This is a genomic window from Janthinobacterium sp. P210005 (assembly GCF_036231865.1).
Taxonomy (GTDB): Bacteria; Pseudomonadota; Gammaproteobacteria; order Burkholderiales; family Burkholderiaceae_D; genus Janthinobacterium; species Janthinobacterium kumbetense.
In genome coordinates this window covers 55,535-112,676 of sequence record NZ_JAZARC010000001.1, presented here as the reverse complement: position 1 = coordinate 112,676, position 57,142 = coordinate 55,535, and the positions used below count along the sequence as shown (strand labels likewise).

The following is a 57,142-nucleotide window of genomic DNA, read 5'->3' as shown; positions in this document are numbered from 1 at the left end:
CGCCGGCCGAGCCGATGCGCAGATACGCATCGTATTCGTCATACACGCCCAGCGCCGGCGCCTCGCTACTGCCGCGCGCGCTCGTCTGCCACGCCAGGTAGGACAGGCTCGGCATGCGGAACGCGCCGTTGTGGAACCAGTCGTCGCCGCGCCAGCCATCGACCATGGCGCTCATGGGAATGGCCACCTTCAGCGCCGGATGCGGGTCGACCAGGGCCATCAGCACCGTATGCCCCTCGTACGAGGAACCCAGCATGCCCACCTTGCCATTCGTTTCCGGCACGTTTTTCACGAGCCAGTCGATGGTGTCCCACGCATCGGTCACGTTATCGACCTTGGTATGGTTCAGCGGCCCGCGCACGGGGCGCGTCATGACGTAATCGCCTTCCGAGCCATGCTTGCCGCGCACGTCCTGGAACACGCGGATGTAGCCGTTTTCCACCAGGGTATCGTCACCCTGCGGCAGGGCGGCCAGCATGCTGGGGCTGGCGGCGCGCTGGGCGCGGCGGGCCGCATTGTACGGCGTGCGCGTGAGCATGATCGGCGCTTTCTGGGCGCCTTTCGGCACGACGATCACCGTGTACAGCTTGACGCCGTCGCGCATGGGGATCATCACCACGCGCTTGACGTAGTCATTCACATCGGGCATGACCAGCTTGGCGCCGATATCGGGCGTCATGGGCGGCGTTTGCGCCATCGCGGGTGCTGCAAACAAGGAACTGATAACAAAAGCCAGGCCGGTGAGCCGGACGGGGGACGACATGGGCATACTGTTCTCCAATGATTCATGCCACGCAAAAGTGGCCGAACGGCAATAGTACTCGGAAAGCAAGTTTTACATAAGGCAAGCCTCTGACGCGGCGCAGCAGATAAATCCGGGCGCAAACTTGACAGAACGCGCCCGAACTGCAACCATAACGCCATGAAATTTATCCCTTCACAACACGCCTGCTTGAATTGGTGGTCCCGCTCACTTTCGCGCGGCCACTGCATAGTGATGTGAATTTGATCCACGCCGCCTCGATCGGTGGCGTAACAGGCTCAGCCTGGATCATCCCCGATGCAGGCGGCTCAAAAGGAAACTTGATGAGCTTGCCTAATACGCCCGACACCCCCGACACCCAGGACCAGAACGACGCCGCGCCGCTGTCCGCTGCCGCCATCGCTTCGCAATCCGTGATCCTGACGGGCGACCGCCCCACCGGCCCCTTGCACCTGGGCCACTACGTGGGCAGCCTGCGCGACCGCGTGCGCTACCAGAACAGCTACAAGCAATTCATCATGCTGGCCGACGCGCAGGCGCTGACGGACAATATGGACGACATCGACAAGGTGCACCGCAATGTCGTCGAAGTGGCGCTCGATTACCTGGCCGTCGGCATCGACCCGACGAAAACCACCGTGTTCATCCAGTCGCAGATTCCGGAACTGGCCGAACTGACCTTTTACTACCTGAACATCGTCACCGTGGCGCGCCTCGAGCGCAACCCCACCGTCAAGGAAGAAATCCGCCTGCGCGGCTTCGAGCGCGACATTCCGGCCGGCTTCTTGACCTACCCGGCCAGCCAGGCGGCCGACATCACGGCCTTCAAGGCGGGCGTGGTGCCCGTGGGCGAAGACCAGATTCCGATGATCGAGCAAACGAATGAAATCGTGCGCCGCTTCAACCGCATGTATAACCGCGAAGTATTGATGGAATGCAAGGCGCTGGTGCCGGACATCGGCCGCCTGCCCGGCATCGACGGCAAGGCGAAGATGAGCAAATCGCTGGGCAACACCATCAACCTGGGCGCCACCCCGGCCGAAATCACGGCCGCCGTGAAAAAAGTCTACACCGACCCGCTGCACCTGCGCGTGGAAGATCCGGGCCACCTGGAAGGCAATATCGCCTTTACGTACCTGGACGCGTTTGACCCGGAAAAAGCGGCGCTGGCCGACATGAAAGCCCATTACGTGCGCGGCGGCCTGGGCGACAGCATCGTCAAGAAGCGCCTGGACCTGGTCTTGCAGGAAATGCTGGCGCCGATCCGCGCCCGCCGCGAAGAGTTCGCCAAAGACAAGGGACAAGTCATCCAGATGCTGAAAGAAGGCACCTTCAAGGCACGCGAAGTGGCGGCCCGCACGGCTGATGAAGTCAAGTCGGCGCTGGGCTTGAACTACTTCTGATCAGCAGCAATAGCAAACTGACATAGCAAACTGATGCGCTCAGGCGGAGTCGGGTAAAATCCCGCTTCCGCCTGGGCGCAATTCGTTTGTCACCGTGGCACCAGCAATCCGTAGAGAAAACAACGCGCCATGACCGATACACCCGTCGAACAGCTGCTGCAGCAGCATTTTTCCATCGATGCATTGCAGCAGGCGCCCGCGCCCCTGCGCCAGGCGCTGGGCATGCTGGGCGGCTGGCTGGCCGCCGAGCGCGACACGGCCTATCCGCACACGCCGTATGCGGAGCTGCTGACGCAGCTGTCCGACACCAGCCTGCCCGCGCACGGCATGCCCGTGGCGGATTTCCTGCAAGAACTCGACACCACCGTGCTAGCCAATACGGCCCAGCTGAACCACCCGCAATACATCGGCCACATGACCCAGGCCCTGCCCTGGATCAGCGTGCTGGCCGAAGCGTTTACGGCCACCCTGAACCAGAACCAGGTCAAGATCGAGACGGCGTATGTGTCGACCCTGATCGAAAAGCAGATCCTGGGCTGGCTGCACCGCCAGGTGTACCAGCAGCCCGAATATGTCTACACGCAAGCCATGGCCGCCACCAGCGGCGCGCTGGGCAATGTCGTCAATGGCGGCACCATGGGCAATTTGACGGCCCTGGCCGTCGCACTGGAACAGCAGCTGCCCGGCACGCGCAAGCGGGGCCTGTTTGCCGCCATGCAAGAATCCGGCTACGCGGGACTGGCCGTGATCGGCTCGGCCCGCAGCCACTATTCCGTCAAGAAGGCGCTGGCGACCCTGGGCCTCGGTGAAAACGCCCTGCACCTGGTGGCCGTCGACCGCGACAACCGCATCGACGTCCAGGCGCTGGAAGCGACGATTGCCGACTTGAAATTGCGCAATATCAAGGTCGTCGCCATGATCGGCATCGCCGGCACGACGGAAACGGGCGCCATCGACCCGCTGGCCGCCATGGCAGCCATTGCCGCGCGGGAAAGCATCTGGTTCCATGTGGATGCGGCCTGGGGCGGCGCGCTGCTGATCGCGGAACAGTACCGCGCGCTTTACGACGGCATCGCCCTGGCCGACTCCGTCGTCATCGACGGGCATAAATTGCTGTGGGTGCCGATGGCGCAAAGCATGGTGCTGTTCAAGGACAGCGCCAGCCTGAACCTGCTCAAGCACAATGCCAACTACATCTTGCGCGACAACTCCGGCGACCTGGGCCAGACTTCGCTGGAAGGCTCGCGCCGCTTCGATGCCTTGAAACTGTGGACCTCGTTCAAGGTGCTGGGCGTGTCCGGCTACACGACCTTGCTGCAGCAGGCAGCCACCTTGTCCGGCCAGTTGCAGGATTTATTGGCCGACCAGCAGGATTTCGAACTCGTCACGCGCTCCGACACCTTCATCCTGACCTACCGCTACGTGCCCGCGCACTTGCGCCAGCGCATGGACAGCTTGCTGGCCGGCGGCCAGGTGGACGCGGCGACCGAACTGAACAAGCAGCTGAACACCTTGAACGCCAAGCTGCAAAACCGGCAAAAGGCGCAAGGCCACAGCTTTGTGTCGCGCACGGTACTCGAATCGACGCGCTACCCCGGTCCGACCAATGTGCTGCGCGTGGTCATGACGAATGTCAAGACGCGCCCCCACCACTTGCGCGCCATCCTGGCCGAACAGCGGGCCATCGGCCAGGCGCTGACGGCGGAACTGGGATTGTAAGAACGTTCCACCCATCAACCTTAACTGGATGCCCGATGCACCGCCTCAGCGCCCTCACCGATCTGTTAAAGCATCTGTTGAAATGGCTGCTGCTGGCGAGCGTCGTGGCCGTGCTGGCGGGCTCGGCCTCGGCCGCTTTCCTGTTCGCCCTGGACTGGGCCACGCGTACGCGCCTGGCGCACGCCTGGCTGATCTGGCTGCTGCCCGTGGCGGGCTTTGCCGTCGGCTGGCTGTATTTGCGCTACGGCAGCAGTGTCGAAGGCGGCGCGAATCTGCTCATCGATGAAATCCACGACCCGAAAAAAATCATCCCCTTGCGCATGGCGCCGCTGGTGCTGGGCGGCACCGTCGTCTCGCATTTGTTCGGCGCCTCCGTCGGACGCGAAGGCACGGCCGTGCAGATGGGCGGCGCGCTGGCCGACCAGCTGACCCGCATGTTTCGTTTGAACAATGAAGACCGCCGCATCATTCTGATGGCCGGCATCAGTGCCGGCTTTGCCTCCGTCTTCGGCACGCCGCTGGCGGGCGCCCTCTTCGGTCTGGAAGTGCTGGCCATCGGCCGCCTGCGCTACGAAGCCATGCTGCCCTGCCTGGCTGCCGCCGTCATCGCCGACCAGGTGGTCCTGCTGTGGGGTCCGCTTTTGCACATTGCTCACACGCATTACGCCGTGCCTTTGATCCCCGCCATTTCCGCCTGGACCTTGTCCGCGATGGTCATCGCGGGCGTGCTGTTCGGCGTGACAGGCAAAGTGTTTGCGCAAGCCACGCACGGCTTGAGTGCCTTGATGAAACGCAAGATTACCTACGCTCCGCTGCGCCCGCTGATAGGCGGCCTCGTCGTCGCGCTCGCCGTGTGGCTGCTGGGTACGGATCGCTACATCGGCCTGGGCATTCCCACCATCGTCGATGCGCTCAAGGAACCGCTGCCCGCCTGGGATTTCCTCGGCAAGATGGCGTTTACCATCGTCTCGCTGGGCACGGGTTTCAAGGGCGGCGAAGTGACGCCATTGTTCTTCATCGGCGCGACCCTGGGCAATGCGCTGGGGCCGCTGCTGCACCAGCCCGTCACCCTGCTGGCCGCCATCGGCTTCGTCGCCGTGTTTGCGGGCGCCGCCAACACGCCCATCGCCTCGACCCTGATGGCGATGGAACTGTTCGGCGCGGAGATCGGCGTGTATGCGGCCATCGCCTGCGTCGTGGCCTACCTGTTTTCCGGCCACGCGGGCATTTACCGGGCGCAGCGGGGCGGCCACGCCAAGCGCACGCGCCGCGAGGATCTCGACCCATGACGCAGAACATCTACGACAACGACGCCTTCTTCACGGCCTACAGCCAGTTGCCGCGCTCCGTCGGCGGACTCGACAGCGCCCCCGAATGGCCGGCCTTGCGCGCCATGCTGCCCGCGCTGCAAGGAAAAAACGTGCTGGACCTGGGTTGCGGCTATGGCTGGTTCTGCCGCTGGGCGGCCGAGGCCGGCGCGGCGCGGGTGCTGGGCGTGGACGTGTCGGAAAAGATGCTGGCGCAGGCAGCCGGCATGGGAGACCATGCGGCCGTCAGCTATGCCAGGCTTGATCTGGAACAACTGGCCTTGCCGCCGGCCAGCTACGACCTGGTCTATAGTTCGCTGGCCTTCCACTACGTCGAAGGCTACGCCACCCTGCTGGCCGCCATCCGCCAGGGTTTACAAACGGGCGGCAAGCTGGTGTTTTCCATCGAGCATCCGATCTTCATGGCGCCGCGCCAGCCCGGCTGGCTGACGGATGCGCAAGGCCGCAAGCGCTGGCCCGTCGACAGTTACCAGCAGCAAGGCCCGCGCGTCTCCGACTGGCTGGCGCCGGGCGTGATCAAACAGCACCGCACGCTGGGCACGACCATCAATGCGCTGCTGCAAGCGGGTTTCCAACTGGAACACGTGGAAGAATGGGGTCCCAGCGATGAGCAGGTCGCCCTGCAGCCGGCCCTGGCGGAAGAGCGCGAGCGGCCCATGCTGCTCCTCATCGGCTGCGGCCTGGCGTAGTCTCCCCTCAGCTGGCCACGTTGCGCGTAAACCGCAAGGTGGATGTGCCAGCGTTGACATAGCTATACGCTTGCGCGCTGCTGAACACGAAGAAATCGCCCGTGACCAGCGTTCTCGTCCCGGCCGCCAGCTCCAGCTGCAGCTCGCCTTCCAGCACATACAGCATTTCGCTGAAGCCGGCCGGATCAGGCTCGGCATCGTAGCGCTCGCCCGGCGCCAGTATCCACGACCATAGCTCCACCTGGCGGCTGGCGGGCGCCGCCCCCAGCAGCACGGCCTGGCTGGCTTGCGATGCGCTTTGCCACATCAGCACGCGCAAGCTGTCATGCGGCTGCCGCGGCGGCTGGACCAGGTCGACGAAGGCAACGTTCAAGGCGGCGGCCACGTGGTCGAGGTTGGCCAGGCTGATGTTGGTGCCGCCCGCCTCGACGCCGTTGACCATGCGCCGGCTCAGGCCCGACTGGCGGGCCAGCTCGTCCTGGCTAAGGCCAGCGGCCACGCGCAAGCGCCGCAGATTTTTGGCCAGGTGTTCCAGCACGCCACCGGCCTCGACTTGACTGCGCAATATATTGCTCCTATCATGATGGGAAATATTTTGCTCATAGCATAGCTCCCCATGAAAACACACGCAAGTCCCCCGCCCGCCCTCGGCATGCCCGAACTGGCCCTGATCGCCATCACCTTCATCTGGGGCGGCACTTTTCTCGTGGTGCAACATGCCATGACGGTCAGCGGGCCGCTGGCCTTTGTCGCCGCCCGCTTTGCCGTGGCCGCCAGCATCGGCGCCCTCATTTGCCGGGGCCAGCTGCGCCAGCTGACGAAAGCGGAGTTGCTGACGGGCATGGCCATTGGCGTGAGCATCTTTGGCGGCTATGCGCTGCAAACCTATGGCTTGATGTATATCACGAGCAGCAAGTCCGCTTTCATCACGGCCTTCTATGTGCCCATCGTGCCGCTGGTGCAATGGCTGGTCTTCAAGCAGCGGCCCCACCCTGCCGTATGGGCGGCCGTCGTGCTGGCGTTCATCGGCTTGCTGCTGCTGACCGGCACGGATGGCTTGAGCATGGGTTTTGGCAAGGGCGAGCTGATCACGGCCGTGGGCGCCATCGCGATCGCCCTGGAAATCATCCTCATCAGCCGCGTCTCGCCGCAGCTGAACATCCTGCGCGTGACCATCGTGCAACTGGCCACCGCATCCCTGATCGCCCTGCTGCTGATGCCCGTCATGGGCGAAGCCCCGCCAACCCTCGGCAAGACGTTCATTCTCAGCGTGCTGGCACTGGGCTGCGCCAGCGCATTGATCCAGTATGTGATGAACTGGGCGCAGAAACGCATTTCCGCCACCAAGGCCACCTTGATCTATGCGGGCGAACCCGTGTGGGCCGGCGTGATCGGGCGCATCGCCGGCGAGCGCCTGCCGGCCCTGGCCATCGTGGGCGCGGTATTGATTATCGCGGCCGGCATCCTCAGCGAATGGCGGCCGAAGCGGGGCCGCGGCGCGGCCAAGGTCGTGCAGCCATAAGCTTCAGTCTCCGCCCCGCCGCAGCGCCGCATCGCCATGCAAGGCCAGCGGCACGGCCCTGGCCCAGCGGTTCGAGGACAGGGAAAACGTCAGCGCCCGCACCTGGTGGTACCAGCCGGCAGGCACGTACAGCATGTCGCCCGGCTCGACGAGGCATTCGATCATGGCAGCCTGGCGCGCGAGGGGAAAACGCTCGAAATCGGGCGCTTCCGGGTCGAAGGGCGAGCCGAACAGGATGGCGTTCGCCTCGCTCGGATACAGGAAAGCGTCGTGGTGCGGCGGCGATAACATGATGCGCTTGCGGCCCCACACTTGCGCGAAGATATTGTCGTCGTAATCGCAATGCAGGGGCGTGACCGTGCCGGCCGGCCCCACCCAGAAGCGCGGCGGACCCATCTTGTCGAAATACGTGGGCCAGTGGCACAAACGGTTCAGTTCGCGCAATTCCAGGTTGCCCAGGTAAGGCGGCAACGCGTGCCTGCCCTCTGCCACCAGGTCCAGGTATTGCCCCATCGACATATCCTGCATGGCGCGGTCGGCCGCAAAGGCCGTGTTGATGTAATCGCCCACCCGCGCCCGCACGGGCACGTGGCTGAACTGTTCGCGCAAGACGTCGGGACCCAGGGCCGACAGGGGCCAGCGCTGCACCAGCCCGCGCATCAGGAAAGGCAGGCCCAGCGCGGCCCGCGCGCGGAAGGCGGCGGCGTCCAGCATCGCCAGGCGCGGCACCTCGGTGATGCTGGGCAAGTCGCGCGCCGCCTGCTTGATGGCCTCGCGCATGGCGTCGATCGAGGTGACGCCGCGCACCTGTGCATCCTTGGCTTCGCGCGCTTGCTTATGCGCAAGGGCTGTTGCGGCAGAACGGAATTCTGCTGGCGGCCTGGGCGGCAGTGCGCGCGTCGAGATGGGGGCTGCCGCAAGCGGGAGCGGCTCTTTTTTTTCTGCAGACATAAATCTTCTTTGCGATCAGGGGCCGCGCGGCATGGCGCGGCAGTGCGCTATTTTAAGCCAGCAAGGTCCGTTTCAGTACATCGGCCTGCTCGCCCGCCTGGCGCGCCTTGGCGGCATATTCGCTGGCCGTGCCCGGATGCAGCCAGGCCTGGGCCTTGGCGGCCAGGTTCAGGTACAGCCGTTCTTTTTCCTGCAGTGCCCTGACGGCGGCCCAGATGGCGTCTTCCGCCTTGTCATGCTGCAACTCGCCGAGCATTTGCGCCGTGAAACTGTGGCCCGTATGGCAGCGAAAACGCTGCGGCTGCTGGCCGTGCAGCTCCCACAGCGTGCCCTGGCATTCGGGACAGGTGAAAGTCGATGGCGTGGCAATTTTTTCCAGTTGGTCCATATTTCCCACTCCCCGGGCAAAACGGTTTTCCACGGCAATCCATGGGGGCGCGGGCGGCAAGGGCTGCGCGGCGCGGGCCGGTGTGCCGCTGGCCAGCGCCAGCAGGGCCGGGCCGATCTCGGCGGCCGGCAAGCGCCAGTCCACCCCCGCATGCTCGATCGCGCTTTGCGGCATCGACGGCGCCACCGCGTCCTGCGGCTCCTGCACCAGCGCCTTGCCGCCGCAAGCCTTGATGGCTTGCAAGCCTGCCGTGCCATCGTCGAGATAGCCGCTGAGGATCACGCCCACCACCTTCGGCCCGAAAGCGGCGGCGGCACTGCGGAACAGCGGGTCGATGGCGGGACGCGTATGGTTTTCCTTGGGGCCCCGGCTCAGCCCGACCGTCGCCTGGCCAGCCAGGTTGGCAACGAGCATATGCCGGTCCGGCGGCGCCAGCAGGATGCGCCCCGCGCGCACGGGTTCGCGCTCTTCGGCAAAGCGCACGGGCAAGGCGGAGGTTTTAGCGAGAATCTCGGGCAAGACGCTGCTGCGCCGCCCCACATGCGCGACCACCAGCACGGGCGCCGGCATATTGGCAGGCAAGGCGGAAAAGATGGCGGACAGGGCTTCCACGCCGCCCACCGAGGCGCCCATGACGATCAGCGTTTCCATGCCGGCCCCTTTCGCGCTCAGGTCCAGCAGTTATTCTGCGGCGCCTTGCATCGCGATTCCGTGCGCCGCCTAACACAGGGCCGCATGACGCCATGTCACCCTGGGACGCATCGGGGCCAGGCGTCGTCAGACGGGCGTCTTGAAAATCGGATCGACGATGAATTGCTGGGCCTTGATGCGCAAGGTGCGCTCTTCATCGAGCTCGGCGCGCGTTTCGCCCAGCTCTTCGCGTTCCGCTTCCAGTTCCAGGCGCGCGGCCGCCAGTTCCGTTTCCACGCGCGTCAGGCTTTCCAGCTTCAGCTGGGCCTGGATCAGTTCGGCGCGTGCCGCTTCGGCAGCCTCTTCCAGGCGCGGGATGCCTTCGAGCTTGAATTGCGCCTTGGCCAGGTCCATGCGCGCCTGCTCGGCCGCCTCTTCCAGGCGCGGCAAGCCTTCCAGGCGCAGCTGCGCCTTGGCCAGGTCCGTGCGGGCCTGGTTCGCCACTTGCCGCTCCCGTTCCAGCTCCTCGCGCAAGGTTTCCAGCTCGCCGGCCTGCAAGTCGAGCAACTCTTGCTGGCGCTCGTTCTCGCTGGCCAGGTCCATCAATTCCTGTTGATTGTCGTTCATCTCGGCTTCATGCGCGCTGTGGCTGGCGCTTAATTCCTGTCCTACATAATCGAGGATGGCTTGCTGCAGCACGGGCGACAGTTCGGCGGCGGCAGCGATCTGGCGCTGCGCACCCGCCTTGCGGCGCTGCAAGAGCTTGCTGATGGTGCCCAGGCAGGCGCCGTTGCCCAGCCGTTCGCGCAAGGCGCGCACCGTGATGGCCTGGCCTTCGCCCGCCATCGCTTCCATTGCCGCATTGATCTGTTCCGCGCTTACTTTTGCCATGTCGTTTACTCTTGAATATTGCTCAGGGCAATCTTGCCCAGGGGCATTATCTTATGCCAGCGGCGGCAAAGCGTAAAGTATTTCTCAATAGAAATTGCAATTGCACAACGGAAGCGTGTGCAAACATGCGGCTTCGGCTGATTTATTCTTCCAGCAAGCCATTTTCCGTCAGCATATCCTGCACCAGTTCCAGGCGCAGCACGGGATTGTCCTGGCTCAGTAAAAGCTGCTTCTGCATGGCGTTCAGCGACAGCAGCTCGCACCAGCGGTTCGCCACCCAGCCGCATTCGTCGAGCCGGTATGGCGGCTGCAGGGGCATTTGCTCAGGCGGGATCTTTTGCTCCTGCAAGGTGCGGATCAGGGCGCCGAGCGCGTCGGCCACGTTCTGCTGCTCTTGCGGGATGGGGATGGTCTTGTCGGGCGCCAGAGTTTCGATCCGCGCCACCCACAAGCCGTACTTCAGCTGCTCGCTGGACACGATGTGAAAGCGCTGCATGCCCATGCATTTGATTTGCAGCAAACCCGACAGGGGCGCAGCCCAGTCGACGATGCGCGCCAGGGTGCCCACGGGCGCCAGGGTTTCCTGCTGGCCCGGCTTGCGCACTTCCGCGCCGTCCAGCAGCTGCACCACGCCGAACGGCTGCTCGCCCATGATGCACTGACGTATCATGTCCAGGTAGCGTACCTCGAAGATCTGCAGGGGCAGATAGCCATCGGGATACAGCACCGTATTGAGCGGGAACAAAGGTATCGAGGTCATAGGCGCATGATGGCACGAATGGCATATCCGTGCTGCGCGCCTTGCCCTGCCCGGCCAACTTCCCCGCTTACTTGTAGAAGCGGCGTTTTTTCGCCCGCTCCGCCGCCTTCGGCGCCAGCACCTTCACGGCCTTTTTCTGTATCGTGCCGCCGGCGGACGTGCCCGGCACGCGGTGCTCGGCCTCGAAACCGGCTTCCTCGTTGCGCTTGAGGGTTTGCCGGGTCAGCGCTTCCACGGCCGACAGCAATTCCACCTCGTCGGCGCAAACGAGCGAGACCGCTTCACCCGAGGCGCCCGCGCGGCCCGTGCGGCCGATGCGGTGAATATAATCTTCCGCCACGGTGGGCAAGTCGAAATTGACGACGACGGGCAATTGATCGATATCGAGGCCACGGGCAGCCACGTCGGTGGCTACCAGCACCTGCACCTCGGCAGATTTGAAGCGGGCCAGCGCGCGCAGGCGGTTCGGCTGCGTCTTGTCGCCGTGAATCGAATCGGCGCGCACGCCCTGCTCCAGCAAGGTGTTCACCAGCAGCTCGACACCCTTGCGCGTCTTGACGAAGACCAATACCTGGCCCCAGCGCTTTTTCTTCAGCAAGTGCAAAAACAGTTCCGGCTTGCGTTTCTTGTCGCACACGATCACCGACTGTTTCACGGCCTTGACCGTGCTGTTGCGCGCGCTGACCTCCACCGAGACGGGATCCTTCAGCATGGTTTTCGCCATGGCGCGGATGGCGTCCGAGAAGGTGGCCGAGAACAGCAGGGTCTGGCGCTGCTTGGGCATGGTCATCAGCAATATATCGAGTTCGCGCTCGAAGCCCAGGTCCAGCATGCGGTCCGCTTCGTCCAGCACCAGGGTTTGCACCTGCTCGAACTTGACGGCGCCCTGCGTCTGCAAGTCGAGCAAACGGCCCGGCGTGGCCACCAGCACGTCGAGGCCCTTGCGCAGCTTGCTGATCTGCGGCTCGATGGGCACGCCGCCATACGCGACAAAGCTGCGCAGCGGCAAGTTGCCGCCATAGCTGCGGAAGCTCGCATACACTTGCTCGGCCAGTTCGCGCGTGGGCACCAGCACCAGCACGCGCACGCACTGGGGCGCCACCACGCCTTCCAGGGTCAGGCGCTGCAGCAGCGGCACGGCAAAGCCGGCCGTCTTGCCCGTGCCCGTCTGGGCGGCGGCCATCAGGTCGCGCCCGGCCAGCACGGCAGGAATCGCTTGCGCCTGCACGGGCGTGGGCTTGGCATAGCCGAGCTCGTCAAGTTTGCGGACCAGGGGATCGATCAGGCCGAGGGAGGAAAACGTCATGGGAAAAGCAATCTTGGCAAAGGAAAAGGTGGCGCGCACGGACGGGCCGTGCGCGCAATTGCCGAGATTATAGGCCAGCGGGGATGCTGGCCGGGGTTTCACGACTAAAACATCGCCATCAGAACTTCATTTCCATGGTCGCGCGCGCCTGCGGCGAACTCGGCGAAATGTTGTTGCGCACGATCGTGCCGCTGGCATCCGCATACGTGGTGGTACTTTCAAAATCCTGCGCCAGCAGGTTCGACACGGCCAGGCGCAACTGGTTCTTCGCATCGAATTTCCACAGCGCATAAATGTCGAGATCGCGCCGCGGCGACGTGTAGGCGCTCTGGCGCTCCGTGATGCGCACGGGGCCACCATTGCGAAAATTGAAACTGCCGCCCGTGGTAAGCATGCCATCGGGCGTCTTGTAGTCGAGGCCAAAGTTGCCGCTGACGGGGGTTTGCTGGTCGAGCCGGTTGTCCGGTCCCGGCACGTGCTCCACCTGCGACCAGTTGCGGCTGACGCTGGCGCGCAGGTCGATGGCCGGCACGGGCGCGGCCAGCACGGCGCGCAGCGGGAACTTCGCTTCCAGTTCCAGTGTCTGCGTATTCGCGCGACCGTCGTTGACGGGCGTCGATACCCAGCGCTCATTGATATATAACAAACCCTGGCGCGTGTAGCCATCGATGCGGCGGGCCGAGGCGCGCGCGCTGAGCAAGGCACCTTCGGCCCAGTAATGTTCGTAGGAAGCGTCGATGCCCAGCGCCAGCTCCGGCTTCAGGTTCGGATTGCCTTCGCGGTCAGGCTCGGTCTGGCTATTGTTCGTCGACATCATACGGCGTGGAATCAGGCTGGAAGTGGCCGGCGCCTTGTAGGTGCGCGTCAAGGCCAGGCGCACCTGGTCGCCCTTGGTATCAGGCAATTTCCACAAGGTTTGCAGCAGCGGGCTCCAGACGCTGCTGCGCTGCTGCACCTCGTCATAGGTATTGCCGATACTGCGCGTATCGATGCCTTCCCAGCGCACGCCCGCATACATTGACCAGCGCGGCGTGATCTCCCACTCGTCCTGCGCATACAGCGCCAGGCGCTTGATGTCGGCATTGAAGTCTTCATCGACGTTGAATGGAGGGCGCCCGCCCGGCAAGGCCAGCTCGCGCTGCCAGCGCTCTTCATCCCGCTTGCCGTAGCTGCCATCCCAGCCCATCGACAAGGCATGGCCCGGGATGAGCGGCGAAGAATACTTGCCGGTGGACGACACGCTCTTTTCCGACGCATCCACGCGCGCGCTACGGTCCAGCGCCAGTCCCACGCCATCGATATGGCCGAGCGGATGGTTATCGGACGAATTATTGCTCAGGCCTACGCGCAGTCCCAGCTCCAGCCTGGCGCCGCCATCGAGCTTGCGCACCCAGGTCAGATCCGTACGGCCAAAGACATAATGGTTGCCGCCGTCGCTGTCATTCGTATCGTAGTCCGGCCGCAAGCCCATGAGCGTGTCGGTACGGCTGTGCGTACGGCTTTCGTTGCGTCCCACATTCAGGAAAAATTGCGCCGTCAGATTGTCGCCGCCGGCAAAAGCCCAGTTCAGGCGCGGCGACATATTGATGCCTTCCGAACGGCCGTCGCCCGTGCCTTTGCTGCTGCGCAGCAGATTTTGCTGGCCTTCCGGCGCATAGCCCAGGTCCCGTGCCGGGTTTGCATAGTGATAGTCGTAGCGATAAAAGGAGGCCGCCAGCGAATAGGAAAAAATGCCATCCTTGTCCGACAATTGCAGGTTTCCATTGCTGGAAAACGCATCGCGCCCGCCCCCCACGCCCAGCTTGACGTCGCGCTGCGCCGTCTTGACGGCCTTTTTCAGCACCACGTTGATGGTGCCGGCGATCGACTGCGTGCTGTATTCGGCGCTGGCCGCATGCAAGATCTCGATGCGCTCGATCACGTCGGGCGACAGGGTGTCGAGCGAAAAACCGGCCGGCGCCCGCTCGCCGTTGAGCAATATCTGCGTGTAGCCGCTGCCCAGGCCCCGCATGCGGATTTCGCCGCCCGAGCGCCCCGCCGCGCCGGACACGGTAATGCCGGGCAAACGCTTGAGCACGTCGGTGACATTCGTGTCGCCATATTTGAGGATTTCCTCGCTGCCCACGATCATCTTGCTGGCCGTATCGTCGCGGCGCGGATCGTAGCCGCTGCCCTTCACTTCGACGGTCTGCATGGCGGGAGCGGCGGATTTTTCGGCCTTCTCGGCCTTCAGCGGCGCGGCGGCGGCATCCGCGGCTGGCGTTTCGGATTGCTGGGCCTGGGCATTCCAGGCAAGTAACACGGAGGAACAAAGGATGGTAAGGCGAAGGCAACGGCGTGGCATCATGACCTGGCTAAAAAAGTTGGCTGAATAAAAATGGCTAAAAGCTAAAAAACAGGCCGCTGTATTGTGCTGTAATTTTTTCCGCGTGGCACAGTTTCCTGAAAATATTTCCTATGGCAAATTAAATTCGGTAGCCGGCTGCGCTACGCCCCCTTGCATACGGTACATATCATTGCGCGCCACATCGCCGCTATAATGCGTTTTCATCATTGTTCCCATCACCCCGTCAAAGGCTTCCCATCGTGTCTGACCGTCTTGCCGTTTTGCCTCAATATCTGCTGCCCAAGGGAGCGTTGACCAATTTTGCCGGCCGGATCGCCGGCGCCAAGGGCGGCGCCATGACGACGCGCCTGATCCGCTGGTTCGTCGGCCGCTACAACGTCAACATGGATGAGGCGCTGGACCCGGACATCACGCACTACGCGAGCTTCAACGACTTTTTCACGCGCGCGCTGCGCCCGGACGCGCGTCCGCTGGCGCAAGCGGACTACGTCTGCCCCGTCGACGGCCGCATCAGCCAGTTCGGCACGATCGACAAGGACCAGATCTTCCAGGCCAAGGGCCACCATTTCAGCACGACGGCCCTGGTCGGCGGCGATGCGGCCCTGGCGGCCCAGTTCGAACACGGCAGCTTTGCCAATCTGTACCTGAGCCCGCGCGACTACCACCGCATCCACATGCCCTGCGATGGCCGCTTGACGCGCATGATTTATGTTCCCGGTGAACTGTTTTCCGTCAACCCGACGACGGCGCGCGGCATTCCCGGCCTGTTCGCCCGCAACGAGCGCGTCGTCTGCGTGTTCGACACGGCCAACGGCCCCTTCGTCATGACCCTGGTCGGCGCCACCATCGTCGGCAGCATGGCCACCGTCTGGCACGGCGTCGTCAACCCGCCCCGCACGGGTGAAATTCGCGACTGGAGCTATGCGAACGACAATGTCGTGCTGAAACAAGGCGACGAGCTGGGCCGCTTCCTGCTCGGTTCCACCGTCGTCATGCTGTTCCCGAAAAACACGGTCGATTTCAATGCCAGCTGGCAACCGGCCGGCCCCGTGCAGCTGGGCGAAGTCATGGGCAAGCTGCCAAAGTAAGGCAACAAGACGCGCGCCTAGACGGGCGCGTCGGTTCGGTACATTTCCTCCATCAAGTCCAGAAACGCGCGCGTCTTGGCCGGCATCAAGCGCCGGCCGGGAAACACGGCCCAGCCCGTGACGAGCGGAAAGCTCCATTCCGGCAAGACCCGCACCAGTTCCCCCGTCGCCACATACGCCTTGGCAAAGCGGTCCGTGCTGGCCGCGATGCCCACGCCCGTACACGCCATGCGCACCAGCAATTCCGGCGAGTTCGCCAGCAGGCGCACGGGCAAGTCCCGCTCCCACGTCGTCTTGCCGCGGATCAAAGTCCAGTGCACGAGGCCATGCACGGCGCGTGGCAAGCTCAATAAATCGTGGCCATACAGATCGTCGGGATGCTCGGGCAAGCCGTGCACGCTCGTGTATTGCGGCGAGGCATACAGCGCCAGGGTGCTGAAGGCCACGCGGCGTGCGGCCAGGCTGGCATCGTCGGGCAAGTTGCCCATGCGGATGGCCAGGTCGAAGTTCTCTTCCAGCAAATCCACGCGGCGCGCCGACAAGTCCAGTTCCAGCGAAATGGCCGGATAGCGGCGCACGAACTCGGCCAGCACCTGGCGCATCAGCGTGTCGCCAAAATCGGCCGGCATGGAAATGCGCAGCAAGCCGCTAGGGCCTGCCTGGCGGTGCTGGGCCAGCGCGCCGGCCGCCTCCGTTTCTTCCACCACCTTGCGCGCATGCTCGAGCAGGCTGGCGCCAAACTCCGTCAGCGCCAGCTTGCGCGTGGTGCGCAGCAGAAGCCGTTCGCCCAATTTCGCTTCCAGCAGCGAGATGCGGCGCGACAGGGTCGACTTGGGCAAGTCCACGCGCACGGCGGCGCGCGAGAAACTGCCGCATTCGACGACGCGGGCGAACAGCAGCAAATCTCCGGGATCGATATCCATCACTGACCTTTACGTTCGATTGTTCCATGAATGGATTAATGTTATCCATTTTAACGGCTTCCGCATCAATTTTGGAATTGCTATAGTTCATCCATCGCAAGACACCTCACAACGGAGAAACAAGATGAACATCCTGCAAATCAATTCCAGCGCCCGCAGCACCGGTTCCGCCTCGACCCGCCTGGCTGACGCCATCGTTACCCGCGTACAAGCGGCCAACCCCGGCGCCGCCCTGGTGCGCCGCGACCTGGCTGCCGCACCGCACCCCGTGCTCGACGAGCCGACCCTGCAAGCGCTGTTCACGCCAGCGGACAAGCGTACGCCGGAGCAAGCGGCCCGCATCGCCTTGGACGACGCGCTGATTGCGCAAGTGCAAGCGGCTGACGTGATCGTCATCGGCGCGCCCATGTACAACTTCGGCATCACCGTGCAACTGAAAAGCTGGTTCGACGCGATTGCCCGCGCCAACGTCACCTTCAAGTACACGGAAAACGGCCCCGTGGGCTTGCTGACCGGCAAGAAAGTCTACGTGGGCCTGTCCCGCGGCGGCTTGCACCGCGACAGCGCCAACGATAGCCAGGTGCCTTACCTGAACACCATGTTCGGCTTCCTGGGCCTGACCGACGTGCAATACGTGTATTCGGAAGGCATGGGCATGGGCCCGGAAGCCGTGGCCAAGGCGCAAGCCCAGGCGGACGCCGAGATCAACGCCATCCTGGTGTAATCCCCAGCAGTGAAAGGGGCGGCGCACTGGCGCCGTCCTGGCCTAGAGGAGAGAACAATGAGCGATACCACCACCGTCAACAAGCCACGCGCCGTCGAGCGCGTGATCGCCGGCCAGGCCGTCATGGATGGCGCCGGCGTGAAGATCAACCGCGTGCTGACGCAGCAGCTGCAGCGCCGCCTCGACCCGTTCTTGATGCTCGACAACTTTGCCAGCGACAAGCCGAACGACTATATCGCCGGCTTCCCCGAGCATCCGCACCGCGGCTTCGAGACCGTCTCGTACATGATCACGGGACGCATGCGCCACAAGGACAGCGCGGGCCACGAAGGCTTGCTGACCTCGGGCGGCGTGCAATGGATGACGGCCGGCAGCGGCGTGATCCACTCGGAAATGCCGGAACAGGAAGAAGGCGTGATGGAAGGTTTTCAGCTGTGGCTGAACCTGCCCGCGCGCGACAAGATGCGCACGCCGTGGTACCGCGACTTCGACAACAGCGAAATCCCCCGCTACACGACGGCCGCGGGCGTGACCGTGCAAGTGATCGCAGGCGAGAGCCATGGCGTGACGGGCGCCGTGCAGCGCGAGCTGACGGAACCGCTGTACCTCGACATCGACTTGCCGGCCGGCGCCAGCTTCGAGCAGCCCTTGCCGCCAGGCCATAATGCCTTCCTGTACACCTTCCGTGGCGAAGTGCAGGTCGATGGCAAGGCCGTGCCCGCCCTGCGCATGGCGATTTTCGCCAACACGCCAGGGTCCGACGGCGTGCGCATCGAGGCGCCCGAAGGCGGCCGCGTGATCCTCGTCGCCGGCCAGCCCTTGAACGAACCGATCGCGCAATATGGCCCGTTTGTCATGAATACCCAGGCAGAAGTGTTCCAGGCCGTACAGGATTTCCGTGAAGGCAAGTTTGGCGAGACGGCGGCGCAATAAAGTTGCCTGTTCCATCAAAAACCTGCAGTCCTCCGGGCTTGCAGGTTTTTTTTCGTGCCGACTATATTGTTGCTTTTCAATTACACTGGCGGCAACATCATTCCACAAAGCATTCCATGCAGCCGACGCACACCGAACACGACGCCACCCATTTGCACGCCCACCTGAAGGGCGATGCCAAGCACACCCACTCGTTCGAGGGCCGCAGCCAGAGTATCCTCGCGTGGGCGCTGGGGCTGACCCTGTCATTTGCCGGCATCGAGGTGGCGGCCGGCTTCCTGTCCAATTCGCTGGCCCTGATTTCCGACGCGGGCCACATGGTCACGGACGCGGCCGCGCTGGGCCTGGCCCTGCTGGCGCAACTGATCGCGCGCCGCCCTCCTTCGCCGCGCCACTCGTTCGGCTTTGGCCGCGCCGAGGCGCTGGCCGCCTTCGTCAATGGCCTGGCCATGCTGTGCGTGGTGGGCTGGATCTGCTACGAAGCGGCGCTGCGTTTTTCCTCCCCGCAACCCGTGAAGGGCGGCATGGTCTTCATCGTCGCCTTCATCGGCCTGGCGATCAATATCGTCGTGGCGTGGGTATTGTCGAAAGACAAGCAAAGCGTGAACACGCGCGCCGCCCTCGTGCACGTGATGGGCGATTTGCTGGGCTCGGTCGCCGCCATCGTCGCCGGCGCCGTGATTTACTTCACGGGCTGGATGCAGATCGACCCGCTGCTGTCCGTGCTGGTGTCGCTGCTGATCTTAAAGTCGACATTCGGCGTGCTGCGCGAGTCCTACCATTTCCTGATGGAAGGCGTGCCCATGCATATCGACTACATCCAGGTGGGTGCGGACGTGGAACAAGTGGACGGCGTGATTGCCGTGCACGACTTGCACGTGTGGGACATGTCGCCGGGCCAGCCGGCCCTGATCGGCCACGTGGAAATCGAGCACCTCGACCATTGGCCGAAGGTATTGCGCGCGATCAAGAAAATGTTACTCAGCAAGCACGGTATCGACCACATTACCCTGCAGCCGGAGACGGCCACGATGGCGGGGCTGCATGCGAGCGACAAGACGCATTAACACCAGGTTCAACAAGCGTCACAACGCCTGACAAAACCGTAGCGAGCGGAAGGTAGAGGTGGTCGAGAAGCGCAACCGTACTCTAGTACGGTGAGCATCGCAGGCCGCCTATACCGACGCGCAGTAGGTTTGGTCAGGCGTTAGCTACGACGTGCCTCAAGCACGCCACTGACGTCCTTGATCACATTCAGCGCTTTTAATAACTGCGCCGTCGAACTGATCTCGGCCGTAAACGTCATGCGGGCCTGGCCCTTGGCGCTTTGGGTGTTGACGCCGATCACGTTGATCTTTTCGCGCGAAAAGATTTCGGAGATGTCGCGCAGCAAGCCCTGGCGGTCGCCGGCCAGGATGAAAATGTCGACCGGATACACGGTGTCGTGCCCGCCCGTGCTGCCCCATTCCGTGAAGATCACGCGCTCGGGCGATTTGGCGCGCATTTCCTCGAAGTTCTTGCACGTGGCGCGGTGAATCGAGACGCCCTTGCCGCGCGTCACGAAACCGACGATGCTGTCCGGCGGCGCCGGCTTGCAGCACTTGGCCAGCACCGTCATCAAGCCCTCGGTCCCCACCACCAGCACGCCGGACTTGGCGCCCTGCTCCACGCTGGACGCGCGGCTCTTGCCGACCAGCACGGCGTCTTCCGGCACCACCACTTCGCCATTGTCGTGCAGCGCCTGCTCCACGTGACGCAGGCTGAATTCATCCTTGCCCACCGACAGGAACAGTTCGTCGACTTTCGCAAAGCCCAGCTTTTGCGCCAACGCTTCGAGGTTGACGGCCGTCTTGCCTTCGCGCTGCAAGGATTTTTCCACCAGCGCACGGCCGTGGGCCAGGGTTTCCTGCATGTCGATGGCATGGAACCAGGCGCGGATCTTCGAGCGCGTGCGCGTGCTGACGGCGTATCCGGCGCTGAGCCAGTCGCGCGACGGCCCCGCCGTGCCCGGCGCGCCCTTGGCCGTGATGATTTCGCAGGTCTGGCCATTCTTCAATTGCGTATTTAACGGCACCATGATGCCGTCGACCTTGGCGCCACGGCAGCGGTGGCCCACGTCCGTATGCAAGTGATACGCGAAATCGACGGGCGTGGCGCCCACGGGCAATTCCAGCACCCGCGCCTGCGGCGTCATGACGAAGATGCGGTCGTCCAGGGTGGCGGATTTCAGCTTTTCCACCCATTCGCGCTGGATTTCTTCCTGGCCCACGACGGCGTCGGCCACTTCCGTTTTCCACGCCAGCAACTGGCGCAGCCAGGCAATCTTTTCGTCGTATTTCTGGCCGGCAAAGTTCGAACCGCCCTCCTCCTTGTAGCGCCAGTGCGCGGCCACGCCGTACTCGGCAAAGCTATGCATTTCATTCGTGCGGATTTGCACTTCCAGCGGCCGGCCATCCTCGGCCGTCACCACCGTGTGCAGCGATTGATAACCGTTGGGTTTCGGCCGTGAAATGTAATCGTCGAATTCTTTCGGGATGGGGGTCCAGATATTGTGGACCACGCCCAGCACCGTGTAGCAGGTTTTCACGTCGGCAACGATGACGCGGAAGGCGCGCACGTCGTACAGGGCCGTAAAGTCCAGCTCCTTGCCGCGCATCTTATTCCAGATGCTGTAAATGTGTTTCGGGCGGCCAAACACTTCCGCCTGGATACCGGCCGAGGCCAGCTCCGTCTGCAGGCGCAAGATCGCCGAGGAAACAAAACCCTCGCGCATCATGCGCTTTTCTTCCAGCATCTTGGCGATGCGCTTATACGCTTCCGGCTCGATGAAGCGGAACGACAAATCTTCCAGTTCCCACTTCAGCTGCCAGATACCGAGGCGGTTGGCCAGCGGCGCGTACAGGTCCAGCGTTTCCTTGCCATACTCGCGCGTCATTTCATTGAACAGTTTTAGTTCAGCAAAGTAACGCAAGGTGGTCACGCACGAAGCCAGGCGCACCAGCACGACGCGCATGTCGGACGCCATCGCCAGCAACATCTTGCGCAGGGTTTCCACCTGGGCCACGGCTTGCTGCGCCGCATTCTTGCCACGCCCACCAGCGCTGCCATGCTGCGCCTGGGTCAGCGCGCGCAAGCGGATCAGCTGGCGCACGCCTGTTGCCAGGTCGCACACCTGCTTGCCGAAGCGCGGCTCGATATCGGCTGCCGTGTCGGGTTCCAGCAGGGTCAGCTCGAACATCAGGCCGGCGATGCGCGTTTCCGCATCGCTGCGCAGGAAAGCGAGCGTGGTGGCCACACCGAGGGCGAACTCCAGCGCGGAGCGGCCGGCAAAGGTCAGCTTGTCGCCATACGCTTCGGTGGCATACGCGAGCGCGTCCAGCACGCGCGCGCTGTCCGGCGCACTCAAGCCCTCTACCAGTTGTTCCGAGGTGACGCTATTCGGGGCCGAGATGGAAACCATGTAATACCTTTAAACTTAATAACTCAACAACTGAATAACTTAACGCTCTGCAGCGATGATGACGATTTCCACCAGGCAAGCCGGATTGGCCAGCTTCGCTTCCACCGTGGCGCGCGGCGGCGTGTGGCCGGAAGCCACCCAGTCATCCCACACTTCATTCATGCCGGGAAAATCTTTCATGTCGGCGATGTAGATCTGGCACGACAGGATGCAAGTCTTGTCGCTGCCCGCTTCCATCAGCAGACGGTCGACGTGGCCGAGCACTTCGCGCGTCTGGCCGACGATGCCTTGCGTGGTGTCTTCCGCGATCTGGCCAGCCAGGTAGATGGTGTTGTTGTGTATGGCTACTTCGGAGAGGCGTTTGCCTACGTGCAGTCGTGTAATTTCCATGCTTCTTCTTTCGGTTGTTTCAAAATCTGTACAGCGGTATTACTTGCCCAGCAAAAATTTGCGGGCGATGGCGATCTGGTCGTCGTGCACGAACGTGGGCGCATGGCCGACGCCGGCGATTTCCACCAGTTCCGCCTTCGGGCCGCGGCCCAGCATGCGCGTGGCCGTCTCGTGCGACAGCAGATCGGATTCCGAGCCGCGCACCAGCAAGGTGGGGCAGCGCACGGCATCATACGCGGCCCACAGCATGGCTTCGTCGCTGGCCGCCGATTCCGGCGTGGCCGAGCGGAACGGCATGGCCAGTCCCATATCATAGTGGCGGCGCCAGTGGCCATCCTTATCCTGGCGCAACACATCCACCGCCAGTTTATGCCATTCCGCGTCCGTGTGCGGACCGAAGCTGGCGGAAACGTCGCGCACGAACCTGGCGCCTTGCTCGAATGTCTCGAAACGCAGGTCCTGGCCGATGTAGTCGCCGATGCGCTGCAAGGCTTCCGGCGCCAGTGTCGGGCCGATATCGTTCAAGACCAGCTTGCTGATCGGGCTGTCCGGCAACGATGCCAGGCCCAAGCCGATCAAGCCGCCCATCGAGGTGCCGAACCAGTCCACCGTCTGGCGCTCGCCATTGGCCAGCACGCGCGCCAGCAGGGTCACCATGTCGCTCACATATTGCGGCACGCGGTAAAACTGCGGGTTGGCCAGCCAGCCCGAGCGCCCGCGTCCCACCACGTCGGGGCAGATCACGCGGTAATCGCTGGCCATGGCGCGCGCCAGGTTGTCGAAGTCGTCCGCCACGCGCGTCACGCCATGGGCGCAGACGAGCACGTTCGGATTGTCCGCCGCGCCCCACTCTTTATACGACATGGTGTGCAAGCCTGCGGGGGAAATGCACTGGACGGTTTTGATGCTGGCTTCGATCATGCGATTCCTTATAACACCGGAGAAAACCTACTGCGCGTCGGTGGTTGCGGCCTGCGATGCTCACCGTACCAAAGTACGGTTGCGCTTCTCGGCCACAACTCCCTTCCGCTCGCTACGGTTTTGTCCGGCGTCGTTATTTGGTAGTAAAAAACAAAGAAACCGGCGATTTGCCGGTTGCCTCGCGCGCGACGCTACGGCAGTGTAGCGCAGCGCGGGCAATGCTCCAAGCGCGCGCCTGAAATGCTGCGGCGCAGCACAGCACTGGCACCTTCGCCATGGCGCAATACCCGATATAGCGAAAATGCATATCTGCGGTTATCCACAATTGAGCCTGCCTGGCAATGGGCGGATGATCGCAGCATCAACCCGCAAGAGGAGACCACTCGTGAAAAAACCATTCTATAAAATCCTGTACGTACAGGTGCTGTTCGCCATCGTGGCTGGCGTGCTGCTGGGGGTGTTCTACCCAACGAACGCCGTCGACATGAAACCGCTGGGCGACGGCTTTATCAAACTGATCAAGATGATCATCGCCCCGGTGATCTTCTGTACCGTGGTCTCCGGCATCGCCGGCATGCAGGATGTGAAGAAAATCGGCCGCGTGGGCGGCAAGGCGCTGCTGTACTTCGAAGTGGTTTCCACCTTCGCGCTGGCCATCGGCTTGCTGGTTGCTAACATCCTCAAACCGGGCGCCGGCTTCAACGCCGATCCGGCCCACCTGGACGCCAAGTCGATCGCGCAATACACGCACGCCGAAGGCATGAGCACCGTCGACTTCCTGATGAATATCATCCCGAAGACCTTCGTCGACGCCTTCGCCAAGGGCGACATCCTGCAAGTGCTGCTGATCGCCATCCTGTTCGGCTTTTCGCTGTCCCTGCTGGGCGAGCGCGGCCGTCCGGTCACCAAGCTGATCGACGAGCTGTCGCATGCCATCTTCGGCATGGTCAACATCATCATGAAAGTCGCTCCCATCGGCGCGTTCGGCGCGATGGCCTTTACCATCGGTAAATACGGCCTGGCTTCGCTGATCCCGCTGGCGAAACTGATGGGTTCGTTCTACCTGACCTGCTTCCTGTTCGTCTTCGTCGTGCTGGGCCTGATCGCCAAATACACGGGCTTCTCCATCGGCCGCTTCTTGTTGTACATCAAGGAAGAACTGCTGATCGTGCTCGGTACCAGCTCGTCGGAATCGGCCCTGCCGGCCCTGATGAAGAAACTCGAGCGCCTCGGTTGCTCCAAGCCAGTCGTCGGCCTGGTCGTGCCTACCGGCTACTCGTTCAACCTGGACGGCACCAATATCTACATGACCATGGCTGCCCTGTTCGTGGCGCAAGCTACCAACACGGAACTGACCATCTGGCAGGAACTGACCATCCTGGGCGTGGCGATGCTGACCTCGAAAGGCGCGTCCGGCATCACGGGCGCCGGCTTCATCACCCTGGCCGCCACCCTGGCCGTGGTGCCGACCATCCCCGTGGCCGGCATGGCGCTGATCCTGGGCATCGACCGCTTCATGAGCGAATGCCGCGCGCTGACGAACTTTGTCGGCAACGGCGTGGCCACCATCGTCGTGTCGAAATGGGAAAAAGAACTGGACATGGACAAGCTGCACAGCGAGCTGGCCCATCCAACCCACCCGACCGACGACGCGTATGTCGCGCCAAGCGTGAATATCGTCAAGTAAGCTGTACGCTTCATTGAAAAGCCCCGCAGAGCGATCTGCGGGGCTTTTTTCATGCGTGCAGGCTTTTGCCGGCATCATCAACAAACAGTAAATCATCCATCAATATTTCATTGGATGATCAATGAATGAAAAACCATTACAGTACGGTCACCTGTTCGCCACCTGGTTCCCGCATAATGACATTGCGTTAATGCAAGCCTGACACCGAACCATCCTCACCTTTGAATGGAGTACGTCATGTCCCTCTCGCCCGCCTTCTACGCCACCTGGAACCCACGCCTGCTGGGCCTGCTGCGCATCATCCTCGGCTTCCTCTTCCTGCAACACGGCACGGCCAAACTGTTCGGCGCGCCGCACGTGGCCATGTTCGACGGCTTGCAATTGTTGTCCGTGATGGGCGCGGCCGGCGTCATCGAGCTCGTCGGCGGCAGCTTGCTGCTGGTGGGCCTGTTCACGCGCCCCGTCGCCTTCATCCTGTCGGGCCAGATGGCGGCCGCCTACTTCATGGCGCATGCGCCTGCCGGCTTCCTGCCGATCCTGAACGGCGGCGAAATGGCCGTCATGTATTGCTTCACCTTCCTGTATTTCGCAGTTGCCGGCGCCGGCGCCTACAGCCTCGACGGCTTGCGCGGCAAGGCAGGCGCATAAAAAAAGGGCGGACATCGCTGTCCGCCCTTTCATTGCCTGCAACGATCCGTTTATACGGCGGAAACGTCCAGTTCAGCGCCCGTGGCCGCCTGCACCTGCTCCTTGGTCACGCCCGGCGCCAGCTCCACCAGCTTCAGGCCGTTTTCCGTCACGTCGATCACGCCCAGGTCGCTGATGATGACGTCGACCACGCCCACGCCCGTCAGCGGCAAGTCGCACTGTTTCAGCAGCTTGTGCGACGTCGTGCCATCCTTGGCCGTGGCCACGTGTTCCATCAGCACGACGACTCTCTTGACGCCGGCGACGAGGTCCATCGCGCCGCCCATGCCCTTGACCATCTTGCCTGGGATCATCCAGTTCGCCAGGTCGCCCTTTTCCGACACTTGCATGGCGCCCAGGATGGCCAGGTTGATCTTGCCGCCGCGGATCATGCCAAACGAGTCAGCCGAGCTGAAGTAGGCGGCGCCCGGCAAGGCCGTCACCGTCTGCTTGCCGGCATTGATCAGGTCGGCATCGACTTCATCGTCCGTGGGAAACGGGCCGATGCCCAGCAAGCCGTTTTCCGACTGCAGGAACACTTCGATATTTTCCGGCACATAGTTCGCCACCAGGGTCGGCAAGCCGATGCCCAGGTTCACATAAAAGCCATCCTGCAATTCCTTTGCCGCGCGCGCGGCCATTTCGTCTCTAGTCCAAGCCATAATAATCTCCGTATTCTATTTTTATGCTTCGGCGCGCACGGTGCGCTGCTCGATGCGTTTTTCCGGGTTCGCATTGACCACGATGCGGTGCACGAAGATGCTCGGCGTGTGGACCTGGTCCGGGTCGATCTCGCCCACTTCGACCAGTTTTTCCACTTCGACGATGGTGATCTTGCCCGCCATGGCCACGTTCGGGTTGAAATTGCGCGCCGTCTTGCGGTAGACCAAATTGCCCGCGCGGTCGGCCATGTAGGCTTTCACCAGCGACACATCGGCCACGAGGCTGCGTTCCATCACATATTGTTCGCCATCGAATTCGCGCAGTTCCTTGCCGTCGGCGACGATGGTGCCCACGCCCGTCTTGGTGAAGAAGGCGGGAATGCCGGCGCCGCCGGCGCGCAGCTTCTCGGCCAGGGTGCCTTGCGGCGTGAATTCCAGTTCCAGTTCGCCAGCCAGGTACTGGCGCGCGAATTCCTTGTTTTCGCCCACATAGGAGGCGATCATTTTCTTGATCTGGCGCGTGGTCAGCAACTGGCCCAGGCCGAAACCGTCGACGCCGGCGTTATTCGAAATGGCCGTCAGGCCCGTCACGCCCGAATCGCGCAAGGCGCCGATCAGGGCTTCGGGTATGCCGCACAGGCCGAAGCCGCCAACGGCGATGGTCTGGCCATCTTGGACGATACCGGCCAGCGCCGAGGCGGCGTCAGGATAAACTTTATTCATGGGTGTCCCTCTATCTTTTGTTAAGCTTTGGTCTTGAGTCCATGACTCAGGCAGCGACTCAGCATAAAATACGCGAGTGGAAAGTACAATACCGTAGAACTACCGGCGCCGTGCCGGCAATCCCCCTGTGAGAGTGATACGTATCAGATGAACGCCGCGTCAGCCATCGATTATGAAAGTATCTTCCTGCACGCGCCCGTGGGCATGTGCATGTCGGAAAACCGCATCATGCGCAGCTGCAACGAAGCGCTGGCGGCCATGTTCGGCTATGCGCGCGCCCAGCTGGACGACCAGTCGTTCGAAGTACTCTACCCCACGCACGACGAATTCCTGCGCACGGGTGACCGCATCATCCCCATCATGAACGCCAAGGGCCGCTATTCGGACGAACGCATCATGCGCCGCAGTAATGGAGAATTGTTCTGGTGCCACGTCACGGGCCACGCCATGCTGCCGCGGGAACCGCTGGGGCCGGGCATCTGGACGTTCGAGGATGTCAGCGAGAAACGTCCCGTGACGGCGGAACTGACGCCGCGCGAGCGCGAAATCGCCGCCCTGCTGGTGGAAGGCAAGACCAGCAAGGTCATCGCCCGCCAGATCGACCTCAGCCCCCGTACGGTGGAAATGCACCGCGCCAAGCTGATGCGCAAGTTCGCCGCCTCGACGTCGTCCGAGCTGGTGCATAAGCTGGTGGGACTGCAGCTGCAGCGCTAGGGCTGCAGCCATGGTGACTATCGTTTAACGCCAAGTAAAACCGTCGCGAGCGGCAGCGATTGGTGGCCGAGAAGCGCAACGCGCAGCAGGTTTTATGGCGTTAAAACGTGCTCATGCCGCCATCGGCGGAAATGATGGCGCCGTTGATGAAATGCGAATCCTCGCCCGCCAGCAACAGCAGCAGGCCGTCGAGGTCTTCCGGCTTGCCCGGACGTTTATTCGGCAGCATTTCGATCAATTTCTTGCCCTGTTCGGTGGCAAAGTAATCTTCGTTGATTTCCGTGGAAATGTAACCGGGACAGATGGCGTTCGTGTTGATGCCGTACTTGCCCCACTCCACGGCCATGGCGCGCGTCATGTGCACCATGCCCGCCTTGCTCATGCAATACACGCCGATCTGCGGCAGCACCTGCAAGCCCGCCATCGAGGCGATATTGATGATGCGGTGCTGCTTCTTCGGGTCGCCCTTGGCGCGCGCGATCATGCGCTTGGCCGTTTGCTGGGCCACGAAGAACGATCCGCGCAGGTTGGTATCCATCACGAACGAGTAATCCTCGGGCGTGACGTCCACCAGGCGTTGCGTGGTGGACACACCGGAATTATTGACGAGGATATCGATGGGGCCCGCTTCCGTTTCCGCGTGCGCGATGGCCGACTTGATGCTGGCGAAGTCGGTCACGTCGAGCGACACCACGTGCGCGGCGCCGCCATCGGCTTCGATTTCGGCGCGCAATTCCTTCAGGCGTTCGGTGCGGCGCGACGCCAGCACGACCTGCGCGCCAGCCTGGGCCAGCACTTTCGCAAAGCGCGCGCCGAGGCCGCTCGATGCGCCGGTAATCAGGGCAATCTTGCCCTCGAAATTGACTTCTATGCCCACGAGCTACTCCTGTTTTATTTTAGATAACATTTTACGCCGTGCCGATGGCGCAGGGGCAAAATACCCTGCGTCGCACTTGAGCAAAGGTAAACGCCATCATTACACAAAATGGCCGGATTTAGATTGCGGCGAGGGGCAATGTCACGCAAAATGGCGCCAAAGTTGCAATCCTCGTCAAAAACAAGCACACTCGTGCTTAAATTTCCCCGATGATGCTTTATTCCCTATCCTTGCTACCTAATTGAGTGACTATAAATCGAGACCATGACACAGCCTAATAACTTAGTTGAACAGTACGGACCGCGCGAAACCATGGAATATGACGTGGTGATCGTCGGCGGTGGCCCCGCAGGCTTGGCCGCGGCGATCCGCCTGAAGCAGCTGGCCGCTGAAAAGAGCCAGGAAGTGTCCGTCTGCGTGCTGGAAAAAGGCGGCGAACTGGGCGCGCATATCCTGTCGGGCGCCATCATGGACCCGAAAGCGCTGACGGAACTGATTCCGAACTGGAAAGAACTGGGCGCGCCCCTGAACACGGAAGTGACGGAAGACCGCATCCTGTTCCTGACGGAAACGAAAGCGTATAAGACGCCAGGCTTCGCCGTGCCGGCCTGCTTTGAAAACCACGGCAATTACATCGTCTCGCTGGGCAATGTGGTGCGCTGGATGGGCCAGCAGGCGGAAAACCTGGGCGTGGAAATCTTCCCCGGCTTCCCTGCCGCGGAAATCCTCTACAACGACGACGGTTCCGTCAAAGGCGTGGCGACCGGCAACATGGGCGTCAAGCGCGATGGCGAACCGGGCCCCGACTTCCAGCTGGGCATGGAATTGCACGCCAAGTACACCCTGTTCGCCGAAGGCGCGCGCGGCCACCTGGGCAAGCAATTGATGGCCAAGTATGACTTGAACGCCGGCAAGGACCCGCAGTCCTACGGCATCGGCATCAAGGAATTGTGGGAAATCGACCCCGCCCAGCACAAGCCGGGCCTGGTGATCCACTCGAGCGGCTGGCCGCTGGACACGAAAACCTACGGCGGCTCCTTCCTGTACCACCTGGAAAACAACCAGGTCATGGTGGGGTATGTGGTCGGCTTGAACTACGAAAACCCGTACCTGTCGCCGTACGAGGAATTCCAGCGCTACAAGACGCATCCGGAAATCCGCAAGTTCTTCGAAGGCGGCAAGCGCATTTCGTACGGCGCGCGGGCGATTGCGGCCGGCGGCCTGCAATCGTTGCCGAAACTGGTGTTTGCCGGCGGCGCGCTGATCGGCTGCGATGCGGGCTTCCTGAACATGAGCCGCATCAAGGGCAGTCACGCGGCCATCAAGAGCGGCATGCTGGCGGCGGACGCGGCCTTCGGCGCGCTGGGCGAACAGCGCCAGCACGACGAACTGACGAGCTACCCTGTCGCCTTCGAACAATCGTGGCTACATGAAGAGCTGCACGTGGCGCGCAACGTCAAGCCATGGCTGTCGAAAGGCCTGTACCTGGGCAGCCTGATGACGGGCATCGACCAGCTGATCTTCCGCGGCAAGGCGCCGTGGACCCTGCACCACTCGCATGGCGACCACGAATGCCTGAAACCGGCCGCCCAGTCGAAGAAGATCGTGTATCCGAAACCCGATGGCAAGTTGACCTTCGACAAGATGTCGTCCGTGTTCATTTCGAACACGAACCACGCGGAAGACCAGCCGATCCACCTGACGCTGAAGAACGCCAGCGTGCCCGTCGACGTCAACCTGGCCACGTATGCGGGTCCGGAAGCCCGTTACTGTCCCGCCGGCGTGTACGAGTTCGTGAAGAGCGACGACGGCGCCGAACGCCTGCAGATCAATGCACAGAACTGCGTGCACTGTAAAACCTGCGACATCAAGGATCCGACGCAAAACATCGTGTGGGTGACACCGGAAGGCGGCGGCGGGCCGAACTATCCGAATATGTAATCGCAAGGCCCCGCAGCACCGGCTGACAATCGGCCAGAACAGCGCACTCCCATCCGGCAGTGCGCTGTTTTTTTGTCGGAAGGATCAGAATTGCCCGCACTTTGGACCAACTGCAACAGCAAGTGCGCATTCGCGCGGCGTGCGTCAACAAATTCCCCTCGGAAAGTTTCTCACGGGCACTGTCACCAGTTACAATTCCCGTTGCTAAACATTTCTGCCAGCCTCAGCCCATGCACCCGACCCTCCCTCCCGCAGTCTCCCCCGACACCGAATTACAGCAAGCCATCGCTGAACACCAGGCAGGGCGTTTTGCCGAGGCGGAAGAGATTTACCTGTCGATCCTGCAGGCCCATCCCTACCATGCCATCGCCAACCACAACCTGGGCTTGCTGGCCGGACAAGTGGGCCAGCACGTGGCCGGCCTGCCGTATTTGCGCAAGGCGCTGTCCGTCGCCCCGGACGAAGGCCAGTTCTGGCTGTCCTATGCGCAGGGATTGCTGCAGGCGGGACAGCCCGACGAAGCGCTCGACATCGTCGACACCGCCATCGCCCGCGGACTGGACAACGATGCTTCGCAAGCGCTGCGCCGGCAGGCGCAGGAAGCCGTCGCGCTGGCGGCCCTGTCGCCGTCGCAGCCGGAAATGGACCACATCGTACAGCTGTACCAGGCAGGCCAGCATGCGCAGATGGAAGCGGCCTGCCGGCAATTGCTGGCAAGCTATCCCGACTCGCCATTCGGCTGGAGCGTGCTGGGCACGGCCCTGCAACTGCAAGGCAAGGATGCCCTCGCCACGCTGCAGCGGACGGTGGAACTGACGCCGCACGATGCGCAGGCGCATGGCCACCTGGGCAATGCCTGGCAAACGGCCGGCAAACTCGATGCAGCCCGCGACTGCTACCTGCGGGCGCTGGAAATCGAGCCGGCGTTCGCCGAGGCGCACTGCAACCTGGGCAACCTGCTCCAGGCGGAAAACCGGCTGGACGAGGCCGTGGCGAGCTATCGCCGCGCCCTTGCCTTGAAGCCGGACTACGCGCTGGCGGCATTTAACCTGGGCAATGCGCTGCTGCGCCAGAAACAGTTTGGCGCCGCTGCCGACAGCTTCCGCGCCGCCACCCTTGCATTGCCCGACGACGCCGAAGCGCACAACCGGCTCGGCCAGGCGCTGCACGAAAACAAAAATGTGCAGGACGCCGTGCGCAGCTTCCAGCGCGCGCTGCAGATCAAACCCGATTACCGGGCGGCACGGAACAATCTGGTCGCCGCCTACCTGGCGCTGAAACAGTATCAGGATGTATTGACGTGCCTCAACACGGCCATGGAATCCGAACCAGATGATGAAGAATTGCACTTTCATTTAGGTAATGTCATGCGCACCATGGGCAAAAGCAAGGAGGCGCTGGCCGCGTTCCAGCGCGCCCTGGAAATCAAGCCCGACTACGCAGCGGCGGAAATCAACCTGTGCTCGCTACTCCATGCCGAAGGCCACCTGGAAGAAGCCATCGCCAGCGGCTATCGCGCGCGGACGGTGGCGCCGCATATTCCGGAAAGCCACAGCGGTCTGCTGTTTTGCCTCAGCCATAGCATCGATATCGACGCCCAACGCCTGTTTGAGGAACATTGCCGCTTCGGCGACGCCTTCGACCACCCGTCCACGGCCGGGACAGCGGAAGGCCAAGGTTTCCACAACGACAACGATCCCGCGCGGCGCATCAGGGTCGGCTTTGTCTCGGGCGACTTCAATTCGCACGTGGTGTCCAATTTCGTCGTGCCCGTGATCGCGCACCTGAGCGCCAGCCCCGGCCTGAGCCTGTATGCCTATTACAACAATACGCTGGAAGACGCCGTCACGCAGCGCCTGCGCGGCTATTTCCCGCATTGGCAAAATATCATCGAGGTGAGCGACAGCAACTTGCAGGAAAAGATCCGCGAAGACGGCATCGACATCCTGGTCGACCTGTCCAGCCATACGGCCTTCAACCGCCTGACGGCCTTTGGCCGCAAACTGGCGCCGATTCAGGTCAGCTGGATCGCCTATCCCGGCACAACGGGCCTGAAAACCATGGATTACTACCTGACGGACCCGCAATTCGACGTCGATGAAAAGTACTTCACGGAAAAAGTCGTGCTGCTGCCCGCCAGCGTGCCCTTCCTGCCATCGTCGGACTCCCCGGAACTGGTCCGCGCGCCCGCGCTGGGCAACGGCTACCTGACCTTCGGCAGCTTCAATCGGCTCAGCAAGCTCAATCCCGGCGTCATCGCCCGCTGGGCAAAGCTGCTGCGGGCCCTGCCCGAAGCGAAAATGCATCTGGCTGCCATGCAAAAGGACAGCGACATCGCCACCTTGCAAGCCTGGTTCGCGCAGGAAGGCATCGCCGCCGACCGCCTGACCTTCCACGGCCGCACCCACCTGGGCGGCTATCTGGCCCTGCACCAGCAAATCGACCTGTGCCTCGACACCTTCCCGTACACGGGCGGTACCACCACGCTGCACGCGCTGTGGATGGGCGTGCCCACGCTGACGCTCAAGGGTACAAGCGTACCGAGCCATGCCGGCGCCTGCATCTTGCAGCATGTGGGTCTCGACGCCTTCATCGCGACCGACGACGACGATTTCGTCCGGAAAGGAATATTCTTGTCTAACAACATCATGCAACTGGCCGTCCTGCGCGCAGACTTGCGCAACCGCATGCAAGAGTCGGCGCTGGCAGACTCCCGGGCCATCGCCCACAATATGGAACAGGCTTTCCGCACCATGTGGCAGCGCTGGTGCGGCGGCTTGCCGCCCGCATCGTTCGCCATTGCGCCCGACGACGCCAGCAAGCAGGCGGTGCAGTCATGAGCGACAAGAAGCCGATTTACGTCACGCAGCCGCTCATGCCGGATTTGCAAGATTTCCTGCCGTATCTGGAAGAAATCTGGGAAAACAAAATCCTCACCAACGGCGGCCCGTTCCACCAGCAACTGGAACAGGCGCTGTGCGACTATCTGGGCGTCAAGCACATCTGCCTGTTTACCAATGGCACGCTGGCGCTGATCACGGCCCTGCAGGCGCTGCGCATCACCGGCGAAGTGATCACCACGCCCTATTCCTTCGTCGCCACCGCCCATTCGCTGCTGTGGAATGGCATCAAGCCCATTTTTGTCGATATCGACCCGCTGAGCCTGAATATGGATCCCGCCAGGATCGAGGCAGCCATCACGCCGCACACCACCGCCATCATGCCGGTGCACTGCTATGGCCGTCCCTGCGACGTGGAACGCATCGAAAAGATCGCCGACAACTATGGCTTGAAAGTCATCTACGACGCGGCGCATGCGTTCGGCGTGCGGCACAAGGGCAGCAGCGTGCTCAATTGCGGCGACCTGTCCGTGCTGAGTTTTCACGCCACCAAGATTTTCAATACCTTTGAAGGGGGCGCGATCGTCTGCCCCGACGCCAAGACCAAGCAACGCATCGACCATCTGAAAAATTTCGGCTTCGTCGACGAAGTGACGGTGGTGGCGCCCGGCATCAACGGCAAGATGAGCGAGATCAACGCCGCATTCGGCCTCCTGCAATTGAAGGGCATCGATGCGGCTCGCCTGCAGCGGCGCGCCATCGATGGCCGCTACCGGGAACGGCTGGCGGCCATCGCCGGCATCGACTGCCTGCCGGCGGGAGAGGAAGAATCGGCCAACCATTCCTACTTTCCCATACTCGTCAAGGAAGCCTACGGCACCAGCCGCGACGCACTGTTCCAGCTGCTGCGGGACGAGAATATCTACGCGCGCCGCTATTTCTATCCGCTCATCAGCGACTTCCCCATGTACCGCAGCATGCCGACCGCCGCCCACAGCAATCTGCCGAACGCGCTGCAGGCATCGCGGCAAATCATCTGCCTGCCCATCTATCCCGGCCTGGGCCTCGATCAGGTCGATGCCATCTGCGCCATCGTCGAGCGTCACGCACAGGCGGGCCTGACTCCATGAATATTTCCACAGACACCGACTTTTTCGGCACCATCGACGACCATCGCTGGGCGGCACAATTTACCGTGCTGTCCTACAAGGACGGCGGCCAGACCCTGATACCGCATGGCTTTTTCCGTAACTGGCTGGGCAATGAGCCGGACTTCGGGCAATTTACCATCGGCCGCTGTTCCGGCATCGGCATCGGTTCGCAAGCCAAATACGATTCGACCGCGCAGCACCTGCAAATCGGGCGCTACGTTTCCGGCGGCGCGAATCTGCGCTTCATCCTCAACGGCCAGCACGACATGCGCACCATTTCCACGTATCTTCTGGCATTGGGCGGCATGGGCCTGGAAAACAGCCCGATTCCCCAATATGCCGATACGGTCATCAAGAACGATGTGTGGATCGGCGACGAGGCGATGATATTGGGCGGCGCGGTCATCGAGAATGGCTGCGTCATCGGTGCGCGCACGCTGGTGCCGCCCAATTTCCGCAGCGAACCCTACGGCATTTACGCCGGGACGCCGGCGCGGCTGCTGCGCTTCCGCTTCAGCGAGGAAGTGCGCGCAGCCCTGCTGGCGCTGGCCTGGTGGGAACTGCCGCTGAGCTGGATACGCGAGAATAACGCGCATTTCCTGCAAAACATGACGGCCGACGACGGCGAGGCGCTGCGCGTCATTGCCGAACTGGCGGAAAGCAAGCGCCGCCACCTGGAAGCCGGCGCCGGCGCCGCACACCCGCACAAGGATGACCATGTCTGAACTTTTCAATCCCGGCTATTACACCGAAGAAGACTTGCACGGCGCGGGGTTTCGCAGCCTCGGCCACAACGTGCGCATCGCCAGGAACTGCGTCATCATCGGCATCGACAATATCGCCATCGGCAACAACGTGCGCATCGATGGCTACAGCACGCTGGTGGCGGCAGGTGGCCATATCCGCATCGGCAGCTACGTTCACATTGGCGGCGGCTGCTTTCTCTCCGGCGGCGCAGGCATCACGCTGGAAGACTACGCCGGCTTGTCGCAAGGCGTGCGCCTGTACAGCAAGACCGATGACTACAGCGGAGCGAGCATGACCAACCCCACCGTGCCGGCGGAATTTACAAACTGCAAGAGCGGTGCCGTCCACCTGGGCAGGCACGTCATCATCGGCTCGGGCAGCGTGGTGCTGCCCGGCGCGCAGCTTGGCGAAGGCGTCGCCGTGGGCGCGCTCAGCCTGGTCACCAGGTCCCTGCCGGCGTGGGGAATCTATGCGGGCACACCGGCGAAGCGTATCAACAGCCGCGACCAGGGGCTGTTAATTGCGGAAGAGCAATTGCGTGCGCGGGATGCCGTGAAAAATAGTTAAGAGTATATTTTTAATCATAATTTCCATGGCAATAAAAAATCACCGCAGGCCAGCGGCCAGCTAAAAAATATTTCCATGTAGCATTTAATACATAAGCGGAAATAGCCGCCTTGTGCTTGTGAGAGCAGAAAAATAGCGCGTCTCGCTGAATATATCCTACAGGAGCAATACAATGCTGAGCCTTCACACCAATAACGCATCGCTGTCCGCACAAAACTCGATCGCCAAGACCCAATCGCAACTGTCGACCTCGATGACCCGCCTGTCGACCGGCTACCGCATCAACTCGGCAATGGACGACGCTGCCGGCCTGCAGATCGCCACCCGCCTGAAAGCACAGACCAGCGGCATGACGGTCGCCATGAGCAACACGCAAAACAGCACCTCGATGCTGCAAACGGCTGAAGGCGCGTTCGGCGAAGTCACCAACATGCTGGTGCGCATGAAAGATCTGGCCACGCAAGCTGCCGATGCTTCGTCGAACACGGCCGACAAGGACGCCATGCAAGCCGAGTACGACGCACTGGGCCTGGAATTGTCCAACGTGATGAACAACACCACGTTCGGCGGCCAAGCTCTGCTGACCGGCGGCACCATCGCCAGCGCCATGACGTTCCAGATCGGCGCCGCGAAGTCGGAAACGATGACCATCAACCTGTCCACCTCGATGGGCAGCGTCGCCACCGCACTGGGTTCGGCCACCGCCAACTTCACCGGTACCGCCGGCGGCACCGAACTGAAAACCCTGGCCAACACGGCCATCGGCAGCCTGGTTTCGGCCATCGACAGCATCGGCGTGGTACGTTCGGCACTGGGCGCCGCCGCCAACCGCCTCGACCACGTCAACAGCAACCTGTCGAACATCTCGACCAACACCAAGGCCGCTACCGGCCGTATCATGGACGTTGACTTCGCCACCGAAAGCTCGAACATGACCTCGTCGCAAATGCTGCTGCAAGCCGGCACCGCGATGCTGAAACAAAGCAACAGCATGTCCTCGATGGTCATGTCCTTGCTGCAATAATCACCGGCGCCTCGCGCCACATGAAAGCCCCGGCAAGCGATTGCCGGGGCTTTTTTTCATGGCGGCGCGCCAGATAAAAAATTTCCATGTGGAATTTAATGAAAGGCGCTCCCCTGTCGCCTTGTAGGGGTGAGGGCAAGAAATTACCTGCCGCTCGACGAATTCACTTACCAGGAGCAATACAATGCTGAGCCTTCACACCAACAACGCATCGCTGTCCGCACAAAACTCGATCGCCAAAACGCAATCGCAACTGTCGACCTCGATGACCCGCCTGTCGACCGGCTACCGCATCAACTCGGCAATGGACGACGCTGCCGGCCTGCAGATCGCCACCCGCCTGAAAGCACAGACCAGCGGCATGACGGTCGCCATGAGCAACACGCAAAACAGCACCTCGATGCTGCAAACGGCTGAAGGCGCGTTCGGTGAAGTCACCAACATGCTGGTGCGCATGAAAGATCTGGCCACGCAAGCTGCCGATGCTTCGTCGAACACGTCCGACAAGGACGCCATGCAAGCCGAATACGACGCACTGGGCCTGGAATTGTCCAACGTGATGAAAAACACCACGTTCGGCGGCCAAGCTCTGCTGACCGGCGGCACCATCGCCAGCGCCATGACGTTCCAGATCGGCGCCGCGAAGTCGGAAACGATGAGCATCAACCTGTCCACCTCGATGGGCAGCGTCACCGCCGCACTGGGTTCGGCCAGCGCCAACTTCGGCGCCGCCGGCCTGGGCACCGAACTGACCGCCAGCGCCAACGCCGCCATCGGCAGCCTGGTTTCGGCCATCGACAGCATCGGCGTGGTACGTTCGGCACTGGGTGCCGCTGCCAACCGCCTCGACCACGTCAACAGCAACCTGTCGAACATCTCGACCAACACCAAGGCCGCTACCGGCCGCATCATGGACGTCGACTTCGCCACCGAAAGCTCGAACATGACCTCGTCGCAGATGCTGCTGCAAGCCGGCACCGCGATGCTGAAACAAAGCAACAGCATGTCCTCGATGGTCATGTCCTTGCTGCAATAATCACCGGCGCCTCGCGCCACCTGAAAGCCCCGGCAAGCGATTGCCGGGGCTTTTTTTCATGGCCGCGCGCCAGATAAAAAATTTCCATGTGGAATTTAATGAAAGACGCTCCCCTGTCGCCTTGTAGGGGTGAGGGCAAGAAATTACCTGCCGCTCGACGAATTCACTTACCAGGAGCAATACAATGCTGAGCCTTCACACCAACAACGCATCGCTGTCCGCACAAAACTCGATCGCCAAGACCCAATCGCAACTGTCGACCTCGATGACCCGCCTGTCGACCGGCTACCGCATCAACTCGGCAATGGACGACGCTGCCGGCCTGCAGATCGCTACCCGCCTGAAAGCACAGACCAGCGGCATGACGGTCGCCATGAGCAACACGCAAAACAGCACCTCGATGCTGCAAACGGCTGAAGGCGCGTTCGGTGAAGTCACCAACATGCTGGTGCGCATGAAAGATCTGGCCACGCAAGCTGCCGATGCTTCGTCGAACACGGCCGACAAGACCGCCATGCAAGCCGAATACGACGCACTGGGCCTGGAACTGTACAACGTGATGACCAATACCACGTTCGGCGGCCAGAATCTGCTGGGCGACGGCACGACCGGCAAGGGCACCCTGTCGGAAGCCAAAATGACCTTCCAGATCGGCGCCGCCAAGTCGGAAACCATGGATTTCACCGTGCAAGCAGGCATGGTCACGCTGGACGGCGCGCTGAAAGGCCTGTCCGCCAACAACTTCAAGGCAACCAGCGCCGGCGTCGGCACGGAACTGACCGGCACGGCAAATGCCACGATCGACCTGCTGAAAAATGCCATCGACAATGTCGGCACGATCCGCTCCTCCCTGGGCGCCGCCGCCAACCGCCTCGACCACGTCAACAGCAACCTGTCGAACATCGCCACCAATACCAAGGCCGCTACCGGCCGTATCATGGACGTCGACTTCGCCACCGAAAGCTCGAACATGACGTCGTCGCAAATGCTGCTGCAAGCCGGCACCGCGATGCTGAAACAAAGCAACAGCATGTCCTCGATGGTCATGTCCTTGCTGCAATAATCTTTGCCGGGCCGCTTGCGGCCAGCAACGCCAAGCCAGACTGCGGTCTGGCTTTTTTTATGCGCGAAACGTATTTATTTGACTATATTGCCTTTCGATTTAACAATGCGGGCGGCGCAGTCGCCTATACAAGGTAGACCCGATTCACCCTCACCGCCCACCGGAGCCGCCTTGTGCTGAGCATTCACACCAATATCGCCGCAATGTACGCCCAAAGCGCCGCCGCCAGTGCGCAAAGCCGGCTGGCGACGTCGATGCAGCGCCTGTCCACCGGCTTTCGCATCAACTCGGCCATGGACGACGCCGCCGGCCTGCAGATCGCCACGCGCCTCAGCGCCCAGGTCAGCGGCATGACGGTGGCCATGCGCAACACGCAGAACAGCACCTCGATGCTGCAGACGGCCGAAGGCGCGTTTGGCGAAGTCACCGACATGCTGGTGCGCATGAAAGACCTGGCCACGCAGGCGGCCGACGCTTCGTCCAACCAGACCGACCGCGACGCCATGCAGTCCGAATACGATGCGCTGGGGCTCGAGCTGTACAACGTCATGACCAACACTTCCTACGGCGGCGGCTTGCTGCTGGGCAACGGCAGTGCCGGCAAGGGCACCCTGTCGGAGGCGATGACCTTCCAGATCGGCGCCAGCAGCAGCGAAACCATGCAGTTCGACGTGTCAGGCAAGATGGGCGGCCTGGACACCTTGCTGAAAGCCATTTCGGCCAACTTTGCCGCCAGCGGCACGGCCGGCAGCGAAATCGGCACGAATGGCAGCGCCAACAACATGATCGACCAGCTGGCGGCAGCGCTCGACCAGGTCGGCGGCGTGCGCTCGGCCCTGGGCGCGGCGGCCAACCGCCTCGACCACGTGCACAACAACCTGGCCAACATGGTCACCAATACCAAGGCCGCCATCGGCCGCATCATGGATGTCGATTACGCGGCGGAAAGCGCCAACATGGTCTCGGCACAAATGTTGCTGCAGGCGAGCACGGCGATGCTCAAGCAAAGCCAGAGCATGCAGAAAATGATACTGTCCCTGTTGCAGCCATGATGGCTGATACCGCCTGATTCACCGGCTCTTATAGACTTTCATCTGGACACAGTGGCATGGCGATAGACCGCATTTCATCGGGCAACCCGGTTCCCCTGATTACCCAGCGCTTCGACGTCAGCCCCGCCACGCCGATGGTGCCGGGCGTGGTCCAGCCGCTGGTGCCCATCGGCCCCTACATGGCGCCCGCGCCCGACGCCGGCACCCTGCCCGCCCAGCTGCAACAGCAGGGCCAGGACAGCCTGGCGTCCCTCATCAAGCCGAATGGCGACGGGACGGGCGGCGCCATGCCGCGCGACAGCAGCGCCATGCAAGTCAATCAACTGTTCTTCACGCGCCAGCTGGTCTGGCAGCCGCCCGACGCGGCGCAGCTGGCCGCCTCATGGCGCGTGATGGTCAAGACGTATGGCGAGCAATACGCTGCCTTGCAGGAACAGGCGCGCGGCCAGCACGTGCCGGGCAACCTGTTCATGGCCGAGCAGCAACCGGCCCTGCTGCGCGAAGGCGCCCGCCCACCGTTGACGGTCGACAGCGAAGCGTGGCGCTTCGCCGTGTATGGCTGGGGCGGCCAGCGCCTGCTGCTGCGCGTGCTGGCCAGCGACGAGGAAGACGATGCAACGCCCAAGCGGCGCGGCAAGGTGGCGCTGCGCGTGGAACTGATCATCATCGGTATCGGCCGGGTCGTGATCCAGATGGAACCGTCCGGCGACGGCGTGCTGCTGGAGCTGGCCGCCGACGAGGAAGCCGCATTGCGCCATGTGCGCCTGGCCCTGCCCGAGATCGCCGACGCCGTGCGGCGCGCCGGCCTGCGCGTGGTGCGCTGCCGCCTGAACCGCCAGCTGCACGCGCAGCGCGTGCACGGCAATTACCCGATGCAGGCGGGCGCCGCCTCGCTGTCGCTGGCCCTGTTCCGCGCCATGGCCGAAGTGGCGCTGCTGCTGACGCAGCCGGAAGCGGAAGCGGCGACCGATCCCGATGCGCCCGCAGCCCCCGCGGACGTGGCCGAAGAGGAAACCATCATCGTTTCGAAGGAAGTGGCGGCGCCGCTCGGTTACGACTATGGCGACGACGAAGAAACGGCGCAAGGCCGCACCGTGCTGCTGCTGGCCGACGGCCAGGAGCACGACCTGCTGCCGCCCATCGACGAGCAGGATTGACGCAACAGAATTGATACAGCATAAAAAACGGCGCCCGCAGCGCCGTTTTTCTTTTCATGCCAGCGTTTTATCCCACCGTGCCGATGATGCTCACTTCGCGGTTTTCCGGGATTTCGTTGTACGACAGCACATGCAGGCCCGGCGCGAACAGGCGCGCATAGCGGGCCAGCAGCGGACGGATCTGCGGCAGCACCAGCAACAGCGGCGGCGTGGCCTGCTGCTTCATCTGCTCGCGCGCCACCGGCATGTTCACTTGCAGCTGCGACAGCAGGTGCGGATCGATCGGATAGTTATCCAAAGTCACCTTGCCCGCCTGGCGCGCCTGGTTCAGCGAACCGAGCAACATGTTTTCCAGCTCGCCGCCCAGGTTAAACGCCTGCATTTCCATCTTCTGGCCGAACAGGCCGCTGACGATCTGGCGCCGCAGCGCGCAACGCACCTCGGCCGCCAGCAGGATCGGGTCCTTGGTCGTTTCCGAACTGTCGAGCAAGGTGGTAGCGATGGGCACGATATCCTTCAGTGACACATTTTCCGCCAGCAAGACGCGGAACACGCGCAGCAGCTGCGTGTGCGTGAGCGCCTTGTCCAGCGCGCCGGCGAGCTTGGGCGACAGGGCCGTCAGGCGTTCCATCATGTTCGAGACGTCTTCGTGGCGGAACAGTTCCGGCAAGTATTCGCGCACCATCTTCGACAAGTGCGTGGCGATCACGCTGGGCGCCTCGATGACCTGATAGCCGAGGCCCAGCGCATGCGCCTTCTCGCTTGGCTCGATCCACGTGACGGGCATGCCGTAGGCCGGCTCGATGCCGGGAATGCCGTCCAGCTGGCCATACACGTTCGGCGACGGGATCGCCATCAGGCGGTCGGCCTGCACTTCCGCCTGCGCCACCACGGTGCCCGACAGCACGATCGCGTATTGCGACGGCTTCAGGGCCAGGTCGTCGCGCACGCCGATATTCGGCAGCAGCAAGCCCATCGCTTCAGACAGGCTCTGGCGCACGCCCTTGACGCGCTTGTTCAACGGTTCGCCTTGCGTTTTATCAACCATGCCGACCAGTTTATAGCCTAGCATCACCATCAGCGGCTGCACGGCAGGCAGTTGCTGCCACTCCAGCTCGGCCGGGCGCTCCTCGCGCAAGGCTGCCTCGATGGCCGCCATGCCGGCCGCGTCCGGTCCCTTCACGCGCTTGGTCAAACGCCAGGCCACGAAGGCCAGCACGGCGGCAAAGGTCATGAACATGAACCACGGCATGCCCGGAATCAGGGCCAGCGCCACCATCATGCCGGCCGCGCTGAAGATCACCGTCGGCGACGTCAGCACCTGGCCTGCCACTTGCTGTTCGAAGTCGCCCGAATCGCTGATGCGGGTCACCAGGATAGCGGCCGCAGCCGACAGCAGCAGCGCCGGAATCTGCGCCACCAGGCCATCGCCGATGGTCAGCAGTGCGTACTGGCGGAAAGCGTCGCCGAACGACAGGTCGTGCATCAGCGAGCCGATGGCCACGCCGCCCACCATGTTGATGATCAAAATCAGGATACTGGCAACGGCATCGCCGCGCACGAACTTCGACGCGCCGTCCATGGCGCCGTAGAAATCCGCTTCGGCGGCCACGTCCTTGCGGCGGATCTGGGCTTTTTCCTGGTTGATCAGGCCGGCGTTCAGGTCGGCATCGATGGCCATCTGCTTGCCCGGCAAGGCATCGAGGGTAAAGCGCGCGGACACTTCCGAGATACGCTCGGCGCCCTTGGTGACGACGGCGAAGTTGATAATCATCAAGATCACGAAGACCACGATACCGACGACGAAGTTGCCGCCGATCACGACGTTACCAAACGCCTCGATCACCTTACCGGCCGCATCCGCGCCCGTGTGGCCGTGCAGCAGCACCACGCGCGTGGACGCCACGTTCAGGGTCAGCCTGAGCATGGTGGTGGCCAGGATCACCGTCGGGAAGACGGAGAAATCGAGCGGCCGCTTGGCCGACACGCTGACGAGGATGACGATCAGTGCCAGCACGATATTGAAAGTGAACAAGATATCGAGCAGCACCGGCGGCAGCGGCAGGATGATCATTGCCAGGATCACCAGCAGGAACAGCGGCGTGGCGAACTTGTGGCGGCGCATTTCGGCAACCAACCGGTTCAGGAAATTCATGAAGGTACTACCTCGCTCAAATGAGATGGCACGACCACCTCGGTGGGAAATGGGGGCTGGGCAGCGCGCTGCCCAGAACGGAATGCTTTCAGCTGCAGGATGTAGTTGAGCACCTGCGACACGGCCTGGTACAGCTGCACGGGAATCTGCTGCTGCACCTGGCTGGTGTTGTAGATGGCGCGCGCCAGCGGCGGCAACTCCAGCGTTTCAATATCGTGCTCCTTCGCCACTTGCCGGATATACAGCGCCATCTCGTCGACGCCCTTGGCAACGACAAACGGCGCCTCGGCGCGGTCCTGGTCATACTTCAATGCAACGGCGTAATGCTCGGGATTGACGATCACCACGTCGGCGTCGGGCACGGTCTTGCGCACGCTGCGCCGGCCGATCTGCTGCTGCAGCTGGCGGATGCGCTGGCGCACTTCGGGACGCCCCTCGCTGCTTTTATGTTCTTCCTTGACATCCTGCTTGCTCATGCGCTGGTTGCGGGCAAAGAAAAACGCCTGCGCCGGCACGTCGATGATGGCAAACAGGACAAAGACGGAAATGAGCGCCATCAAGCCGTCGAGCATCAGCGCCGAGCCGTCGAGCATGGCCTGCTGCAGGGGCCGGTGTTGCAAATCCACGTACTGCGTCAGGCTGGAGCGGCTCACATGCACGAGCACCATGCCCAGCACGGCGGCCTTGGCGATGGACAGGCCGAATTCAAAAGCATGCTTGGGCGCAAACAGACGGCCCAGGTTCTTGGCCGGGCTCAGACGCTCCATCTTCGGCATCCAGTTCTTCGTGCTGATGACCCAGCCGCCAGGGATCAAGGAGCCGAGCACGACGAACAGGGGCACGCAAAACAGCGGCACGATCATCTTGATCAGCAAGCCCACCGACGTCGTAAACGCCATCGACATGGCATTTTCCAGCGCGCCCTTGCTGTCGAGCGGCATGAAAGCCATGGCGAACAGCTCGCGGAAGCTCAGCAGATAACTTGGCAGCAGGTAAATGAAGACCTTCATGCTGATCAGGATGCCCAGCGCCGTCGACAGGTCGCGCGAACGCACCACCTGCCCTTCCTGGCGCGATTTCTTCAGCTTTTGCTGTGACGCCTTTTCTGTCTTGTCGCCCGTGCTGCTATCCGCCATGCGCCACACCTTTCCGCACGTGCCCTACAAGCGTAGCGAGCAAGTTCAATGCCGGGTTGAGTAGCGCAGCTGTACGGAGGTACAGCGAGCAACGGATGCCCGGAAGTGGACTGCGCAGTAGCTTGTCGGCACGTGCGCTATCCATGGGCCACCCGCATCTGTTCGGCGATCATTTCCAGCACGCGATTCGTCATGGCGATGTAGTGCTCGGGGATAAAGCGCACGATCTGCCCCAGCATCAGCAGGCCGAACACGGTGATCATGGAAAAACCCAGCGAAAACAGGTTCAGCGACGGCGCCACCCGGTTCAGGAAGCCAAAGCCCAGCTGCACCACCATGGTGGAAAAGACGATGGGCAAGGCCAGCAGCATGGCGGCGGCGAAAATCCACGCCACGTTATACGCCACCGTCTGCAGCAGCAGCGGACCGTAGCCCTGCCCCACGGGCCAGGCCGTGAAACTGGCGCCGATCACGCCCGTCAGCACGAGGTGGCCGTCGATGGCGAAAAACACGATCATGCACATGATCGTGAGCATCCCCGTGATCACGTCCGACGAGGTGCCATTGAGCGGGTCGTTCATGACGGCCATGGAAAAGCCGACCTGGCTCGATACGAGGTAACCGAGCACCGACATGACGGACATGGCGAAGTGGAAGGCCAGGCCGAGGACGAAGCCGATGATGGCCTGCTCCAGGGTAGCGACGGCGGCGTGCAGGGAAAACGGATCGATCTTCAGCAAATCCTGCGAGATGCCCGACGCCTGCATCACGGGCAGCATCAGGATCGCCAGCACCAGCGACAGCAGCACCCGCACGGGGACGGGCACCATGGCGTCGCCGATCACGGGCGAGGCGCTGAGCATGGCCAGGATGCGGCAGAACGGCCACCACACGGCCAGCAGAAACGGCAGCACCTGATTGAAAATCTGATCCATGGCGCGCGGCGCTATCCGACCAGGGTGGCGGCGCGCTGAAAAATGGACACGCAATAATCCATCAGGTAACCGGCCATCCAGCGGCCGGCCAGGATCAGGGCCAGCAGGGTGACCAGCAGGCGCGGCAGGAAACTCATGGTCTGTTCATTGATCGAGGTGGCCGCCTGCACCAGCGCGACCAGCAAGCCCATGAGCAAACCGGGCACGACCAGGATCACCACCAGCAGCATCACGACGTGCAGCGCTTCGATGATCAGGTCGACGGCGACTTCAGGGGTAAACATGGATCAATAGCCCTGTATGCTGGTAACGAGCGTGTTGACGGTCAGGGTCCAGCCGTCGACGAGCACGAACAGCAGCAGCTTGAACGGCAGCGAAATCACCAGCGGCGAGAGCATCATCATGCCCATGGCCATCAGCACGGACGCCACCACCAGATCGATGATGAGGAACGGTATGAACAGCATGCACCCGATCTGGAACGCCGTCTTGAGTTCGGACAACACAAACGCGGCCAGCTTGACCGTGAAACTGTGGTCTTGCGGGCGCATGGTCGACGGTTCGCCGGCCAGGTGCGCGATCTGCGCCAGCGCGGCCTTGCTCGTCTGCGCCAGCATGAAGCGCGAAATCGGCACTTCGGCGATCTTCAGCGCTTCCTGCATGCCGATCTGGTCGCGGTCGTACGGCACGAACGCGTCCTTCCACACCTGGTCGCCGATGGGGCGCATGACCAGCAGGGTGAGGATCAGGGCGATGCCCGTGACGATGCGGTTGGGCAAGCCCTGCTGCAGGCCCAGGGCCTGGCGCAGCAGGGACAGCACGATGACGAAGCGGGTAAAGCTGGTCATCATCATGACCATCACGGGCAGCAGCCCGAGCAGGGTCATGACGACGAGGATCTGCATCTTCACCGACAGGTCGGTCTTCGCGCCCGGCACCACGCCGGACAGCAGGTCCTGCGCGCCAGCGGCGTTGCAGCACAGCATCAGAACGGGAACAGCCAGCGCGGCAGCCAGCGCGCCGCGGCGCCGGCTCAAGCCGGGTACCGCCAGCTTCATGCTGTCATCAGGTCGAGATTGAGGCCGTCGAGGTCGATGACTTTCAGGCCATAGTTCTCACCGGCCACCACCACTTCGGCACGGCCGATCGGCGTGCCGTTGACCTTGATCACCAGCGGTTCGCCGGCCAGCATGTCGAGTTCGATCACGCTTTCCGGGCCGATGGCCATCAATTCTTCCAGCGAAATGCGGGCCGAGCCCACTTCCAGGGTCAGGGTGACGGGAATCTTGCGCATCATCTGCGGAATGTCGCGCCGCGCGCGGCCGCTGGCCACGTCGGACACGTCGCCCTGGTCGATGATCATGTCATCGCCCAAGTCTTCCAGCAGGGTTTCGCTCTGGTTGGTATCGGTCATATTCATATTATTCGACATCTTCAAAGGAGGTTAAACAGAGCTTGCCCTTGTGTTCGGAAACAGCAGCTGTAAAGAGACGGGAGTCGTCGAGCATGACGTCGGTGCGGCTGAGGCTAACGGGAATCACGTCGCCCACGCGCAAGTCGAACAAGGCGCCCAGCTGCACCTGTTTGCTGACGAGCCGGCCTTCCAGGGTCACTTGCAGGCGCGACGCGAGCGGACGCACGCTGCCGCGCAAGGCTTTCTTCGCCTGCGCGCGCTCGGGCAGCAAGCCGCGCAGCACGTCGGCCATCAGGCGCTTGTCCAGCGAGAACCAGAACTGGCCGCTCTGCCCCGCCTCGACGTCGCTGAGCGCCACCGTGACGATCCAGCTGCCACGTGCCGGATGCACGCCCGACTGCGCGGCGACCTCGGCACTGGTGTCGATGTCGCTGCTTTTGCCCAGGGTTTGCAGGTTCTTGTGCACGCGGGAGAACAAACTGTTCACCAACTGTTGTCCAAGCACCACAGCGAGGCGCTCTTCCGTGGCCGTCACGCGCACCTGCGCCGGATCGGGCAGCGCGCCCTTGGCGCCGGCACTACCATAGCGATAGTTCAGCACGCTCAAGAGTATCTGCCGTTCGAGGGCAAAGCCCGTCTGGCTGGCCGGCGTGGAGAAACTCAGCCAGCGGTTCACGCTGTCCTCGTTTTCCACGCGCGACAAGGTCACGGCATCGATCTGGAAATTCCCCCAGTAGCGGCGACTCATCGGCTGGCGCAGGGCCACGGCCAGGTCGTCGCGCAGCTGGGCGCCGAATACATGCAGCAAATGGACAGGACGTCCAAGCAGACAGGAATCGAGGACTTGATGGCGCACAGTTTGATCTGTCTTGGTAAGGATTGTCATGTAGTGGTCATGTCGGTATTGCGGTGGCAGAACAAATTATACGGATCGCCCGAAATTAAATACAGCATCATCTTGACCTGGCGTACCGGTCTGCAAGCAAACGATTGCGCATCGTATCGCATGCTGGATGACTACGGTGCTGAACAATACATGAAAAAGCTAAATATTGCCATGTATCAATATTCCTTGAGGCAATCCTCTCTTTACTTTATAGTTGCCGCGAGGTAAGCTTATAGCGACAAAATATAGATTTGCAGTGCGCCATTCCGCTTACCTGATTCCGGTTTTTATGGCAGTTTCCAGTCCCGCTTATTGCCACCAGAAGAAACTTTTATCAGATAATTATTAGTTGTCATGGCCATGTGAATCACGTCGGCGCAGGTCTGCCGGGTTTGTTTGAATCTGCTTGAGCGGATGGTGTGGCAACTGATAAAACTGATGGGCCCTGTAAGCGGGCCGGGCAAGATGGCGCGGGATGTCATGCCTGCCGGAATGGCAACACCAGTAATTTCTGATTGATACGTCACCGCATATTGAAAGTAGAGGGCACGATGAGCAACGAACTCGCAGGTCTGATCAAGGCCGATCTGGCAGCACTGAGCAATGGCGCGCGCGCCCTGGGCGCCAGCATCGCGCCCGCCGCCCAGTTCGGCGCGCCGGAACAATCCGGCTTCTCCTTTGCGCAAAGCATGAAAGACGCCATCGGCAAGGTCAACGGCGATGACCGCATGGCGGCGCAGAAAATGAGCGACGTCGACAGCGGCAAGAGCGACGACATGGTCGGCGCCATGCTGGCCAGCCAGGAAGCGAGCCTGTCCTTCTCCATGTTGATGCAAGTGCGCAACAAGGTCATGGGCGCCGTCGACGAACTCATCAAACTGCCTCTGTAATCTTCACGTCCTGATCCACGCCCAGCCTCCCAGCGAAAGTTACCCCAAGTGATTACCCCCATGAAGTCCGCATTTGCGCGCTGGCGCCTTGGTGCCCAGCCCGCCATCCCGCCCGCCCTGCTGAAAAACCTGGTTCCCATCGTCGTGCTGGCCATCGGCATCACCGCCATGGTGACCATGTATGCCTGGCGCGACCAGGCCAACTACAAGCCGGTGTTTGGCGCGCGCGAAAAAGTGGCCGTGACGGACATGATGGCCACGCTGGACGCCGAACACATCCCCTACCGCCTGCATCCGGACAGCGGCCAGGTGCTGGTGCCCGACGCCATGCTGGGCAAGGTGCGCATGCTGCTCGCCTCGAAGGGCGTGACGGCGCAACTGCCGGCCGGCCTGGAACTGATGGACAAGAATGACCCGCTGGGCGTATCGCAATTCGTGCAGGACGTGCGCTTCCGCCGCGGCCTGGAAGGCGAACTGGCGCAAAGCATCATGACGATGGACGCGATCGCTTCGGCGCGCGTCCATCTGTCGATTGCGAAATCGACATCGTTCGTCGCCAGCGACGGCGACAAATCGTCCGCCTCGATCGTCGTGGCGCTGAAACCGGGCCGCACCCTGGCGCCGGAACAGATCGCCGCCGTCATCAACATGGTGGCCGGCAGCGTCGCCAGCCTGGCGCCCACGCGCGTGAGCCTGGTCGACCAGGGCGGCAACCTGCTGTCCGCGCACGTCGACCTGACGGACGGCTTCGACGCCTCGGCCGCCGGCAATGAAGGCGCGAAACGTTTCCAGGATGAAATCCGCCGCAACGTCACGGGCTTGCTCGGCCCCGTCATCGGCGAAGACAACTTCAAACTCAGCGTGACGGCCGCCGTGAACAACGACCGCGTGGACGAAACGCTGGAAAAATACGGCGAAGCCCCGAAAGTGACGAGCGAAGCGATGCGCGAAGAGCAGGAACGCAACCGCACCGTGGCCGGCATTCCCGGCAGTCTGTCGAACCGTCCGCCGGCGGCCGCCGTGCCGGCACCGGCCGACGCAGCAGGCGCAGCACCCGCCGACGGCGCGCCGAAGCCGTCCGACGACGGCACGGCCCGCAAGAACGCCACCACGCGCCAGTACGCCTACGACCGCAGCATCACGCAGATTAAGCGCAGCCGTGGCCGCCTGGAAAAACTCAGCGTCGCCGTGGTCCTCAACAGCGCCGCCGCACCGAACCCGAAAACGGGCTGGACTCCTGCCGAACTGGGCAATATTGAAAAAATGCTCAACAGCGGCCTGGGCATCAACGCCCAGCGCGGCGACAGCCTGAGCCTGACGGCGCTGGCCTTCCCCGCCAAGCCGCCCGTGGCGCAGTGGTGGGAAGAGCGCGACACCGTCGTCGATTTCAGCAGCTGGCTGCTGTACGCCCTGGGCGCCATCCTCGGCTACTTCCTGATCCTGCGCCCGCTGCTGCGCCTGCTGACCACGCGCCTGGCGCCGCCGGCACTGAAACAGCTCGACCCTGCCCTGGCGCTGGGCGGCAGCGCCGCCGCCGGCGCCAACGGCGCGGCCGTTGCCGGCGCGCCTGCCCTGGGCGTGAATGGCACACCGCTGGCGCTCGAAGGCGAAGCCGCCGGCGGCAGCATGCCAGTCGTGCCGCTGCTGGAAAACTATGACTTGCCGCCACCTGGCTCGGCGGTCGACGTGATGGTCGACCACCTGAAAGTGCTGGCTGAAAAAGAACCCGAGCGTGTCGCCGAAGTCGTCAAACAATGGATGCAGAAAAATGGCCGAACTCAACAACAATAATCCCTCCGACGGCGCCGAATACGAAAGCGCCAGCCTGAACCCCGTGGAACAGGCTGCCATCGTGCTGCTGAGCATAGGCGAAGAGCAGGCGGCCAACGTGCTGCGCTGCCTGTCGCGCGAAGAATTGCTGGAAGTCACGCAAGTGATGTCGCGCATGAGCGGCATCAAGGTCGAGTCCGTGAAAACGGCGATGCAGACCTTCTTCGACGACTACCGCCAGCAAAGCGGCGTGCACGGCGCCTCGCGCAGCTACCTGAAGCGTTCGCTGGACATGGCGCTGGGCAGCGATATCGCAAATAGCGTGCTGAACAACATCTACGGCGATGCGATCCGCCCCAAGATGGCGCGCCTGCAGTGGGCTTCGCCAAAATGGCTGGCCGAATACATCGTCAATGAACACGTGCAGATGCAAGCCGTGTTCCTGGCCTTCCTGCCGCCCGCGCTGGCCGGCCAGATTCTCGACGCCCTACCCGTCGAAGGCCGCGACCTGGTCTTGCTGAACCTGGCGCGCCTGGACGAGATCGACCGCGACCTGCTGGTCGAGCTCGACGAACTGGTGGGCCGCTGCCTGGGCACGCTCGACACGCAAAGCACCAGCGTGGAAGGCATCCGCCAAGCGGCCGAGATTCTCAACCGCATGCCGGGCAACCGCGCCGCGCTGGTCGAACTGCTGCGCGCGCACGACCCGGAAGTGGTGTCGGAAATCGAACTGAGCATGTACGACTTCCTGATCCTGGCCACGCAGAGCGATGTCACGCTCACGCGCATCCTGGAAGACGTGCCGATGGAACAGTGGGCCATCGCCCTCAAGGGCGCGGAACCGTCGATCCGCGACGCCGTGCTGAAAACCATGCCGCGCCGCCAGGCACAGAGCTTCGAAGACATGATGCGCCGTTCCGGCCCCGTGCCTTTGAGCCGTATCGAACAAACGCGCCAGGAAATCATGGCCACCGTCAAGGGCCTCGCCGATGCGGGCGAGATCGAAGTGCAACTGTTTGCCGAAGCGGTGATCGAATGAAACACTTCCGCTCGTATCGTTTCCCGCCCCTGTCGCAATTCATCGCCGCCGGTCAGCGTGCCTCCAACGAGGACACGGACGGCCAGTGGCAGGCGTCCGTCTCGGAAGGCTTCGAGCAGGGCCAGCGCGACGGCTACGAAGTGGGCCTGGTGCAAGGCCAGCAGGACGGCTACGACACCGGACGCAACGACGGCATGGCGCAGGGCCGCGAAGAAGGCCGCAATGAAACCCTGGTGGCGCTGGACCGCCTGGCGCGCCCCGTCGACGCCATCCTGCGCGACCTGAAAAAAGTGCGCGCCGATTACCGCGAAGCGCAGCGCAAGGAAGTGGTCGACCTGGTGGCCAAGGTGGCGCGCCAGGTGATCCGCGCGGAACTGGCGCTGCAGCCGGTGCAATTGCTGGCCCTGGTCGACGAGACCCTGGCCTCGATGCCGCCCACGCGCGAAGAAATCGACGTCTTCCTCAATCCGGAAGAACTCAAACGCATCAGCGAACTCGATCCGAAGCGCGCCAAGCGCTGGAATTTGATCGCCGACGCGCGCCTCGACGCGGGCGAATGCCGCATCAAGGCGGGCGACAATGAAGTCGACGCGGGCTGCCATCAGCGCCTGTCGGCCTGCATGGAGCAAGTCAGCAGCCACCTGGCGCTGGCCGCCGAACACGCAGACCAGGGCGCGCCTGCATGATCGCCGACACGCTGCGCAGTTTCGAGATCGGCGATATCCCGGTCGCGACACCCACCGGCCGCCTGGTCGGCGCTTCCGGCCTGCTGCTGGAAAGCGCCGGCTGCCGCCTGCACACGGGCCAGCGTTGTCAAATTGAAACTGTGAGCGGCGAGTGGCTCGATGCGCAAGTCGTCGGTTTTCGCGAAAAGCTGTCCTACCTGATGCCGTTCAAGAAGGCCACGGGCCTGACCACGGGCGCCAGGGTTCTGCCCTTGCCCGACAAGGCCAGCCTGCAGATCGGCCCGTCGTGGCTGGGCCGCATGGTCAATGGCCTGGGCGAGCCGATCGACGACCTGGGCCGCCTCGGTGGCGAACACATCCTGGAAGTCACGCCGCCAAAAATTAATCCCCTGAAGAAACAACCGGTGGTCGAACCGCTGGACGTGGGCGTGCGGGCCATCAACAGCATGCTGACCCTGGGCAAGGGCCAGCGCGTGGGCCTGATGGCCGGTTCCGGCGTCGGCAAGAGCGTGCTGCTGGGCCTGATCACGCGCCAGACGGTGGCCGATGTCGTCGTCGTCGGCCTGATCGGCGAACGGGGCCGCGAAGTGCGCGAATTCGTCGAAAAGTCGCTCGGCGCCGAAGGCTTGAAAAAAGCCGTGCTGGTGATCGCCCCGGCCGATGAATCGCCGTTGATGCGCATCATGGCCACCGAACTGTGCCACTCTATCGCCGCCCACTACCGCGACCAGGGCAAGCACGTGCTGCTGCTGGTCGACTCGCTGACGCGCTATGCGATGGCCTTGCGCGAGGTGGCGCTGGCTCTGGGCGAGCCGCCGGCCACACGCGGCTATCCGCCGTCCGTGTTTTCGAACTTGCCGCAACTGGTGGAAAGCGCCGGCAATGGCGCCCACCCGGAAGGCAGCATGAGCGCCATCTACACGGTGCTGGCCGAAGGCGACGACCAGCAGGACCCCGTGGTCGACACGGCGCGCGCGATTCTCGACGGCCACATCGTGCTCACGCGCGAACTGGCCGAGCGGGGCCACTACCCCGCCATCGACATCGCCGCCTCGATCAGCCGCTGCATGGCGCAGGTGATCACGCCCACCCACATGCAGGCGGCGCGCGCGCTGAAAGCGTCGATGGCGCGCCATGCGCGCGTGCGCGACCTGATCCCGCTGGGCGCCTACGTGCCCGGCGCGGACCCGATCACCGACCGCGCCGTCCAGCTGCACGCGCCCATCGAAGCCTTCCTGTGCCAGGGCACCAAGGAAGAGGCGCCGATGGGGCCGTGCATCGAACAACTTGAACAGATCATGGCCTAGGAGCATACGTGAGCGACGCGCATACCATCCGCAACCTGACCACCCTGGTCGGCCTGCGCAGCACCGAAGTGGAACGCCTGCAAGGCGAAATGGCGGCGCAGACGGCCGTGCGCGAGCGCTACCAGAAAAACCTGGAACGCCTGACGGGCCTGTACACGGATAGCGGCCCCAGCGGCGCCCTGCCCCTGGCCCTGTCCGTCAACTGCGGCAACTTCAAGCAAGCCGTCATGCAGATGGCCGACCAGCACCGTACCGATCTGCATTTGCACGAAGCCAACATGGCCGTTTCGCAACGCGCGCTCAATACGGCCTGGGCCAAGCGCGAAGTGCTGGACCAGGTCCTCACGCAGAAACAAAAGTATGTTGCAAATGAGCAACAACGCGTCGATGCCAAGCGGCAAGACGAGCTGGCGACGCAATTCTGGTTCCGCGGGCAGGTAAAATGAGGTTTGTGTAAGTTTCTTTCAGGAAAACTTCACAAAACGGGAATGGGGGTCGCCTTGTACCGGTATATCCCTTTATTCAGGAGTCTGGCATGGCAAGCGTAATTACTGCACCGCAATACGATCCGATCCCAACGGCCGAAAAACTGGCTACCAAGGCTATCGCCGCGCAAAAGGCCGCCCTGCAGGCACAGAACACGCTGGCCAGCAACACCAGCACGGCGCTGGGCAACCTGAAGTCGGCCATCTCCGCCTTCCAGAGCGCCATGTCGTCCATGACCAGCAGCAAATCGGTGCTGAGCCAGTCCGCCACCTTCCCCGCCGCCGGCTACGGCACGGCCACGGCCGGCATCAATGCGACGCCGGGCACCTATTCCTTTTTTGTTGAAAAACTGGCCACGGCCAGCCAGATGTCGTATGGCGGCTTGAGCAACGTCAATACCGCCGATGGCACGGGTACGCTGAAAGTGAAAATCGGCGATGGCGTGGGCGACAACACGCTCAACATCGACCTGGCCGCCGCCGACAAGGATGGCAACGGCACACTGACACCGCAGGAAATCGCTGCCGCCATCAACGGCAACAGCAAGAACAATTCGCGCGTCACCGCCTCCATCGTGACCATCAATAACCAGGCGCAACTGGTACTGACGTCGAATGCGACGGGCATTGCCAACGCCGCCACGCTCGACGCCAGCGCTGTCGACAATATCGCGCTGAAAGGCGCGCTGATCGCTCCAGCCAACATCAAGGAAGTCGTCAAGGCTGACGACGCCATCGTCTGGCTGGGCGGCAAACCCGGCGGCACGGCCATCACGCAGGCATCGAATACATTCACCAACGTGCAGGATGTGAAAATCACGTTCACCCGCGCCATGAGTGCCGCCGAAGCGCCCGTCACGCTGACCGTCGCCACCGACAACTCCGGCACCGCCGCCAACGTGCAGGCGTTCGTCGATGCCTACAACAAGCTGAAAACCCTGATGGATGGCCTGGCCAGCCCCGGCAATCCGGAAAAGAACATCGCCGCGGGCATCTTCGCCCATGATTCCGGTCTGAATGCCTTGCGCAGCAGCATGGGCGACGCCCTGCGCCTGAACATCAATGGCGTCTCGCTCGTGTCCTACGGCATTACGGCCCAGCGCGACGGCACCATCAGCCTCAACGCCGCCAAGCTGACGGCCAAGCTGGCCGACAACCCGACGGGCCTGGACAAGCTTTTTGGCAACAACAGCCTGTCCGCCCCGGCCGGCGTGCTCGGCAGCCTGGACAAGGTACTGGGCCAGTGGAGCAATGTCACCAAGGGCCAGATCACCCAGCGCCAGGCCGCCACGGACAAGCTGCAGAAAAGCCTGGTCAAGAGCGGCGAGCGCCTCACGGCCCAATATGACACGGCATACAAACGCTTCCTCGATCAATTTACGCGTCTGCAAGTATTGCAGGAGCAAATGAGCAAGACGTCCGATATGTTCGATGCCATGTTTAGCAACAATAAATCCTAAGGCGGATGCGCCTGCCGCGCCGCCACAGTTAACATAGCGAGAATACAATCATGTTAAACAATGAAGCTTACGGCAACTACCACGCCGTCAACCTGGATGCCCAGACCGCCCGCGCAACACCGGTCGAGCTGGTACTGGTGCTGACGGACGGCCTGCTGGAAGAACTGGCGCGCGCGCGCGGGCATATCGTGGGCAAGCGCTACGAACAAAAGGCCATCAGCCTGGATAAATGCACGCAGATCATCAACGGTCTGTCGAGTTCGCTCGATTTCGACAATGGCGGCGAAGTGGTGGTCAACCTGGCGCGCCTGTACGACTATTGCGTGGCCCGCCTGTACACGGCCGGCATCAAGCTCGACCCGACCCTGATCGACGAAGTGACGACCTTGATGACCACCATCAAGCGCGGCTGGGTGGGCGTCCAGGCCAACAATGCCTAGGCGCGCCGCGCTGCAGCAGCTGAGCCGGCAATTGAGCGCGGCCATCGCGCAGCCGGACTGGGAGGCGATGGAAAAACTCTCGGCCAGCCTGGCGAAAAACATCCCGCTGCTGGCTGAACGGGGCGCATGGAATGCGCTGGAACAAACAGAATTGTTGCAATTGCGCAAAATTCACGCGCAAGCGGTTAAAATTTGCTCTGAGGAAAAAGAACGCCTGGGGTTACACCTGGGTGCATTACAGGCAAATAAGGAAGGTTGGGTCGCCTACGCCGCGCTCGGCGAATACGACTCGGACGGGAATCAAGCATGATCATGAACTTCAACACGGCGCCGGCCGCTCCGGCACCGGCGGCCTCCGCTGCATCCGCACCGGCGCCAGCGCCGGCACAGACCGCTGCCTTGCCCGGCACGCCGGGCTATGGCAGCAGCAGCGGGACGGCGCCCTCCGCCCTGCCCCTGTTTGCGCAGGTGCTCGATGTGACCGCCGTGGAAACGGCCGACGCCGGCACGCCCGCGCCTGCACCCGCCAAGGACGGCGACAGCGACACCCAGGCCGACAGCAGCCTGCCGGCCATGGCCGCCCCCGTCATCGGCTTGCCGGTGACGATGCTGCCGCCAACGGACGCGGCCGCAGCCGAGGCGCGCGCCGCAGCCCAGGCACAAACACCGGTGCAGGCGAATGCGGCGCAAGCCAACCCTGCACTCAACATCAGCCTGCATCCCGCGGCCGTCACCCTCACCGCGTCCGCGCCGGCAATGGCGCCAGCGCCAGGGCGCGACACGCGCGAACCGCTGGCCGCCGCCAACCCGGCGACCGCCGCCAAGGGCAGCGCGCCGGCACAGCCGTTCGAAGCGCTGCTGCAGCAAAGCACTCCCGTGACGGCCGCCGCCGCCCCTGCCGCGCGCGAGGGCGAACGCGGCGCCGCGACGCCGGCCCCCGCCACGCCCAACCTGGGTTTGACGGGCGCGGTCGGCAATACGGCCCCGGCGGCTCCGTCCGGCGATACCATCAAGCTCAACGGCCCTGCCCAGCAATGGCAGGAACCGCTGCGCGAAGCGCTGGGCGAACGCCTGCAGACGCAGATCGGCCGCAACAGCGAACACGCGACGATCCGCCTCGACCCGCCCATGCTGGGCCGCATTGAAATTTCCATCCGCCACACGGCTGGCGCGCTGCAGGTGAACGTCACGGCGTCGAACTCGGAAGTGTTGCGCCAGCTGCAAGGCATCGGCGAAAACATGCGCAGCGACCTGGCGCAGCGCCAGTACACCGAGGTGGCCGTGAATATCAGCGCCACCCCGCGCAGCCCCGCCGCCCAGGCGTTTGCCGAAGGCGATGCGCGCGGCCAGCGTCAACCGGGCCGCCAGAACGACGACGCGGAACCGGGGCGCGCCCTGTCCGACGGCAGCCCTGCCGGTACCACTTACGCCATGCATGAGCGAGAGACTGCCTGATGAATATGAAAATGAAACTG

55 protein-coding genes (2 of these 55 cut by a window edge) are annotated in these 57,142 nt (G+C 62.7%); 33 read left to right on the top strand and 22 right to left on the bottom strand.

Features of this window, described 5'->3' with window-relative positions:
• Positions 1-769: the 5' end (the start) of a CocE/NonD family hydrolase gene (locus tag VPH40_RS00535; RefSeq protein WP_305061604.1), read on the bottom strand. It extends 1,175 nt beyond the left edge of the window; 769 of the gene's 1,944 nt are visible here — the first part of the coding sequence; its start codon is at positions 767-769; its stop codon lies beyond the left edge, outside the window.
• Positions 770-1,086: 317 nt separating this feature from the next.
• On the opposite strand from VPH40_RS00535, the gene trpS reads away from it, so the two are divergent.
• The 4 genes from trpS (at position 1,087) to VPH40_RS00515 (ending at position 5,902) form a co-directional block, all read left to right on the top strand.
• The gene (gene trpS, locus VPH40_RS00530; RefSeq protein ID WP_251349144.1) at positions 1,087-2,166 is read left to right on the top strand and encodes a tryptophan--tRNA ligase; all 1,080 of its coding nucleotides are present in this window, start codon (positions 1,087-1,089) and stop codon (positions 2,164-2,166) included.
• A gap of 129 nt (positions 2,167-2,295) precedes the next feature.
• The gene (locus VPH40_RS00525; protein ID WP_328572311.1) at positions 2,296-3,885 is read left to right on the top strand and encodes a pyridoxal-dependent decarboxylase; all 1,590 of its coding nucleotides are present in this window, start codon (positions 2,296-2,298) and stop codon (positions 3,883-3,885) included.
• Between the two features lie 35 nt (positions 3,886-3,920).
• Entirely contained in the window at positions 3,921-5,174 is a 1,254-nt protein-coding gene (locus VPH40_RS00520) for a voltage-gated chloride channel family protein (protein WP_328572310.1), read from the top strand.
• Entirely contained in the window at positions 5,171-5,902 is a 732-nt protein-coding gene (locus tag VPH40_RS00515; protein ID WP_328572309.1) for a class I SAM-dependent methyltransferase, read from the top strand. The genes VPH40_RS00520 and VPH40_RS00515 overlap by 4 nt, the downstream gene beginning before the upstream one ends.
• A gap of 7 nt (positions 5,903-5,909) precedes the next feature.
• Here the strand turns inward: VPH40_RS00515 and VPH40_RS00510 are convergent, their stop codons facing one another.
• Positions 5,910-6,467, bottom strand: coding sequence for a helix-turn-helix domain-containing protein (locus tag VPH40_RS00510; RefSeq protein WP_328572308.1), 558 nt, complete (start codon positions 6,465-6,467; stop codon positions 5,910-5,912).
• A 51-nt stretch (positions 6,468-6,518) separates the two neighbouring features.
• Between VPH40_RS00510 and VPH40_RS00505 the strand changes: the two genes are divergently transcribed.
• A complete protein-coding gene (locus VPH40_RS00505) occupies positions 6,519-7,424 on the top strand; it encodes a DMT family transporter (protein WP_328572307.1) in 906 nt (301 codons plus the stop codon).
• Between the two features lie 3 nt (positions 7,425-7,427).
• Here the strand turns inward: VPH40_RS00505 and VPH40_RS00500 are convergent, their stop codons facing one another.
• The 6 genes from VPH40_RS00500 to VPH40_RS00475 form a co-directional block, all read right to left on the bottom strand.
• Entirely contained in the window at positions 7,428-8,375 is a 948-nt protein-coding gene (locus VPH40_RS00500; protein ID WP_328572306.1) for a cupin-like domain-containing protein, read from the bottom strand.
• Between the two features lie 52 nt (positions 8,376-8,427).
• Positions 8,428-9,414 (bottom strand): chemotaxis protein CheB, encoded by a 987-nt coding sequence (locus VPH40_RS00495; RefSeq protein ID WP_305055165.1) that lies wholly within the window; start codon positions 9,412-9,414, stop codon positions 8,428-8,430.
• 126 nt (positions 9,415-9,540) lie between these two features.
• On the bottom strand, positions 9,541-10,284 hold the full coding sequence (locus tag VPH40_RS00490; RefSeq protein ID WP_046684938.1) for a DNA-binding protein: 744 nt from the start codon (positions 10,282-10,284) through the stop codon (positions 9,541-9,543).
• A 142-nt stretch (positions 10,285-10,426) separates the two neighbouring features.
• Complete coding sequence (locus VPH40_RS00485; protein ID WP_328572305.1) at positions 10,427-11,044, bottom strand: LON peptidase substrate-binding domain-containing protein; 618 nt, start codon at positions 11,042-11,044, stop codon at positions 10,427-10,429.
• Positions 11,045-11,111: 67 nt separating this feature from the next.
• Positions 11,112-12,350, bottom strand: coding sequence for a DEAD/DEAH box helicase (locus VPH40_RS00480; RefSeq protein ID WP_099668119.1), 1,239 nt, complete (start codon positions 12,348-12,350; stop codon positions 11,112-11,114).
• Positions 12,351-12,468: 118 nt separating this feature from the next.
• On the bottom strand, positions 12,469-14,652 hold the full coding sequence (locus VPH40_RS00475) for a TonB-dependent receptor plug domain-containing protein (protein WP_328572304.1): 2,184 nt from the start codon (positions 14,650-14,652) through the stop codon (positions 12,469-12,471).
• 284 nt (positions 14,653-14,936) lie between these two features.
• Here VPH40_RS00475 and asd point away from each other — a divergent pair, with 284 nt between their 5' ends.
• Positions 14,937-15,785, top strand: a complete 849-nt coding sequence (asd, locus tag VPH40_RS00470; protein ID WP_251349155.1) for an archaetidylserine decarboxylase — start codon at positions 14,937-14,939, stop codon at positions 15,783-15,785.
• 17 nt (positions 15,786-15,802) lie between these two features.
• On the opposite strand, the gene VPH40_RS00465 is transcribed toward asd, so the two are convergent.
• A complete protein-coding gene (locus tag VPH40_RS00465; protein ID WP_077403254.1) occupies positions 15,803-16,708 on the bottom strand; it encodes a LysR family transcriptional regulator in 906 nt (301 codons plus the stop codon).
• Positions 16,709-16,832: 124 nt separating this feature from the next.
• Between VPH40_RS00465 and VPH40_RS00460 the strand changes: the two genes are divergently transcribed.
• From VPH40_RS00460 to VPH40_RS00450, 3 genes are all read left to right on the top strand, one after another.
• Positions 16,833-17,432 (top strand): FMN-dependent NADH-azoreductase, encoded by a 600-nt coding sequence (locus VPH40_RS00460; RefSeq protein ID WP_099664366.1) that lies wholly within the window; start codon positions 16,833-16,835, stop codon positions 17,430-17,432.
• A gap of 57 nt (positions 17,433-17,489) precedes the next feature.
• Positions 17,490-18,365 (top strand): pirin family protein, encoded by an 876-nt coding sequence (locus VPH40_RS00455; protein WP_328572303.1) that lies wholly within the window; start codon positions 17,490-17,492, stop codon positions 18,363-18,365.
• 116 nt (positions 18,366-18,481) lie between these two features.
• Positions 18,482-19,432, top strand: coding sequence for a cation diffusion facilitator family transporter (locus VPH40_RS00450; protein ID WP_176375388.1), 951 nt, complete (start codon positions 18,482-18,484; stop codon positions 19,430-19,432).
• A 140-nt stretch (positions 19,433-19,572) separates the two neighbouring features.
• Here VPH40_RS00450 and VPH40_RS00445 read toward each other — a convergent pair whose 3' ends face one another.
• Genes VPH40_RS00445 through VPH40_RS00435 form a run of 3 tightly spaced genes read right to left on the bottom strand, consistent with a single transcriptional unit; the run spans position 19,573 to position 23,136 of the window.
• Positions 19,573-21,825, bottom strand: a complete 2,253-nt coding sequence (locus VPH40_RS00445; RefSeq protein WP_099664369.1) for a RelA/SpoT family protein — start codon at positions 21,823-21,825, stop codon at positions 19,573-19,575.
• A 39-nt stretch (positions 21,826-21,864) separates the two neighbouring features.
• Positions 21,865-22,215: a RidA family protein gene (locus VPH40_RS00440; protein ID WP_034784210.1), complete on the bottom strand. Its 351-nt coding sequence runs from the start codon at positions 22,213-22,215 to the stop codon at positions 21,865-21,867.
• 39 nt (positions 22,216-22,254) lie between these two features.
• A complete protein-coding gene (locus VPH40_RS00435) occupies positions 22,255-23,136 on the bottom strand; it encodes an alpha/beta fold hydrolase (RefSeq protein WP_289898362.1) in 882 nt (293 codons plus the stop codon).
• A gap of 349 nt (positions 23,137-23,485) precedes the next feature.
• Between VPH40_RS00435 and VPH40_RS00430 the strand changes: the two genes are divergently transcribed.
• Positions 23,486-24,823 (top strand): dicarboxylate/amino acid:cation symporter, encoded by a 1,338-nt coding sequence (locus tag VPH40_RS00430; RefSeq protein WP_305051626.1) that lies wholly within the window; start codon positions 23,486-23,488, stop codon positions 24,821-24,823.
• Positions 24,824-25,060: 237 nt separating this feature from the next.
• On the top strand, positions 25,061-25,471 hold the full coding sequence (locus tag VPH40_RS00425; protein WP_077409084.1) for a DoxX family protein: 411 nt from the start codon (positions 25,061-25,063) through the stop codon (positions 25,469-25,471).
• Positions 25,472-25,521: 50 nt separating this feature from the next.
• Here VPH40_RS00425 and VPH40_RS00420 read toward each other — a convergent pair whose 3' ends face one another.
• Complete coding sequence (locus VPH40_RS00420) at positions 25,522-26,172, bottom strand: CoA transferase subunit B (protein WP_077403229.1); 651 nt, start codon at positions 26,170-26,172, stop codon at positions 25,522-25,524.
• 21 nt (positions 26,173-26,193) lie between these two features.
• Positions 26,194-26,895 carry a CoA transferase subunit A gene (locus VPH40_RS00415; RefSeq protein ID WP_077403224.1) on the bottom strand — a complete coding sequence of 234 codons (702 nt, stop codon included), beginning with the start codon at positions 26,893-26,895 and terminating at the stop codon, positions 26,194-26,196.
• 147 nt (positions 26,896-27,042) lie between these two features.
• On the opposite strand from VPH40_RS00415, the gene VPH40_RS00410 reads away from it, so the two are divergent.
• Entirely contained in the window at positions 27,043-27,609 is a 567-nt protein-coding gene (locus VPH40_RS00410; protein WP_166450196.1) for a LuxR C-terminal-related transcriptional regulator, read from the top strand.
• 100 nt (positions 27,610-27,709) lie between these two features.
• Here VPH40_RS00410 and VPH40_RS00405 read toward each other — a convergent pair whose 3' ends face one another.
• Complete coding sequence (locus tag VPH40_RS00405; protein WP_034752351.1) at positions 27,710-28,486, bottom strand: SDR family oxidoreductase; 777 nt, start codon at positions 28,484-28,486, stop codon at positions 27,710-27,712.
• A 264-nt stretch (positions 28,487-28,750) separates the two neighbouring features.
• Between VPH40_RS00405 and VPH40_RS00400 the strand changes: the two genes are divergently transcribed.
• The 10 genes from VPH40_RS00400 to VPH40_RS00355 all read left to right on the top strand — a co-directional run bounded on the left by VPH40_RS00400 (position 28,751) and on the right by VPH40_RS00355 (position 41,064).
• On the top strand, positions 28,751-30,427 hold the full coding sequence (locus tag VPH40_RS00400; protein WP_305051624.1) for an electron transfer flavoprotein-ubiquinone oxidoreductase: 1,677 nt from the start codon (positions 28,751-28,753) through the stop codon (positions 30,425-30,427).
• Between the two features lie 230 nt (positions 30,428-30,657).
• A complete protein-coding gene (locus tag VPH40_RS00395; RefSeq protein ID WP_289898365.1) occupies positions 30,658-33,267 on the top strand; it encodes a tetratricopeptide repeat protein in 2,610 nt (869 codons plus the stop codon).
• Positions 33,264-34,397 carry a DegT/DnrJ/EryC1/StrS family aminotransferase gene (locus VPH40_RS00390; RefSeq protein WP_328572302.1) on the top strand — a complete coding sequence of 378 codons (1,134 nt, stop codon included), beginning with the start codon at positions 33,264-33,266 and terminating at the stop codon, positions 34,395-34,397. The genes VPH40_RS00395 and VPH40_RS00390 overlap by 4 nt, the downstream gene beginning before the upstream one ends.
• Positions 34,394-35,143 carry a CatB-related O-acetyltransferase gene (locus VPH40_RS00385; RefSeq protein WP_305061591.1) on the top strand — a complete coding sequence of 250 codons (750 nt, stop codon included), beginning with the start codon at positions 34,394-34,396 and terminating at the stop codon, positions 35,141-35,143. Before VPH40_RS00390 ends, VPH40_RS00385 begins: the two co-directional genes overlap by 4 nt.
• Complete coding sequence (locus tag VPH40_RS00380) at positions 35,136-35,732, top strand: acyltransferase (RefSeq protein WP_251349163.1); 597 nt, start codon at positions 35,136-35,138, stop codon at positions 35,730-35,732. Before VPH40_RS00385 ends, VPH40_RS00380 begins: the two co-directional genes overlap by 8 nt.
• Positions 35,733-35,904: 172 nt before the next feature.
• The gene (locus VPH40_RS00375) at positions 35,905-36,756 is read left to right on the top strand and encodes a flagellin N-terminal helical domain-containing protein (protein ID WP_099664377.1); all 852 of its coding nucleotides are present in this window, start codon (positions 35,905-35,907) and stop codon (positions 36,754-36,756) included.
• Between the two features lie 184 nt (positions 36,757-36,940).
• Positions 36,941-37,792 (top strand): flagellin N-terminal helical domain-containing protein, encoded by an 852-nt coding sequence (locus tag VPH40_RS00370; protein WP_099664378.1) that lies wholly within the window; start codon positions 36,941-36,943, stop codon positions 37,790-37,792.
• Positions 37,793-37,976: 184 nt separating this feature from the next.
• Complete coding sequence (locus tag VPH40_RS00365; RefSeq protein ID WP_077403203.1) at positions 37,977-38,855, top strand: flagellin N-terminal helical domain-containing protein; 879 nt, start codon at positions 37,977-37,979, stop codon at positions 38,853-38,855.
• Positions 38,856-39,028: 173 nt separating this feature from the next.
• On the top strand, positions 39,029-39,907 hold the full coding sequence (locus tag VPH40_RS00360; protein WP_099664379.1) for a flagellin N-terminal helical domain-containing protein: 879 nt from the start codon (positions 39,029-39,031) through the stop codon (positions 39,905-39,907).
• Between the two features lie 56 nt (positions 39,908-39,963).
• On the top strand, positions 39,964-41,064 hold the full coding sequence (locus VPH40_RS00355; RefSeq protein ID WP_328572301.1) for a hypothetical protein: 1,101 nt from the start codon (positions 39,964-39,966) through the stop codon (positions 41,062-41,064).
• Positions 41,065-41,131: 67 nt separating this feature from the next.
• Here the strand turns inward: VPH40_RS00355 and VPH40_RS00350 are convergent, their stop codons facing one another.
• From VPH40_RS00350 to VPH40_RS00320, 7 genes are all read right to left on the bottom strand, one after another.
• Positions 41,132-43,219 (bottom strand): flagellar biosynthesis protein FlhA, encoded by a 2,088-nt coding sequence (locus VPH40_RS00350; RefSeq protein ID WP_099664380.1) that lies wholly within the window; start codon positions 43,217-43,219, stop codon positions 41,132-41,134.
• Positions 43,216-44,355, bottom strand: a complete 1,140-nt coding sequence (locus VPH40_RS00345) for an EscU/YscU/HrcU family type III secretion system export apparatus switch protein (RefSeq protein ID WP_077403194.1) — start codon at positions 44,353-44,355, stop codon at positions 43,216-43,218. The genes VPH40_RS00350 and VPH40_RS00345 overlap by 4 nt, the downstream gene beginning before the upstream one ends.
• Positions 44,356-44,492: 137 nt before the next feature.
• On the bottom strand, positions 44,493-45,290 hold the full coding sequence (locus VPH40_RS00340) for a flagellar biosynthetic protein FliR (RefSeq protein ID WP_077403190.1): 798 nt from the start codon (positions 45,288-45,290) through the stop codon (positions 44,493-44,495).
• Between the two features lie 11 nt (positions 45,291-45,301).
• Positions 45,302-45,574 carry a flagellar biosynthetic protein FliQ gene (locus VPH40_RS00335; RefSeq protein WP_034757874.1) on the bottom strand — a complete coding sequence of 91 codons (273 nt, stop codon included), beginning with the start codon at positions 45,572-45,574 and terminating at the stop codon, positions 45,302-45,304.
• Between the two features lie 3 nt (positions 45,575-45,577).
• Positions 45,578-46,348: a flagellar type III secretion system pore protein FliP gene (gene fliP, locus VPH40_RS00330; protein WP_099664382.1), complete on the bottom strand. Its 771-nt coding sequence runs from the start codon at positions 46,346-46,348 to the stop codon at positions 45,578-45,580.
• Positions 46,345-46,710 carry a FliM/FliN family flagellar motor switch protein gene (locus VPH40_RS00325; RefSeq protein WP_077403184.1) on the bottom strand — a complete coding sequence of 122 codons (366 nt, stop codon included), beginning with the start codon at positions 46,708-46,710 and terminating at the stop codon, positions 46,345-46,347. The genes fliP and VPH40_RS00325 overlap by 4 nt, the downstream gene beginning before the upstream one ends.
• 1 nt (position 46,711) lies before the next feature.
• Positions 46,712-47,590 (bottom strand): FliM/FliN family flagellar motor switch protein, encoded by an 879-nt coding sequence (locus VPH40_RS00320; RefSeq protein WP_257218649.1) that lies wholly within the window; start codon positions 47,588-47,590, stop codon positions 46,712-46,714.
• A gap of 551 nt (positions 47,591-48,141) precedes the next feature.
• On the opposite strand from VPH40_RS00320, the gene VPH40_RS00315 reads away from it, so the two are divergent.
• From VPH40_RS00315 to VPH40_RS00265, 11 genes are all read left to right on the top strand, one after another.
• A complete protein-coding gene (locus VPH40_RS00315) occupies positions 48,142-48,480 on the top strand; it encodes a flagellar hook-basal body complex protein FliE (RefSeq protein WP_328572300.1) in 339 nt (112 codons plus the stop codon).
• A gap of 60 nt (positions 48,481-48,540) precedes the next feature.
• Positions 48,541-50,271, top strand: a complete 1,731-nt coding sequence (gene fliF, locus VPH40_RS00310; protein ID WP_077403175.1) for a flagellar basal-body MS-ring/collar protein FliF — start codon at positions 48,541-48,543, stop codon at positions 50,269-50,271.
• Positions 50,249-51,289, top strand: a complete 1,041-nt coding sequence (locus VPH40_RS00305; RefSeq protein WP_077403172.1) for a flagellar motor switch protein FliG — start codon at positions 50,249-50,251, stop codon at positions 51,287-51,289. The genes fliF and VPH40_RS00305 overlap by 23 nt, the downstream gene beginning before the upstream one ends.
• Positions 51,286-51,975: a flagellar assembly protein FliH gene (gene fliH, locus VPH40_RS00300; RefSeq protein ID WP_034787861.1), complete on the top strand. Its 690-nt coding sequence runs from the start codon at positions 51,286-51,288 to the stop codon at positions 51,973-51,975. Before VPH40_RS00305 ends, fliH begins: the two co-directional genes overlap by 4 nt.
• A complete protein-coding gene (fliI, locus tag VPH40_RS00295) occupies positions 51,972-53,282 on the top strand; it encodes a flagellar protein export ATPase FliI (RefSeq protein ID WP_077403166.1) in 1,311 nt (436 codons plus the stop codon). The genes fliH and fliI overlap by 4 nt, the downstream gene beginning before the upstream one ends.
• 8 nt (positions 53,283-53,290) lie before the next feature.
• On the top strand, positions 53,291-53,728 hold the full coding sequence (locus VPH40_RS00290) for a flagellar export protein FliJ (RefSeq protein ID WP_077403163.1): 438 nt from the start codon (positions 53,291-53,293) through the stop codon (positions 53,726-53,728).
• An 89-nt stretch (positions 53,729-53,817) separates the two neighbouring features.
• Positions 53,818-55,227, top strand: a complete 1,410-nt coding sequence (fliD, locus tag VPH40_RS00285; protein WP_099664384.1) for a flagellar filament capping protein FliD — start codon at positions 53,818-53,820, stop codon at positions 55,225-55,227.
• A gap of 50 nt (positions 55,228-55,277) precedes the next feature.
• Positions 55,278-55,667 (top strand): flagellar export chaperone FliS, encoded by a 390-nt coding sequence (gene fliS, locus VPH40_RS00280; RefSeq protein WP_070219791.1) that lies wholly within the window; start codon positions 55,278-55,280, stop codon positions 55,665-55,667.
• Positions 55,660-55,977, top strand: a complete 318-nt coding sequence (locus tag VPH40_RS00275) for a hypothetical protein (protein WP_099664385.1) — start codon at positions 55,660-55,662, stop codon at positions 55,975-55,977. The genes fliS and VPH40_RS00275 overlap by 8 nt, the downstream gene beginning before the upstream one ends.
• Entirely contained in the window at positions 55,974-57,122 is a 1,149-nt protein-coding gene (locus VPH40_RS00270; protein WP_328572299.1) for a flagellar hook-length control protein FliK, read from the top strand. The genes VPH40_RS00275 and VPH40_RS00270 overlap by 4 nt, the downstream gene beginning before the upstream one ends.
• 5 nt (positions 57,123-57,127) lie before the next feature.
• Positions 57,128-57,142 carry the 5' portion of a flagellar basal body-associated FliL family protein gene (locus VPH40_RS00265; RefSeq protein ID WP_251349230.1) on the top strand. The gene runs 453 nt beyond the window's last position, so only the first 15 of its 468 coding nucleotides appear in the window; the start codon lies at positions 57,128-57,130; its stop codon lies off the right edge, out of view.

Bases quoted from the DNA above. Each gene is read 5' to 3' on its own strand.
- VPH40_RS00385 (WP_305061591.1), top strand. From the start codon at position 34,394: ATGAATATTTCCACAGACACCGACTTTTTCGGCACCATCGACGACCAT.
- VPH40_RS00425 (WP_077409084.1), top strand. From the start codon at position 25,061: ATGTCCCTCTCGCCCGCCTTCTACGCCACCTGGAACCCACGCCTGCTG.
- VPH40_RS00400 (WP_305051624.1), top strand. From the start codon at position 28,751: ATGACACAGCCTAATAACTTAGTTGAACAGTACGGACCGCGCGAAACC.
- VPH40_RS00445 (WP_099664369.1), bottom strand. From the start codon at position 21,825: ATGGTTTCCATCTCGGCCCCGAATAGCGTCACCTCGGAACAACTGGTA.
- VPH40_RS00305 (WP_077403172.1), top strand. From the start codon at position 50,249: ATGGCCGAACTCAACAACAATAATCCCTCCGACGGCGCCGAATACGAA.
- VPH40_RS00345 (WP_077403194.1), bottom strand. From the start codon at position 44,355: ATGGCGGATAGCAGCACGGGCGACAAGACAGAAAAGGCGTCACAGCAA.
- VPH40_RS00365 (WP_077403203.1), top strand. From the start codon at position 37,977: ATGCTGAGCCTTCACACCAACAACGCATCGCTGTCCGCACAAAACTCG.
- VPH40_RS00315 (WP_328572300.1), top strand. From the start codon at position 48,142: ATGAGCAACGAACTCGCAGGTCTGATCAAGGCCGATCTGGCAGCACTG.
- VPH40_RS00520 (WP_328572310.1), top strand. From the start codon at position 3,921: ATGCACCGCCTCAGCGCCCTCACCGATCTGTTAAAGCATCTGTTGAAA.
- VPH40_RS00525 (WP_328572311.1), top strand. From the start codon at position 2,296: ATGACCGATACACCCGTCGAACAGCTGCTGCAGCAGCATTTTTCCATC.
- VPH40_RS00375 (WP_099664377.1), top strand. From the start codon at position 35,905: ATGCTGAGCCTTCACACCAATAACGCATCGCTGTCCGCACAAAACTCG.
- VPH40_RS00480 (WP_099668119.1), bottom strand. From the start codon at position 12,350: ATGACGTTTTCCTCCCTCGGCCTGATCGATCCCCTGGTCCGCAAACTT.
- VPH40_RS00390 (WP_328572302.1), top strand. From the start codon at position 33,264: ATGAGCGACAAGAAGCCGATTTACGTCACGCAGCCGCTCATGCCGGAT.
- fliF (WP_077403175.1), top strand. From the start codon at position 48,541: ATGAAGTCCGCATTTGCGCGCTGGCGCCTTGGTGCCCAGCCCGCCATC.
- VPH40_RS00490 (WP_046684938.1), bottom strand. From the start codon at position 10,284: ATGGCAAAAGTAAGCGCGGAACAGATCAATGCGGCAATGGAAGCGATG.
- VPH40_RS00485 (WP_328572305.1), bottom strand. From the start codon at position 11,044: ATGACCTCGATACCTTTGTTCCCGCTCAATACGGTGCTGTATCCCGAT.
- VPH40_RS00370 (WP_099664378.1), top strand. From the start codon at position 36,941: ATGCTGAGCCTTCACACCAACAACGCATCGCTGTCCGCACAAAACTCG.
- VPH40_RS00350 (WP_099664380.1), bottom strand. From the start codon at position 43,219: ATGAATTTCCTGAACCGGTTGGTTGCCGAAATGCGCCGCCACAAGTTC.
- VPH40_RS00380 (WP_251349163.1), top strand. From the start codon at position 35,136: ATGTCTGAACTTTTCAATCCCGGCTATTACACCGAAGAAGACTTGCAC.
- VPH40_RS00440 (WP_034784210.1), bottom strand. From the start codon at position 22,215: ATGGAAATTACACGACTGCACGTAGGCAAACGCCTCTCCGAAGTAGCC.
- VPH40_RS00465 (WP_077403254.1), bottom strand. From the start codon at position 16,708: ATGGATATCGATCCCGGAGATTTGCTGCTGTTCGCCCGCGTCGTCGAA.
- VPH40_RS00435 (WP_289898362.1), bottom strand. From the start codon at position 23,136: ATGATCGAAGCCAGCATCAAAACCGTCCAGTGCATTTCCCCCGCAGGC.
- VPH40_RS00325 (WP_077403184.1), bottom strand. From the start codon at position 46,710: ATGAATATGACCGATACCAACCAGAGCGAAACCCTGCTGGAAGACTTG.
- fliP (WP_099664382.1), bottom strand. From the start codon at position 46,348: ATGAAGCTGGCGGTACCCGGCTTGAGCCGGCGCCGCGGCGCGCTGGCT.
- VPH40_RS00320 (WP_257218649.1), bottom strand. From the start codon at position 47,590: ATGACAATCCTTACCAAGACAGATCAAACTGTGCGCCATCAAGTCCTC.
- VPH40_RS00340 (WP_077403190.1), bottom strand. From the start codon at position 45,290: ATGGATCAGATTTTCAATCAGGTGCTGCCGTTTCTGCTGGCCGTGTGG.
- VPH40_RS00500 (WP_328572306.1), bottom strand. From the start codon at position 8,375: ATGTCTGCAGAAAAAAAAGAGCCGCTCCCGCTTGCGGCAGCCCCCATC.
- VPH40_RS00395 (WP_289898365.1), top strand. From the start codon at position 30,658: ATGCACCCGACCCTCCCTCCCGCAGTCTCCCCCGACACCGAATTACAG.
- VPH40_RS00355 (WP_328572301.1), top strand. From the start codon at position 39,964: ATGGCGATAGACCGCATTTCATCGGGCAACCCGGTTCCCCTGATTACC.
- VPH40_RS00455 (WP_328572303.1), top strand. From the start codon at position 17,490: ATGAGCGATACCACCACCGTCAACAAGCCACGCGCCGTCGAGCGCGTG.
- fliD (WP_099664384.1), top strand. From the start codon at position 53,818: ATGGCAAGCGTAATTACTGCACCGCAATACGATCCGATCCCAACGGCC.
- trpS (WP_251349144.1), top strand. From the start codon at position 1,087: ATGAGCTTGCCTAATACGCCCGACACCCCCGACACCCAGGACCAGAAC.
- fliI (WP_077403166.1), top strand. From the start codon at position 51,972: ATGATCGCCGACACGCTGCGCAGTTTCGAGATCGGCGATATCCCGGTC.
- VPH40_RS00275 (WP_099664385.1), top strand. From the start codon at position 55,660: ATGCCTAGGCGCGCCGCGCTGCAGCAGCTGAGCCGGCAATTGAGCGCG.
- VPH40_RS00515 (WP_328572309.1), top strand. From the start codon at position 5,171: ATGACGCAGAACATCTACGACAACGACGCCTTCTTCACGGCCTACAGC.
- VPH40_RS00505 (WP_328572307.1), top strand. From the start codon at position 6,519: ATGAAAACACACGCAAGTCCCCCGCCCGCCCTCGGCATGCCCGAACTG.
- VPH40_RS00450 (WP_176375388.1), top strand. From the start codon at position 18,482: ATGCAGCCGACGCACACCGAACACGACGCCACCCATTTGCACGCCCAC.
- VPH40_RS00420 (WP_077403229.1), bottom strand. From the start codon at position 26,172: ATGGCTTGGACTAGAGACGAAATGGCCGCGCGCGCGGCAAAGGAATTG.
- VPH40_RS00410 (WP_166450196.1), top strand. From the start codon at position 27,043: ATGAACGCCGCGTCAGCCATCGATTATGAAAGTATCTTCCTGCACGCG.
- VPH40_RS00430 (WP_305051626.1), top strand. From the start codon at position 23,486: ATGATCGCAGCATCAACCCGCAAGAGGAGACCACTCGTGAAAAAACCA.
- fliS (WP_070219791.1), top strand. From the start codon at position 55,278: ATGTTAAACAATGAAGCTTACGGCAACTACCACGCCGTCAACCTGGAT.
- fliH (WP_034787861.1), top strand. From the start codon at position 51,286: ATGAAACACTTCCGCTCGTATCGTTTCCCGCCCCTGTCGCAATTCATC.
- VPH40_RS00495 (WP_305055165.1), bottom strand. From the start codon at position 9,414: ATGGAAACGCTGATCGTCATGGGCGCCTCGGTGGGCGGCGTGGAAGCC.
- VPH40_RS00270 (WP_328572299.1), top strand. From the start codon at position 55,974: ATGATCATGAACTTCAACACGGCGCCGGCCGCTCCGGCACCGGCGGCC.
- VPH40_RS00335 (WP_034757874.1), bottom strand. From the start codon at position 45,574: ATGTTTACCCCTGAAGTCGCCGTCGACCTGATCATCGAAGCGCTGCAC.
- VPH40_RS00415 (WP_077403224.1), bottom strand. From the start codon at position 26,895: ATGAATAAAGTTTATCCTGACGCCGCCTCGGCGCTGGCCGGTATCGTC.
- VPH40_RS00460 (WP_099664366.1), top strand. From the start codon at position 16,833: ATGAACATCCTGCAAATCAATTCCAGCGCCCGCAGCACCGGTTCCGCC.